Genomic DNA, 57,671 nt, shown 5'->3' on the forward strand with positions numbered 1-57,671 from the left:
CTATAACTGACTGAGAAAGACCTCGCTGACTGCCGTATCTTTACGCGCAGAGTCCATAACATCGGCGAGGCATCATCAGGCGCACATCCATTTACCATGCCGGTAATTATTTGATTAAGAAAATATGACCATCGAAATCGAGTTAAAGTTCATCGCTACGCCTGCTGCTGCTGAAAATCTACCTGGCCGACTTGCTGCCTGGCCACTTCAACACAGTGCGCCACAAAAGCTGACCAATATCTATTTTGAAACCGAAAGCAGTCAGCTGCGCCGCTGGGATATGGGACTCCGTATTCGCGGCTTCGGCGACAGCTATGAAATGACGCTGAAAACAGCGGGTCAGACCGTTGGCGGCCTCCATCAGCGTCCGGAATACAATGTCGCGCTGGAGAAGCCAGAACTGGATATCGTGCTGTTACCGGCGGAGATCTGGCCCGCAGGGACCGATCTGGTCACGCTGCAACAGCAGCTTAAGCCGCTGTTCAGCACCCATTTCGTACGGGAAAAGTGGGTGGTCACTTATCTGCAAAGCGAGATTGAGGTTGCGCTCGACCTCGGAGAAGTGAGTGCGGATGATGAGAGCGAAGCGCTCAGTGAAATTGAGCTTGAGCTCAAATCTGGCCTGCGCGAGGATCTGCTGGCGTTCGCTGAAGAGCTGTCAACGATTGGCGGGCTGCGCCTCGGTAGCAAAAGTAAAGCCGCACGCGGCTATGCGCTGGCGCAGGGTAAAATGCCGTCTGAACTGCGCCCTATGCCGGTGCTGAAGGTTAAACCGAAAGCAACAGTAGAAGAAGGTATGCGTGCGGCCTTTACGCTGGCGCTCACCCAGTGGCAGTATCACGAAGAGCTTTGGCTGCGGGGCGAAACGAAGGCGCTGCATGAAATTCGTCAGGCGCTGGAAAGCCTGCGTCAGGTCTTCTCCCTGTTCGGCGCGCTGGTGCCGCGTAAGGCGAGCAGTGCGCTGCGTCAGTCGCTTACTGGCCTTGAGGAGTCGCTGATGGAAGAAAATCTCCAGCCGGAACTCATCTGCTTTAGCCCCCTTTCTTTACAAACCCAGTTAGCACTCACTAACTGGATAGCTACCGAACGCTGGCGCGGCTTTATTGATTCTAAGGCAGAGACCCGGCTCCAGGGATCCTTTAAGCGCTTCTGCGATATTATGCTGGGCCGCATCTCTGCCGATCTCAAAGAGACCTTTCATCGCATCCGCCAGTTCAATGAGTATCAGGACAAACTGACGCGCCTGCACCGTCAGCTACTGGCCGCTCGCCTGCTGGCCGGGGCTTACTCCCCTGAAGCTGTCGCCGCGTGGTTAGAAGACTGGCAGCAGTTGGCGCAGGGCATTGAATCCAGTCAGACCGCAAAGCTGGATGCTTACTGCCGTCAGGCCCTTAAACATCTGGCATTCTGGAAAAACGGGAGCGCCTGACTGCCCGGCTCTGCGCGGCCTGGCGTTCGTGCACCGATAATTTTTCATTTCAGGGAGTGTTTATGCTGCCATTGCCCCACGGATCTCTGCCCCCCTTAATGGTCGCGCAGACCGAACGTTTACCCGCTTCCCTGGGGGCGCTGACGCTTGCTGAGCAGAGCGTGCTGGCTTTCAGTGATTTTATCTGCGAGAACCTGAGCCGCCATCCTGCGTGGTGGCAAAGGCTTAGGGAGCAGCCTCCACAGGCGGATGAATGGCAGCATTACCAGGCGTGGCTGGCAGTTAAGCTGGCAGAAGTCCCGGATGAACCGGCCCTGATGCGCGAGCTGCGGCTTTTTCGTCGCCATATGCTGACCCGTATTGCCTGGATGCAGGCGCTGGCGACCTGCAGTACGGAAGACTCTCTGAAACAGCTGAGCGTGCTGGCTGAGCTGCTGATTGTGGCGGCGCGGGACTGGCTGTGGCAGGCCTGCTGCCGCGAATTCGGCACGCCGGTGAATGCGCAGGGTGAACCGCAGCCGCTGCTGATCCTCGGCATGGGCAAGCTGGGCGGCGGCGAGCTGAACTTCTCCTCTGATATCGATCTGATCTTTACCTGGCCCGAAAACGGGACGACGCAGGGCGGCCGACGCGAGCTGGACAACGCCCAGTTCTTTACCCGACTGGGACAGCGGCTGATTAAGGTGCTGGACCAGCCCACGGTAGAAGGCTTTGTTTACCGCGTCGATATGCGCCTGCGCCCCTTTGGCGACAGCGGGCCTCTGGTGCTGAGCTTTGCCGCGCTGGAGGACTACTACCAGGAGCAGGGGCGCGACTGGGAACGCTATGCGATGGTCAAAGTACGGGTGATGGGCGATCGGAATGACCGCTGGAGCCAGGAGCTACAGCAGACGCTGCGTCCATTCGTTTACCGCCGCTATATCGATTTCAGCGTCATTCAGTCCCTGCGTAATATGAAAAGTATGATTGCCCGTGAGGTGCGGCGTCGCGGTCTGAAAGACAATATCAAGCTGGGCGCGGGCGGCATCAGGGAAATTGAATTTATCGTTCAGGTGTTCCAGCTGATCCGCGGTGGCCGCGAACGGGCGCTCCAGCGCCGTGCGCTATTGCCTACCCTGCAAACGCTGGGCGAACTGGGGCTGCTTCCTGCAGGACAGGTAGCGCAGCTTCAAGAGGCATGGCAGTTTCTGCGTCGGCTGGAAAATCTGCTTCAAAGCCTCAACGATGAACAGACCCAGACCCTGCCTGTGGACCCGCTTAACCAGGCGCGGCTGGCATGGGCGATGGGGGTACCTGACTGGTCCGTTCTCCAGCAGCAGCTGGAACAGCACATGTCTGCGGTACGGGCGATTTTTGACGAGCTGATTGGCGACGATGCGCCAGAGGCAGACAGCAGCAAAGAGGTCGGAGAGTACGGCGCGCTCTGGCAGGATCGGCTGGAGGAGACCGAACTGGCCCCACTGGTTCCGCATCTGCCTTCGGGTGCGACAGCGGCGCTACTCAAGGCCATCAACGCGTTTCGGCAGGACACGGATAAACGTACGATTGGCCCGCGCGGTCGCCAGGCTCTCGATCAGCTGATGCCGCGCCTGCTGGCGGAGGTCTGTCCGCGGGCAGATGCGGCGATGACCCTTGAACGCCTGACACCGCTGCTGCTGGGCGTGGTCACCCGCTCGACCTATCTTGAGCTGCTGACGGAATACCCTGGCGCACTGAAGCATCTGATTCGGCTGTGCGCCGCCTCGCCTATGGTAGCCAGCCAGCTTGCCCGCTATCCGCTGCTGTTGGATGAGTTGTTGGATCCGGCGACGCTCTACCAGCCAACGGCCACGGATGCTTACCGTGATGAGCTGCGGCAGTATCTGCTGCGTATTCCGGAAGAGGATGAGGAGCAGCAGCTGGAGGCGCTGCGGCAGTTTAAGCAGGCTCAGCATTTGCGCATTGCGGCGGCGGATATCGCCGGAACGCTGCCGGTAATGAAGGTCAGTGACCACCTGACGTGGCTGGCGGAGGCGATCATTGAGCAGGTCGTGATGCAGGCATGGCAGATGATGACGCAGCGCTATGGGCGGCCCTCACATCTCCGGGACGATGAGGCGCGCGGATTTGCCGTCACAGGCTATGGCAAACTGGGCGGATGGGAGCTGGGCTACAGCTCCGATCTGGATCTGGTTTTTCTGCATGACTGCCCGGCCGAGGCGGTGACGCTGGGTGAGCGTAGCATAGATGGCCGGCAATTTTATCTTCGCCTGGCTCAGCGCATAATGCACCTGTTCAGCACCCGCACCTCTTCCGGTATTCTTTACGAGGTCGATGCCCGACTGCGACCCTCCGGCGCGGCGGGCATGCTGGTCAGTACCCTGGATGCCTTTGACGACTATCAGCGGCAGGAGGCCTGGACCTGGGAGCATCAGGCGCTGGTGCGCGCCCGCATCGTTTTCGGCGATCCGGCCCTGAGCCGGCGCTTTGATGCTATCCGTCGCGGTATTTTGTGCCTGCCACGGGAGCCTGCAGGGCTGCAAAAAGAGGTGGGCGACATGCGAGAAAAAATGTATTCGCACCTCGCCGGTAAGAACAAGGATCGCTGGGATATCAAAGCCGATCGGGGCGGTATTACCGATATTGAGTTTATTACGCAGTACCTGGTTTTACGCCATGCGGCCGCGGTGCCCGCCCTGACGCGCTGGTCTGATAACGTGCGGATACTCGAGCTAATGGCCAGCAATGGGCTGATGGAGGAGGGCGAGGCCCTGGCACTGACCAGCGCCTATATCACCCTGCGCGATGCACTTCATCACCTGGCGCTGGAGGCAATGCCTGGCCATGTGCTTCCCGAAACCTTCAGCCATGAGAAAGCGGTCGTGCAAGCCAGCTGGCAACGCTGGTTAGGTAAGTGAGCATAGCAACAGAGGCAGCCCCTGAAAGATAAAGGGTCAATGTGCGGGATAACCAGCTTGTGCTATCATCGCGCGCACTATTTTTGACTTATGCCAGGAGTGTCTGGAATGAAAATTACACTGCCCGAGTTTAACCGTGCGGGCGTTCTGGTGGTGGGCGACGTCATGCTTGATCGCTACTGGTATGGCCCTACCAGCCGCATCTCCCCTGAAGCTCCGGTTCCGGTGGTTAAGGTCGATAATATTGAAGAGCGTCCCGGCGGCGCGGCCAACGTCGCAATGAATATTGCTTCGCTGGGGGCTGCGTCGCGGCTGGTGGGATTAACCGGCGTTGACGATGCCGCGCGGGCGCTTAACGCCGCCCTGAGCGGCGTAAATGTGCAGTGTGATTTTGTTCCCGTCTCAACCCACCCAACCATTACCAAGCTGCGTGTGCTTTCGCGTAACCAGCAGCTGATCCGTCTGGATTTTGAAGAGGGCTTTGACGGCATCGATCCCGAGCCGCTGCATCAGCGCATTAAGCAGGCGCTGCCAGACACCGGCGCACTGGTGTTATCGGACTATGCAAAAGGGGCGCTCGCTACTGTCGAGACCATCATCAGCCTGGCCCGTGAGGCAAATGTTCCCGTGCTGGTGGATCCAAAAGGCACGGATTTTGAGCGCTATCGCGGCGCAACCATCCTGACGCCTAATCTCTCCGAGTTCGAGGCCGTGGTTGGCAAATGTAAAGACGAGGCAGAGATCGTCTCGCGCGGTATGGCGCTAATGGAGACATTTGAACTCTCCGCGCTGCTGGTCACACGTTCCGAAAATGGTATGACGCTGCTGCAACCGGGTAAAACGCCATTCCACCTGCCGACGCAGGCGCAGGAGGTTTATGATGTAACGGGGGCGGGCGACACGGTGATCGGCGTGCTGGCAGCGGCACTGGCGGCAGGAAACACCCTGGAAGAGAGCTGCTTCCTGGCGAATGCCGCTGCGGGCGTAGTGGTAGGTAAACTTGGCACCTCGACCGTTTCACCGGTTGAACTGGAGAATGCCATTCGCGCCAGGCCGGAATCCGGTTTCGGCGTGATGAGTGAAGCGCAACTTAAGGAAGCCGTTGCGCTGGCGCGACGTCGCGGCGAAAAAGTCGTTATGACCAATGGCTGCTTTGATATTCTCCATGCCGGGCACGTCTCCTATCTGGCCAATGCGCGCAAGCTTGGCGACAGGCTGATTGTGGCGGTAAACAGCGATGCGTCAACGAAGCGGCTTAAGGGCGAAAGCCGCCCGGTGAATCCACTGGTTAACCGCATGATCGTGCTGGGTGCGCTGGAGGCCGTCGACTGGGTAGTGGCTTTTGAAGAGGATACGCCGCAGCGGCTGATTGCCAGCATCCTGCCGGATCTTTTAGTCAAGGGCGGTGACTATAAGCCTGAAGAGATCGCAGGCAGTAAAGAAGTCTGGGCAAACGGCGGCGACGTACGGGTGCTGAACTTTGAAGATGGTATTTCAACCAGCAATATCATCAGGGCCATTAAGGCGAAAAACTAAGCCCCAGCGGGCGTTGGTAACTGCCAGCAGACCAGATCAGACCAGTAACCTGCTGACTAAACCAGACGCGTAACCGATCATGCGCCGAAGGGTATTAAGCCGGGACTGGGCTGGGACTGGGACTGGGACTGGGACTGGGACTGGGACTGGGTCGATCCAGAATACAAAAAGGCCGATCCTGCGATCGGCCTTTTTGTTAATAGCGGCCCTGCTGTCGAAGCTGCAGGAGAGGCTACAGATCTTCTTTCTTAGCACTCTCTGCCGGGGCGGTGACCGGCGCTGCTGCTGGGGCGGTTACTGGAGCAGAAACTGAAGCCGAAGCCGGAGTGGTTGCGGTACCCCGGCTTTCCAGCTCGGCGATGCGCTGTTCAAGCGCACTCAGCTTTTCGCGGGTGCGCAACAGCACCTGCGTCTGAACGTCAAACTCTTCACGATTCACTAAGTCCAGCCGCGTCAGCTGTGACTGTAAGGTCTGACGGATGCGCTTTTCCACGTCGTCGCCAAACTCGCGGATCCCTTTCGGCATGGATTCATGGACCTGGCGGGCAAGTTGTTCAATTTTTTTTGGGTCAATCATGGCGGCTTCCTGATAGCGGCAAAGTTTCTATAAGTGTAATGCTATAACCTGAAAGGATAAACCTGAAAACGGTAAAGCCACAAAATGGATAACTTATTGCCACTTTTGTTCATTGCCCTGTGGTTTCTTCGGCGTTATATTAATCTGCGATGTAAAAACTATATGCTTATTCTCAGGGCGGGGCGAAATTCCCCACCGGCGGTAAATCGGCTGAGGCCGAAAGCCCGCGAGCGCTTCAGACCCATCGGTTTGAAGGTCAGCAGATCCGGTGTAATCCCGGAGCCGACGGTTAAAGTCCGGATGGGAGAGAGTAACGTATGCTGTCGGGCCTGCGCCCGTTCTGCCGTTATTTTTTGTCACTGCATGACACTCCTAAGCATGCCCTGGTTCTGGTAACCGATACATTTTATAAGGTTTTATTACCATGAATCAGACGCTACTTTCTGAATTTGGCACGCCTGAAGAGCGTGTACAACGCGCCATCGCCGCTCTTAAGGACGGCCGTGGTGTAATGGTGCTGGACGACGAAGATCGTGAAAACGAGGGCGATATGGTTTTCGCTGCCGAAACGATGACCGTTGAGCAAATGGCACTGACTATTCGTCACGGAAGCGGCATTGTTTGCCTCTGTCTGAACGAAGAACGCCTTCGCCAGCTTGAATTGCCGATGATGGTGGACAACAATACCAGCGCTTACGGCACGGGTTTCACCGTGACGATTGAAGCCGCTGAAGGGGTTACCACAGGCGTTTCTGCCAAAGACCGTATCACCACCATTCGCGCAGCGATTGCCGACGATGCCCGGCCGGGCGATCTAAATCGTCCTGGTCACGTCTTCCCGCTTCGCGCCCGCGATGGCGGGGTGCTAACCCGAGGCGGTCATACCGAGGCCACGCTGGATTTGGTTACGCTGGCCGGTTTTAAATCTGCGGGTGTGCTGTGTGAGCTCACTAATGATGACGGTACTATGGCCCATGCACCGGAAGTGGTGGTATTCGCCAGGCAGCATGATATGCCTGTTGTCACCATCGAAGATCTGGTGGCCTGGCGCCGCAGCCATGAGACGTTGCAGGCAAGCTGACACCTATTGCCGGATGGGGGCCTAAACTCCTGTCCGGCGAGTATTTCAAATCCATTGGGTATTCTGCCCGCTGAGGGGGCATCTCAGCATCCCTTTTGCTCATGAGGGCATTGGCCCTTCAATAAGCTTTCTTCTTCCGACGCGCTATCTTCAAATTTCCTGACTAACTTCATCATCCTTATCCGCGTTATTCCTCACGAAAATGGGCGTAATGTTAGCGTCATTAAGCCGACACGTTTAGGGAATTTATATGAGTCAGTCACGTATGCCCGCACTTTTTCTTGGCCACGGTAGTCCGATGAATGTGCTGGAAGAGAATATCTATACCGAAACCTGGCGCAGGCTGGGCGAAACGCTGCCGCGACCGCAGGCGATCATTGCTGTCTCTGCGCACTGGTATACACGCGGTACGGCCGTCACGGCGATGGAAACACCACGTACCATTCATGATTTTGGCGGCTTCCCGCAGGCGCTGTTTGATACACGCTATCCGGCACCCGGTTCGCCGCAGCTGGCACAGCAAATTGCAGAGGCGCTCTCACCGGTTAGCGTGCAGATGGACCAGGAGTGGGGGTTAGATCATGGTGCCTGGGGAGTACTGATCAAGATGTACCCTCATGCCGATATACCGGTCGTACAGCTAAGTGTTGATGGCACCCAGCCACCGGCCTGGCATTTCGAGCTGGGCCGCAAGCTTGCTGCCCTGCGCGACCAGGGGGTGATGATTGTCGCCAGCGGTAACGTGGTGCATAACCTGCGGATGGCGCGCTGGCAGGGTGAGGCCGGGGCTTATCCCTGGGCGACCTCATTTGATAAGTATGTGCGCGAAAATTTAGTGTGGGAAGGGGCAGCAGCTGCGCATCCGCTGGTTAACTTTATGCAGCATGAAGGGGCCGCGTTGTCGAATCCCACGCCGGAGCACTATCTGCCGCTGCTGTATGTGCTGGGATCGCGTGCCCCAAATGAAACCGTATCGATCCCGGTTGAAGGGGTAGTAATGGGATCGCTCAGCATGCTTTCAGTGCAGGTGGGTGGCTAGGGCACCTGCTTCTGGCGAGTTGATCCTCTGCGGTTAGTCAATAAACGCATGGGGATAAAAGCGGGAAAGATCCTGAGTGATCAGCGCCCGATCCTCTCGCAGACCAATACCAGCCGGACGATCGTTCACCAGCCAGCTGCCGATCAGGGTATAGCTGTCGCCAAACTTCGGCAGCGGATGGAACTGCTGAACAATGGTGCCCTCTTCACCGTATGGCCCGTCCACGTTGGCTATCTCCTGACCGTTTTCAATGATGCGGATATTGGCCCCTTCGCGCGAGAACAGCGGTTTGACTACGTATTTATCCATGGACGGAACGTTGTCTTCGGAAAAATAAGCGGGCAGGAGATTAGGGTGATTGGGGAACATTTTCCACAGCATCGGCAGCAGCGCTTTATTAGACAGGATGCTTTTCCATGCCGGCTCCAGCCAGCGCACGCCTGCATCATTCAGCTTGGTAGAAAACACCTCGCGCAGCATAAACTCCCAGGGATAAAGCTTAAACAGGTTGCCGATAACCTGATCGTTGAGATCGGTAAACTGGCCTTTTTCGCCCAGTCCGATTTCATCCATAAACAGAAACTCGCTCGGCAGTCCCGCTTCCGTGGCGCAGTCCTGGAGATACTGAACGGTTCCGCGATCTTCATCGCTATCACGACAGCAGGCAAAATGTATCCAGCTGAATCCGTGCTGCTGATGCAGGGTAGCAAAGCGTTCAATCAGCTGTTCCTGAAGGCTATTGAACTGATCGCTGCCGGCAGGCAGTACGCCGCTGGCAAGCTGTTCTTCCAGCCAGATCCACTGGAAAAATGCGGCTTCATAAAGCGAGGTCGGCGTATCCGCATTATTTTCCAGCAGCTTCGCACCGGTTGTGCCGTCCCAGGCCAGATCCAGTCGTGAATAGAGTGATGGCTGGCTCGTTTTCCATGATGAACGGACAAAGTCCCAGGTATGTTCAGGAATACGGAATTTGGTCAGCAGCTGTTCGCTGTTTACCACCTTATCCACGACCTGCAGACACATCTGATGCAGCTCGCTGGTAACATCCTCCAGCGTTTCAATTTGCTGCAGGCTAAACTGGTAGTACGCGTCCTCGCACCAGTAGGGTTCACCGTGCATGGTGTGAAAACGGAAACCGTATTCGTTCGCTTTCTCACGCCAGCCGGAACGTTCAGGAATAGAAAGACGCTTCACGTTATCAGCCTCCAAAAGACCGGCTGGAGCCGGAAGCCGCGCTGCTGCGCTGCATAGAGGACTGTTTAGCCACGCTCTCACCAAAACCGCCGCGGGTCACCGTGCTGGTGGTCGCAGGTTTAGGTGCCAGCGCGCTTTTCGGCACGGTCATGGTACGGCCTGGCGTCGCCGCGCCGAAGCTTTTGCCGCTGGCATCTACAAACTTGCCGTTTGCCGGGCTGTTTGGCGCGCGTGAGGTAAACAGCGGCTGTTTCGCAAAGCCTGCGCCACCGCCCATCATCCTGCCCATCATATACCCTGCCATCAGCGGCATCCAGAAGCTGCCGCTCTGCTGAGATTCGGCGTTGGTTGTGCCGACCCCCGCCTGAGCAGGTGCCTGCTGACACTGGCCTTCACCAAATTCAGCCACGCAGGCTTCACGGCTGGCATATTTTGGCGCTGTTTTTTCCGCTTCTTTCTTCGCGTCGTTATAGGCCGTTTTGCACTGTTCGCTTTTGCCGGGGTTTGCGCTGGAGCAGTCATCCGCGTTCTGATACAGCGAAACCGTTTCATCGGTCTTTTCACAACCGGCCAGCATAAATACTGCCGTGACCGCGAAGGCCACCGGCGTTAAATGTCGTGCGCTCCAGCTTTTGCGGAAGGAGGCATAATTAATTTTTTTAGTCCGTTTCATCATGTTCTGTCCTGAGCCCAAAGGTAAACCCATAGAATAGGGGAATAGCGGCGAAAAATGAAGCGATGCGGGGAGGGTACAGGGCCTGATTTACATAGCTATACGTTTGATATTGCTGAAATACGCCCCCGGGGGCGTATAAATGTGTCATGGGGTTAGAAGTAACCCATCTCGTAGCCGTTCTTATATTTTTTATTCCCGGCCCTGATCCAGCCCAGATTGAGATCAATACCTTCAATATTGAGATTGATATCATGACCTGCGTAGATGGAACTTAGATAATTGCCCATCTGAGCGGCATAGAGGTTTATGTTTTGACCGGCTGTAATTTTATTCCGGTTATTAAATGCGCCATTAATATCCAGCGACATGTTGTTGCCAGCAGTCAAAGTATGGTAATTAGTGAAGGGTTTATTCATGGTAAGCTCCAGATCGTCATACGCCTGAAATGAGCCAGCCGTGCCGGTAATTTTATCAGCATTAATGAATATTCCACTATCAGACGTTACGCTACCTTTTTCGTTATCCAGATCGCTTATATTCATCACAATATCTTTCTGGGCAGATACTGCCCCCTGAGTGTTGTTAAGATAATATGCGTTTATGGCTATTCCGCCTGTGCTGAGGATTCGACTCTGCTGATTATTCAGCTTTTGCGTATTCAGCGTTATCAAACCCTCACTAATCATGCCACCGTTAACCCCTACGTTATCTATCCATATACCTAAAGTAGGGCTGTAGAGAGACATATAGCGATTATCAATTTCCTTTGCCGTGATAGTTATATCACCACTGGAAACAATAAGGCCCGCATAGTTAGCTAGTTTATCAGTAGTAATATCTAGTGCACCTACTGACATTACACCTGAGCTATTTATATAGGAGTGTGTAGCCACTATGGTTGCCTTACCCCCTGTCTGAATTGCACCCATTCTGCTGTCTACCTTACGGGCATGTAGAAACAAGTCATTCCCGACGGTTATCCCGCTGGAGTTAAGCGTCATTTCATCAAAATTCAGCGACATATTATTTTTTGCAAACAGCCCACCCATAAAATTATACAGGATTTTAGCCTCAACCTGCATGTCTGCATCAGTAAGAATTCTTCCTCTTTGGTTGTTTATTTTACCACTGGTGATTGTTAACCCTTTTTCAGAAGAGATAAGCGCATTATTGATATTATCCAGATTGCCGGCAGTAATGGTGATTTTTCCTTTACTGCTAATTTGAGCAGGAAAAAGATTTACGCCATTTGAAAGGGTTTCGTTTCCGGTATTAAAGGACATATCACCCGAACTTTTAATAGATGCCCGATTATCCAGCCGGCCACTGTTAATCGTCATCTGAGCCACTGAATAAATCTCGCCTGTATTTTCTATCGCTTTCCCCTGGGTTGCAATCGACAGAGCTGCACCACTCTTAAGTATACCACGATTGTCCAGGCCGCCTTTGGTATCAATTGAAAGGTCTCCGGCGGTAGAGATAATACCGGTATTGGTGAGGTATCCCCCGGTCGTAAGCTTTAAATCGTTGAGCGTAGTGGCAATGGACCCCGCATTTTTAACGCCAAATCCCTCTTCCGTCGTCATTATCATAATACTTTCCGCCTGAATCCCGCCCAGCGAAGTGATATCGACTGCTACTTTTGAACTTAACCAGCTATTATTCTGGCCCGTTTTAGTGATGGTCAGCGTACTATTGTCAACGCTATTTTTTCCGGTTATGACTCGCAGCTTTTTGGCTTTAAGGCTGGCACTGATATCGACCATATTGGCGATAAGATCGGTATAAGAGGATGTATCATGCCTGAGACCGTTGCCGCTAATTTTCACTTCTCCGCCATTCACCGCAAAGTGACTGAGCACGCCGTTATTAACCTGTGGTTTACCGGTAGTTAGCGTCGCTCGTTCAGTATTGATGAATCCACAGCCGTTGCAGGTAATCCCAGCCGGGTTGGCGACAATCACCTGTGCCCGCTCTCCCGCCACTTCGATCATGCCTTTAAGTTCACTCTTCTTAACAGAATTTACCTCATTGAGAATGATCGTTGCTGCGTTGCCAGACAGGTTGCCATTTGCTGCGATTAAGCCCGCCAGCTGACTCTGGCTGGCTTGCAATCCATTATTAAGGACGACGCCCTTTTTATCGATATTGAAATTATTGTAAATATTATGGGACAAGCCACTTGAAGAGGGTGGGTTTATATTAATGACCTGCTGGCCGTTTTGCAGGGTAGTGATTTGCGGTTGACTGGCCTGCATAGGATCAGAAGTTACAGCCGCATAGCTTAAAGGCATATAAAAGGGGGGGAAGAAGACTAACAACGGCGCACTATAATTCAAAAAAAGGCGTGTGCTTTTTTTTATCTTAAACATAATCATTCCTTTGGTTTTGGGTATTCCTGGGTCACGCCTTTCAGGCGTAACGAAACGGCCAGTCGAACCTCAGTGAGTTACTCACTATCATGCCAGTTAGTTTTTTAGTTAATATAGTAAAAATGTTATTTAAGGCTGATTCATATAACGCTGTGAACAATAAATGACGAGGGAAGCACCTGGGTGCAATATGGTGGGTGCGGGAATTATTTCAAAATAGTCCCTCCCGATGTTTATTTTACATGCTATAAATGTCATTATGAAGCAGGGTGGATTTACCCTGCTGTAGTTTAGCCGAGAACAAGGAGTAGTAATGCGCGAATTATTGGAAAGTGAAATTAAGTATGTTAGCGGTGGGTATATGAGTGATATTATGAATATCACTTCCGGTCTGGTGAGCGGTTTTATAGATGGTCCCGTCCATTCAGCTCTAAATATTATTCCCAATACGATTAGCAGCGCTGTGAAGCTCAGCGCGCAGACTCTGACCTTGATGACCAGCACCTTCTTTAAAGTAGTGGGCCTTCTGACCTTTTGGGCATAACGACCGGAAGCGACAGGTTAACAGATTACCCCTTTCAAACCACGTCTTCCGACGTGGTTTTTTATTTTATAGTCGTTAAGCCGGGCTAATCCCATTTTTCATCCGTGTCGGAGCTATCTTTTTGTATTCGTTGATAATACTCACTGCATGGTGATAATCAAGTTGTAGGGTATGGAAACGCTCCAGAAGAAATATTGCCACAGGGAACGTGAGAGCACAAAGGTAGATCAGAGTAAAAGAAAACGCTGCGATGACTGATGAAATAAGACAGACTGAAATTGTCCAGACACCGACCAGTAAACACCAGAAAATCGCCCGGCTGAACCGGTTACCTTTAGTGATAAAAGGAGACTTACAGGTTGGCGCTTCCAGCTCATCAAGTATTAACTCCCCGCAGAAAAGATATCGCTTACTCTTCCTTCCCACCATAAGCATTAAAATCAGAACGACTTCCATTAAAATTATCATTGCAATTATAAACGCTGGTGTCTGGCTGCCATTATCGAGTGTAAAGGCAGGTTTTCTGGCAACAGGCAATACCAGTGCAAGATTCACCACCAGCATTATGATGGTATCTTCAAAAAGATAACGCCTTATCCCATGCTTTTTGACGGGGAAAGGTTTTAGCCTGCTGAGATGATACAGCGACTGGCGAATATTATTTCGTAATGCATGAGTGTGGCAGAGGCACAGCCAGGACGGTAAAACTATTATTCCACACAATGCCAGCCAGCCGTTAATAACAGCAGGCGGCAGTAATATGCCAATAAGACACGCTGTTGCGACAACGGCAAGCGTTGCCAGCATGCTGCACCAGGGCTTTGTCAGGTAGTAGTCGATTTTTATTTCTGGCTGGTCAAATAACGACTTTAGCGTCTCACTGTCTTCGTGCATACGCAGGGAACAAAGCGTATAGATCCAGTAAGGACGCCCCTCACTGGCCATCATCCAGGCAAAAGAGCCGCCAATGGCAGACAGACCAAAAAACATGTCTGCTACACTTGCGTCGGGGGCGTTTCGTGCCAGTGAGGCGGTTAAGAATAAGGTGGTAATAAAGCATCCAATAAAAAAAAACAGGAGATGGCGTTGGATAAATTCATTATAGGAGGGGATCATCTTCAGCAGGGCTCTTTTGTCTGGGACAATAATGTGCAACAGTGCATTTTTCTCATAGGCGTTTTATTTTCTTCAATAAAAGAAAGTAAATATATTTTGGAGCTGATCTCGAGAAAACGCCGCTGACCCTGCAGCTGACAGTTCAGCATGCTTTCCCGCCAGCGAACGGGTTCTACAAGATGTCTGACAAGGTTATCAACAATGGTCGCCGTAGAGGTTTCTGCCCGGGCGCTTCGATTCATATAAATGGGAATTTCAGGCGGTTGCAGGCTTAACAGCGAGAATAACTCGTGCATCTCCGCAAGACCTTCAGCCATGAGCGGAGAGTGCCATGCGCCATTCACGCCTAATTTTGCTGGAATATTCCCACCTGCTGACAGTAGGTGCACAAGGTGTTTTAACGCTGAGGTTTCACCGGAAATGACCTGCCGGTTCGGGGCATTATCACAGGCGATGCTAAGCCTGTCAGTGAAGTTGTGAGCCTTAATCAACTGTTCAAGTTCAGCCCTGCCGATCCCCTGTACGCTATACATGGCTCCCTGGGTGATTTTTGCGAGTCGTTGCATTATCGACGCGCGAGTAACTATCGCCTTAAACAGCATCTCAAGCGTAAAAACCCCGGCCAGCCATAGGGCTGAATATTCTCCTGCGCTATGACCCGCACATGCCGTTACATTAAGCGTATGCTGCTCGCGGATCGCCACAACAGAGGCAACGTTTATGGTCGTCACGGCAATTTGCTGATAATAGGTTTGTGTCAGCCGGGCCATCGGGCCTTTAAGGCAGAGTTTACGCACATCAAGACTGGAAATGTCGCTGGCACATTCGTACACCGCTTTGGTGGCTACGGAGCGATCGATAATATTTGCCCCCATGCCCACCTGCGCGGTGCCCTGGCCAGCAAACAGCATCATCCAGCCGCCCCCCTCATTACCAGTAGTATCGTATTCCTGCATAGTGAACATCTTTCTCACCAAATAAGCTAAATTCACCGGCTGCCTTACCCAGGGCATAATTCGCACCGGCGTACATTTCAAGATTTTCTCTGACCGGGCTGCTGAGCTGAATGCTGGCCAGGCTGCTAAAATCAATGAGGTTGACCGTCAGGGCGGTACGCCAGTTCATCACCCCCGTTTCACTGCGGTTGCGGCTGCTGAAAAGCGTCAGGTAGTGCTTGCCCTGTAGCATCCCCAGTCGCCCTGTCCTGTCGATCTCAGCCGCCATAATATGGGAATAGTAACGAAAAGCATCGCGTACCTGAGGGATCGAGGTGATCCAGTGTCCCGTATGACTAAAACCGTCGGTGGCATAGGCTACATCACGGGATAACTGCTGCCAGGCGCTGCGGGAATAGCCCTGACTCTGGCCAGTGTATTCCAGTCCAGATTCAATCTGCTGGCTGCTGGAGTAGTGAACGCCAGCGCTGATTTCGCCGTTTATGCCTTGAGAACGGCGGACGAAGGGGGCTGATGAAGCATTGGCATCCCAGTTGTACAACCCTTTGCTGGCCTGGGGAGTGAGATGACGCCAGCTCTGGCCTTTCATCAGCCCGACTTCGAGATTGAAGGACCAGCTATCGTTGAGAACATAGTTACCGCCTGCTGCAAGGCGTTTTTGCGTCCCGGCCAGCAGGGATATCGTCGTCGTCATATCGTTCAGGCCGGTAGTCGAATAGCTAAGCAGGTAGCGCGCCTGCGAGTTGGTTCGCTCCAGTGAGGCATCACGGCCCGTCGTTTTCAGGGTGTTATTTTCACGGGTCAGGCGTGGTAGCACCACCGCGTCCCAACTTCCGGATGGGGTAAAAGCGCTGGCGGAAAATCCCCAGGAACCCTCGTCGTAAAAAGCGGGCCAGCTCTCGCCTGCAGCATTGACGTGAACGCTGCGAAACGCCCCATGAGGGTTACGCAGTAAATCCAGCGGCGAAACGACATAGAGATAGCCATAGCGTCGACGAATTTTCCCGGTATCAATAAAGAGATCGTCCCGCGCGGCCCAGCTGAGCGTGGCCTGGTTAAAAAATATTTTACCTTCGCGACGGCCGTCCTGTAGCGAACCCGGCTGACGACGGTGCAGGAGGTATTCACCGTTGATTTCACTTTTGAACGTTATGGCCTGGCCCATCCAGCAGTTCAGGGATACTGACCCATAAACGTTGGCCAGCTGATTTTGACGGAAGGCACTGTCCAGGCTGTTCCACTGTGTGTTGCCGGTATTCAGCAATACGCCTTCGCCTCCGGCAAAGCCTCGGGGGAATGTGCAGCCCGTGTCTGCCTCAGTGCCTGGCGGCAGGACAAGCAGGCCGGTAATCAGAAAGCAGAGGCGTTTCATTGGCTACCTCTGATCAAATAATCTTTCTGGAAATAGCTCTCCGGCAGTGACTCCAGAACCATCTCGCTGTAGGCCATGGTGGTCCAGCTATCTTTGCGTAAGGCATCTTCAATAACGATCGTGGCCGGACGCATTATCCCCTGAACCTGCTGATAATCACGGTAGCGCGAGCGCTTAATCAGCCGCCCTTCGGTCGAGAGGAAATCAATGCGCTGAGGATGCCAGCTGCCGACTTCCACCCAGTAGAGAATGGCAGGGTAGGGAACCGATGCCCAGCGGCGGGTTAGCGACAGCTTATAGCACTGGCTGTCACCGCACGCTTCAGTCCCGAGCAGCGTTGAAATGTAGGAGTAGTCGAAATCTGCCGCCACCACATCTCCGTTGGAAACCTGGCCCAGCAGACGCTGCTGACGAGAGATGGGGATAGGCCGACGCAGCTCCGGCGCGTAGTACCACATTTTGTCGAGATCGGAGAGCAGGACTTTGCCTTTATCTCTGGCGGGGGCGACAAAGCGTATCAGCGCGCGTGCCTCACCCCTTTCCCGCTGCTCGTCGGGCTTGTAAAAACGCATTGAAATATCCAGGACCTGCCGCTTATCCAACAGGTCGCGACCGTTTTTGTGTTCGGTGAGCGTCAGCGTATAGCGGAATGGCTGTTCGGGCGCGCGCACCCTGTCTGCACGACGAATAATCTCCCGGGCTTTGCTGTCTTCCTGGGTTAGCTGAGAGAGCTGCTCACGGTCCAGCGACAGAACCTGAGGCGGCGTCTGCGCCAATGCGCAGGCACTGACGTGCAGCATGACCAGCGGAATAATAGATCTGAACATGTCTGCTCCTCAGGCCGTCAGCGATACGCCGAGATCGGCGACCAGGGTCGAGCCACGGATAGCGGCAGACTGGTCAGAGATCAGAAAAGCGACAATATGGGCAATCTCCTGCGGCTCTATCAGCCAGCGACGCGGAGAGGCCTGATAGCGTGCGTACAGATCCGGCCAGAGTTTTTGCAGATAGGGCGACATGTCGGTATTCACCATGCCCGCGCACAAACCGTTGACGCGGATATCTTTACTATGAAGCTCCACCTCGAGATACCCCACCAGAGACTCAAGGGCGGATTTGATAATGCCCAGCGGATAGTTCGGCAATACGCGACGGCTGCCCATGCTGGATAACACACATATTGAGCCACCGGCGGGCATCATGGGGGTAATGTCGTTGACGCAGCTGTTGTTACCAATAATGTTGCTGTTCAGCAGCAGCTTCCAGTCGCTGCGGGTCATTTCGCTGAAAGGCTTGAACGGCGCGCTGGCCGCATTGAGGATGAGGTGGTCGATATGCTCTACGCCATCCTGTCTGAGTCGCTTAATCATTTCCGTGATTTCACGAGGCTCACTGATATCGGCCCTGGCCAGTCTGACCGATACACGACTTGCGGCAGATGAAGTAAGGAGTTGCTGCAATCCCGCAGCGCTTTTTCCCTGGTCCTTACGGTAATTCAAAATCAGGTCGTAACCCTGCGTGGCTAAACACTGTGCTATTGCCATACCGATCCCGCGGCCAGCACCGGTAATAAATACCGTTTTTCCTTTTTTAGACATATCCAACTCCATTAACAACGGATAACCCTGATTCAAACAAAACGAAATGCTTCGGCGATAACGAGATTGGCCGCACGTCGCGAAGGAATAATTGAGGCAATTAACGCAGTAACCAGCGGCAGGGCACAGGAGAACCAGAACAGATGCATATCCCGATCCCACATGACAAAAGCCAGGTACCCCCTGGTATAGCCCGGGGAGGGCGGCATAGGTACGCCGTTAATATTGATAATCATGGCAACGATCAGGCCTGACCCTACGCTGAGAATGGCACCGATAATGCCGATAATAATCCCCTCAAGAATAAACAGACGGCCGATATAGGCCTTACTCAAACCCAGCGCGCGCAGGGTGGCTATTTCTCGCGTACGTTCAATCACGTTCATCATCAGGGTATTACCGATCATAAAGACGACGATGATGCTGACGATAGTTTTAATAAACAGGAATATCCCTTCAAACAGATTAACCACCTGATGATAGAAAATGGCCAGCTCATCCCATGAGTGGGCCTCCAGCGGCAGATTATTTTCTTTAATCAGCGCCCTGACCCGTTCCAGAACGGCCTGGGTCTGACGGGTATCCTGCAGGAGCAAAATTATCTTACTGACATCCTGCGTTTGCAGCAGGTGCTGCGCGGTCACAAGGGGAATTTTCACCGCCGTGTCGTCATAATCCTTAATGCCTGAGCGGAAGACGCCGCGCACCTGCGCTGACATAGCATTCTGTCCCCCTTCAGGATTGACGACCAGGAGATCGGTCCACTCGTCGTACCCCGCCGAAAGCATGCTGGAAACGCCGCTGCCCAGCGTGATATTGAGCGGCTTAACCGCCGAAAGATCGCTACCGGAAATAATACTGTCCAGCGCACCAAGCAGCAGAGATGTTTGCGGTTCAATACCCACGCCAGCAAAGAAAGTCGAAACGCCTTTGTCGTACTGAGAAATAATGCCTGAGAATTCCAGCTGTCCCGTGATAGTTTTCGTCTGCTCAGTAATAAAAGGGTCTGCCAGTAATGTTGCCTTAACAGAGTCATAATCTTTGATGGTGAACTGAAGCGAACGGCTGTTGCCGTTAGCCATATAGCCCTGTTGATAAATCTGTATATGGCCCAGGTTGGTACGAATAGTCTGTTCGCGAAGCGCGTAAAAAGAGTAATCAACAAAACCGCCGAAAATAAATACGGCTACGCCTCCTAAGGTGATCGCTAATAGCGTAACGGCGGAGCGGCGGCGATGGCGGAATAGGTTTAAAAATGTATAGCGAATATCCGTTGGCTTCCGCACCAGCGTGATTAATACGATACAGAGTGACCAGGCAATCAAAATATTGGCAACCCAAAAAAGAGTATTACTCATGGCTGCGCCTCCAGAAGCGGCATTAGCACATCAAGTATCTCCCCGGACGTCCAGCCGGGGGACGTACCGGACTGAATGCGGTAGAGCGGTGCCCCTGCGGCACCCATGGTGCGTAGCGCATTCCATGCCTGCGCTGCTTTTTCAGGCTGATTACAGCTCATCGCCGCGCGTGCCCGCATTAGCGTAAGCATCGGGGTGAGCGAGATCGGCAGGGTCGGACTTTGCAGAGCGTTTAAATCCTTATTGGCTACCACACATCGACCACTCTCAGCGGGAACAAACGCATTCATTCGTGCCCGCAGGTAGAGCAGCAGTGTGTTTTCCGGCTCCTGTTCTGCGGCTTCGTCGATGGCGTAATAGCCCTGCTTCGACAGTTCAGCTGCCCGCATATAATTCTTTTTCAACATATAATCACCTGCGAGAAATAGCTGTCCGTAGCCATAAAACATTTTTGCCGTGCGATCCTCAGGCGAGGCGATCAGACGCTGCTGTAACAGGGAGACGGCGTGGGTAAGCTGGCCGGTGTCCCGTTTATCCTTCATCATCAGCAGCGCCCTGGCCGTGGCGTTTTTCTCGGCAAGTGGCGCCAGCCAGTTGTCCAGACTCTCCTGCTCAGCACGGGCGGTACCCGTCAGGGCCAGCCACAGTACGAGCAACAGGGGTGTTTTATTTAGCATTAACGAAATCATCCTTAATTCTGCCATCCTCAATGTGCACCACGCGCCTGGCCCGATCGCGCAGCAGAGGCGAGTGGGTAGAAATAATGAACGTCGTTTTTAGTTCATGATTCATTGTCAGGAGCAGATCGATAATCTCTTCACCCGTACGGGTATCCAGATTGCCCGTCGGTTCGTCGGCCACCACTAAACGCGGTTTTTTTACCAGTGCGCGGGCAATGGCAACGCGCTGTTGCTGTCCGCCGGACAGTTCGCCTGGCGGACGTCGGTAGTGATCGATAAGGCCCACTTTTTCAATGATATGCATAACGTGTTCGCGGGCTTCACTGCGCCGGAATCCATTGAGCATTAGCGGGTAATAGACGTTGTCAAAAACGCTGAGTACCGGCAGCAGATTAAAAAACTGAAAGACAAAGCCTATGGCGTCGGCCCGCAGGGCAGCCATCTGCCTGTCATTCAGCATGGCAAGGTCCTGGCCCAGCAAAAACACCTTTCCTTCCGTTGGCTCATCAATGCCCGCGACCAGATTGAGCAGGGTGCTTTTACCGCTGCCTGAAGGGCCACAGAGCGCGATGAACTCACCGTCATGGATCTCAGTAGTGACGGCCTGTAGGGCATGAACAGGATAAGCCGCACTGCCATAGCTTTTACTGGCGTTTTGCAGTATCGCCAGCGGCACAGCCTGGATGGGGTGAGCGTCACTCATAACGTTTTCTCCCTGTTACGTTTATCTTCATGGCCGATCTGCGCCATATCGCTCTCCGCACGGGATGTCGCAGCAGGCTGACAGCGCACCAGCCACAGGCAGTGACCCGCGTGCAGGCTACTTATCAGGCCTGGCCCTGCGGGCGCACCCGCGTTATGCCAGAGGTGAAGGCCGAGTGCTGGATTCAGGCATCCGCTGTCTCCGTAGTGCGCATAGAGGGGAAGATGTGAGGAAAAAGGCGCGGCAGCACGCTGGTTGATGCTTAGCAGCGCAGGCGTGGGCGGTGCGGTACTGTAGATTTGTGCGCAGTCGGCTTCCTGCCAGCATGCGGTCAGCTGGGCCACGGCAGCGCTGGCCCGTTGCGCCAGGATCCGTCGTGGGCTGACTGAAAGCGTCGGCAGGCTGTCCGTCAGCCGGCTTACCAGCAGGCAGACATTGCGTTCCACCGCGAACAGGGTATTGCCTCCGCCATGATGACGGGCTCTCCCCGATGGCCAGCCAAGGGTTTCCGACAGAGTCATTACCGGGTAATGCCGGTGCTGACCGCAGATCACTACGTTATCCGCCACGCCGCTGTGCAGACAGTCCTGTGCCATCTCCAGCGCCAGCAGAAAGCCGTTACGTTCGCCGCGTAATTTACTGCTGAAAGCCTGGATTTTGTACGTCCAGGCGATTTTTTTCGGCAAAATATCGCAGAAGAGTGAGTCCCGCCAGTTATCAATTGCATCAAACAGGCTGCTTTCACCCCAGGAATCAAAGAAGATCATCGCGTTTTGCGCGTTGCGTCGCCGCAGATGTCGCTGCGCCTCTGAGGTGTTTAAAGCCAGATGGCAGGTATCGTTGAAGGCTTGCAGCGCGTCGCGCAGATGCGTTTTACGTGGCGTAAGCGGTGCGTCACCGCCGAAACGCTGGAACATCCAGTTATGGGCACGGAGATGCCTGCTGGCTTTTTTACAGAGCGAGGCTTCCCAGACATTGTGCCAGCCTGGCCTGAAAAGCACGGCCTGGCTGGTGGGTTCCTGCATCTGCATTGATACCAGGCCCATAGGCCTCGCTGAGGTGGCAATCATACCCTTCTGTCCTGGCCTGAGAGTACGGCGCTGACAATTGAACCTTCCATCCCCATGGCGGTTTTGACGATATGGCGGGCAGAAAGCTGACAGGAACCCTTATTGGTGTGTAACCGGAGCCGGGGGGGCGCAGTTGACGGGAGCTGTGAATGAAAAGGCAGCAGGCGCCGCTGTTTAAGCGCATCACAGGCCACAATCAAGTCCACCAATGCACTACAGGTTGAAAGATAGCCGATTTGCGCCTTATAGCTGACAACGGGCACACCTTCCTCGCCCCAGATTTTCCGGATAGCCATGGTTTCGGTATTGTCGCTGATGGGGATGCCGTTACCGTGGGGGAACAGGCAGCCGACGTCCGCGGCGTTGATACCGGCCTGTGCCAGCGCCTGCTCTATAGAATGGACAATAGTGCGAAAATCACTTATCGCGGCGTTATCACGCATACCGCTGTGCTGATAGCTGACGCAGCTGTCCAGGTAGCATTCAGGTTCGAGCCCGACGTGACGAGCGATGCTTTCGCTACACATCAGCAGGGCAGCGGCACCGTTACACATCAGGACGCTGCTGGCATGGCCATTAAAGGGACTTGCCGCACTCTCACCGAGCATATTTTGTGCCGCCAGAAAGAGCATATCCTGGGTGAGAATATCGACCCATCCCACCACCAGCGTCACGTCTGCCAGCCCGCTGCGCACAGCGGCGCGGGCAAGATGCACCGCAGACATTGATGAAGCGCTGGCGCTGTAAAGGGTGGCAGGAGGCCGGGTCAGGTGATAATCATCTGCCAGCGCTTCACTTAGCTTGTCCTGGGCATAGCAGCCCGCATGCAGCTTTTTGATCGCAGGGTAATAGAGCAGGTCTTCCGGATCGTTGCGATCCTGATAGGCGACGACCTCAGAAATGTCGGTGCGTAAGCCGTTACCGACCAGATAAACCCGCACGCGCTCCCCCGCCAGCAGCGCTTTCGTCTGTCCAGCCTCCCGTAATGCCTGATCGATGACGTTTTTCAGCACCTGCAACACCTGACGAAAGGTCAGGGCGCAGTAATGCTTCTGCGCCGGAAACGGTGAGTGGCGGGGATTGATCGCCATCTTCATCGCCGTCTGCGCTCGCGCCGAGCCAAACCAGGGACGCGAAGGCGTATAGTGACCCGCGGCAAGGGCCGCTATCAGCGAGGGGACGTCGCTGGCAAAGGCACTATAGGTACCACTGCCGATCACCGCTACCGGCTGGGAAGCCGTCATGAGCATCTCCTCAGCACGATCGCATAATGATTGCCCCCTTCGGTTGAACCCAGTATCAAGGCAGTATCCACCTGCTGCTGACGGCGTTCGGTAACGAAGTCAATATTATCCGTGCAGAAGGATTGGGTGTAAGGCAGGGGGGGGATCTCCCCGCGCTGCATAATTTCCGTCACCACAATCAGGTTCAAAATGCCCATACAGGCCTCAACCGCACCGAACCAGGCGTTGTAGTTCACGAAAGGGATCGTGGCGGTCCGATCGGCGAAGACCTGGCGCACGGCATCAACTTCTGCGCGATCGCTGCTGGTGGTGCCGATACTTGAGCCACAAATCAGGGAAACCTCATCAGTACTCAACTGGGCCTCTTCCAGCGCCTGACGGATGGCCGTGGCCATGGCCATGGCATTACCCGCGATATTTTCAACGTTGAAATAGCCGGTGTCGTTGGCTTTGCCATAGCCGATGATTTCTGCAAGTATGGGTGCGCCCCGTTCCGCCGCCCGCTCCAGATCTTCCAGAAACAGCATCCCCGATCCTTCGCCGGTCAAAAAACCGTTAAAGCGGTCGCTATAAATTTGATACGCCTGCGGCGTATCGGTAATTAGCAGGTTGCGATGCAGAGACTGAAGATAAACGGAAAAAGGATTCATCAACTCATCAGCACCGCCAACGATGGTTTCCGGCTGCAAACCCTGACGAACCAGTTCATAGCCATAGGTAAGGGCACCCAGACCGGCGTTGATCCCGGTGGCAAGCGTCGTGTTATAGCCTTTGATCCCTTCCGAAATTGAGCAGAAGGTCGAGATCGCATTCATCAGCGAGCCTGGAAATTCAGAGGTACGCACGTTGTTCGGGTCAGGATAGAGGCTGTTGAGGTAGCGCTCGACCCGCCTTTGCGGCCCCCGCGACATACCTAAAATTAAGCCAATCCGATGGCCGTCACGTCTGATTTTTCGGCCCGCTTCCTTCATCGACTGGGTCAGCGCCAGCAAGGCAAAGGTGCTGACATCGTCGGCTTTGCGGGCATCAAAGCGGCGCAGGTACTTACGCGGTTCCAGGCCCGTCACCTGATGTTGCCATGTTTTTCCCTTCAGCTTTTTACGCCATGCATCACCATCGCCGTAGCGCTCGAAAAGAAAGGCCTCAACCTCACTCTGTCCCCGAACATTCGCGATCATGGCGTCAAACAGCTGGCACGTTTCATCGTCCAGCATTAGCTCGGTGAGGTTTTGCGGTGAGGTCTCCTGCCAGATCCGATCCAGCACCGCGCGCACGTCGTGCCCTTGTGACGTCACCATACCTCGCCCGGTGATCGCCACCCGGCGCGGCCTGTATGCTGTCTCTGGTACGCTTCCCGCGTGTGGCGTGGCGATAATGCAGCAGTTGTTGCCGCCAAAGGCGTAGTTGTTTTTCATAAACAGGCCAACCTGGCCCTGCTGAAAGTCGTTAGGCACGTAGTTGAGATCGCAGTTGATACGCGGTATGCCGAAGTTCAGCGTCGGTAAAATCAGCCTGTCTGGCAGCGTAACGAAGCAGGCAATCATCTCAATGATGCCTGCGGCACCGATATTGTGGCCAATATAGGATTTTGTTGAACTGATCGGCAGGGAGGCAATCTGCGGGAAAACTTTCTTCATCGCCACCGTTTCACAGCGATCGTTGGCTTCGGTGCCGGTTCCATGGGCATTGATATAGTCAATATCCTCCGGTACCAGCTGGCCGTTCGCCAGCGCATCGTTCATCACCTGCACAGCGCCCTCTGCGCGCGGGTCGGGAGCCGTATCATGGTAGGCATCCCCGGACGTGGCATACGACACCATTTCGCCATAGATGGTCGCGCCGCGCGCAAGGGCATGCTCATACTCCTCCAGCAGCAGCGCCCCGGCCCCTTCTCCTATCGACATGCCTGGCGTACCAGAAAAAGGGCTGGTGGGCGTGGTTTTCATGGCCTGAAGCGCATAAAAACCGGCGAAAGTAGGCAAATAGATAGGCTCGGTGCCAATCACCAGCGCAGTACTGTTTTTATTATTCTGGATGAGATCAAACGCAATGCCCATCGCGTTGGTGCTGGCCGTACAGGCTGTTGCCAGTAGCTCAAAGCCGCCCTTCAGGCCCAGCAGGGAGGAAACAATCGCGCTACAGGATGAGAAACAGCCACATACAATTGCCTTCTTCAGTGAAAACTCATCGGGCTGATTTTCAAAGAGCGGGATAAAGGCTTCCGTCCCGGCGGATGAGACGCCGATAATTAGCGCGGTTTTCGCACGCTGTTCTGCCTCATGCAAATGCGCCGCCTCCAGCGCTTCAAGGCCCACTTTGTAAGCCCACAGAGCCGCATTATCCAGCGAGGCAATTTGCTCCTGGCTCAGGTTGGGCAGTTCGATCGGTTGCAGGACCTCTGATGCATTGGCATCGTTGAACCAGCGATGATATTTCTCACTGGGTCGAATGCCACAGGTCTTATTAAGCAGTGCCTGTTTGAACTCCGTAACGTTGCTGGCAATAGATGACAGCTGCCCCATGCCGGTAATCACGACCCGTTTGCGCTGTGTTAGCATTATTTCATTCCCTGACTACTCATTTCCCCCGGAGCGGCAGGCGTAGCAGCCTTTTCCGCTTCTTCACGTTCTTTCTGCCATTCAAACTGCTGCATGAGATCGCGAGGGCGGCGTTTGTCGATATAGCTGTGTTCGGCGGGGTTAATAAGGAAGCTATAGTTGCGGGCGAAAGGCACGGCAGCCGTACGCAGCGCAATCACGTCGCCGCTGCTGCTGCAGGCTTTAAGATGATCAAGAGCGGCCCAGGCGAATTCGCTGTCGATAAAAAGGCGACCGATGGTTTTATCAATATCCGCAGAGTAGCCGCATTCAATGACCACGCCGACCACTTCATCATCAAGTAATACCTTATCGCCAAAGGCGAGCGTCACGTCTATTTGACCATCGATGCTCATCCCGATCGCGCGGCGGTCCGGTCCGGCGTCGAGTCGCCCTTTCAGGGCCTCCATGCCGATGAATTCATCTTTGTCATAGCGCACCATCCACTGTAGCTGTAGCTCTATCGGGCAGCGGCTAAGGGAGAGCAGTGGGGTGGGGGTAAAACACGGGTTTTCGAGCCGCACCTGCTGCTGATAGTCCAGGCCGCCCAGGCAGAGATCGAATTTTTCACCCGCCTCAACCAGCTGCTGCCAGGCATTGGCCAGCGAAGCATAGTCACCAAAAAGTTTATATGAAAATTCACCGTGCTTACCGGCTCTCAGCAGGATCAGCTCATCAAAAACATGCATATGCTCCTGAAAGGGCAGGCCCGCGATATCCATACCGTAAAGTTCAACCAGCAGTTCCCAGCTGTAGGGACCTTCGATATGCAGTAGCCCCTGTTCATTCAGCGGTATAATCTGTTCAATGTCGTCAAATTCGCCGCTGCGCTTAGCCATCAGCGCCGTGATCCTTTCACACAGCGCCTCACTGGTCATCCACTCTGAAAAAAGCAGATAAGACTCTTCGTCGCAGAGGATATAGAGGTCGGTAATAATCTGACCTTCGTCATCCAGCATTAGCGTATACATGGCCTGCTCATCGCGAATAGAGGAAACGTCACCGCTTACCAGGATATTAAGGAGCTCCCAGGCACTCTCACCGCTGATTTTTGCCTTACCAAAATGGGAATAGTCACACAGTAAGATATTCTGGCGGACGGCACGATGCTCTTTTTCCGGTGTGTGATAGTGAGCCGGTATTTTAATCCCGTTGCGTTGCGTCATAACGACATGATTATGCTGATGCAGTTCAAATAAAAGATTACTCATTTTTATTGCTCCAGGCTCGGGACAGGATCGCTGCTGTTTACTGAAGCATCGCTGCGTTTTTTCTCAATAATAAAGGACGTAAGCGTATTCACACTGCGCATATAAGACGGATCGTCCCCCTCTCCAACGCGGATGCCAAATTTCTTATCCAGCAGCACCAGGAGTTCAGTTGCGTCAACCGAGTCCAGCTTTAATCCGCTGCCGAATAGCGGCGTATCATCATCAATTTGTTCTGGCGTATGATAAAGATTCAGGCGTTCAATAAGTCCGCGCTTTACGTTAAGCAGTGTTTCTTTGCGTTCCGCGATAGCTGCTTCCAGTTCTGCTCTGTCCATAAGGTCGACCTCTCCATTTTTATTAATTAATCACTGCACCACGGTTTTCAGCCCTGGCGCGCTCGACCCGAAAATTGATAATTTTCCCCTGGCTGGCGATATGCCTGCCTACCCTTGCATTAACGTTATAATGATAAAATCCGTGGCTGTCTGACATACTGAGCTGGCTGGTCACCTCAATGGTGTCACCAGGAACAACGACATGTTTAAATTTAAGATCCTGTGCGGCCAGAAATCCGACAATACGGTGTCTCTCAGCCAGTACCCGTTCTTTCCCTTCCTGCGTATGTAGCGACTGGGAAATATCGTCGAATTTTTTTAGTTCACTGTCGCAGGCCTTATAATGCGCCAGACAGTAATCATTTAGCAGGCTGAGATACTCACTTGCCTGACCAAATATCTCTGCAATCATTACGCCAGGCATTATCGGGTTATCCGGGAAATGCCCATTGATATAGGGATCGTTAAAAGAGACATGCTTCATTACGGTAATCGTGCCATTTTCTCCGGGCCTGAAATCAGTGATGCGATCCACCATAAATATCGGTGAGCGCCACGCGCCCATCTTCAGCAGTAGCTGCGGTGAGACAAGGCTTTTACTGTTTTTCACTCGTGTAATCCTTTGTTCGCTATCGCATAATCAGACCGCCATCGACGATCAGCGTTTGACCGACAATGTAGCTGGCCTCGGAGGAGCCTAAAAACGTCGCAACGCTGGCGACCTCATCAACGCTACCCTGACGGCGAAGGGGGATAGCCGTCATGATCGAGCGCATGATTTGACGAGGGATTTTTTTCACCATACGGGAATCAATCACGCCGGGGGCAATGGCGTTCACCCGGATCCCCCGGGTGGCAAATTCAGCAGCCAACGTGCGCGTAAAGCCAATCACGCCCGCTTTTGCCGCGCTGTAGTTAGTCTGTCCAAAGCTTGCGGTAACTCCGGCTACGGAAGCGATATTCACAATGGTGGCCGCGTCAGCCAGACTCAGTAACCGAACCATCGCTTTACAGATATTGAAAGTGCCGTAGAGATTAGTCTGCACAACGTCGTCGAAGATTTGCCAGTTCATTTCTGAAAACAGCGTATCCCTGCACAGGCCTGCGTTATTCACCAGAATATGCAGTTCTTCGATCTTTTCGCCGATAGCATTAGCAAGCTGCCCGACTTCGTCACGCCTGGTAATATCACAGCGGCAGAGTTCCAGACGCGCGGCCTCCGGATGCGCATTTTTGAGATCCTGCAGCTGCTGTGGGTTATTTTTATAAACGGCGAAGACATTACACTGCTGTTGCAGAAAATGTCGGCAAATAGCGATGCCGATATCGCCACTGGCCCCGGTAACCACAACATTTTTATCAGCAAGATCGGGATAAATGACCATTAATATTCTCCGGTGCTTAGCATAGTGCGGCTACAGCTACCGCATAGGTGGAACAGTGCGAAATACTTAAGGTTGCCGACTGAATATTTTTTTCACTCGCCAGCCTCAAAAATTCCCCGCTGAAGTAATAGTGGGGACATCCGTATTCATCATGAACGATCTCTATATCGTGAAAGGAAATGCCATAGCGAAATCCCAGCCCCAGTGCTTTAACGGCCGCTTCTTTCGCAGCCCAAAAACCAGCAAATCGCTCAGTATTATTCCGAACCGGTTCCAGATATATTTTTTCCTGTGTCGTGAGTACGCGAGAAATAAATGCCTCACCGCTATTTGTAAGAGCGGCAGCAAGACGATCTATGGCGACAATATCTACACCAATCTTCACCGATCTGAGTATCCTTTAATTTCCCCACTTATTGTCAATAATTTTTAATTCTCTCATCATCATTTAACCTGTGGGGCGTGTATGTGTGTTTTTTTAAGTGCCATGTTAATTTTCGTAAAACACGACAGAGTATTTATAGTGTTAACAAAGAAACGTTGGGAACTTTTAAAAAGCGAGCCGATAATCACCACCTGCTTTTATGAAAATTATTCAGACGAATAAGTGATATTTTCCAATTTTAATTATGCCTGTGGTTATTTATAGAGTGCTTGAAAAAAAGACATGATAATTAATCGGCGGATAAATTTTAGACGCATTTCAACACAGGGTGTACAATCGTGAAATAGAAAAAAATTTATATAAAGAGGCGCGTACTATTATTGGGGGATGAGGTGTGAGTAGTGAAAAAAAGGGCAGTTAATACTGCCCTGAGGATAATAATCAGTGACTGAATGGATTACGGCGGGTGCTAACCGGTGCGCTACGGTGAACGGCAGCAGGCGCTGCCGTGCTGCTGCCCGTATCAGCCGCGGTTTTTTGCACCGCAGATGAGGTATTGCCACTGTCAGCGGAGGCATTTTGCTGCGGTGTTTCAGGCGCGACGGTCTCGGGCGACGTGGGAACATCTTTACCCAGACGGCTGTTAAGCGTCTGCAAATCCTGCTCGTTTAGCGTACCCAGCGCTGACTTAATATTCAGCTGGTTAATCATGTAGCTGTAACGGGCATTGGCAAGCTGCTGCTTCGCGTTATACAGGGTTGAGGTGGCATCCAGCACGTCAACGATAGTGCGGGTGCCAACCTGATAACCGGCTTCCATCGCATCAAGAGAGCTTTGAGCGGAAACTACCGCCTGCTTATAGGCTTCAATGCTGCTGATAGAGGCGTTCACGTTGTTAAACGAAGAACGAACGGTCTGAACCGCTGAACGGTGCGCGCTTTCAAGCTGTTCACTGGAGGAGACGAAGGCATACTGCGCCTGCTTCACCTTAGATGTGACCGAGCCGCCGCTATACAGCGGCAGGGAGAAGCTCAGACCCACCTGGTTAGACCCGCTGATATTGTCCGTGGTTGAGGTGGAGCGTTCTGCGTAGCGGCCGCCGTATTTGCTGTTGGTCAGGCCGGTAGAGGCCGTCAGGCCTACCGTGGGCATATGACCGGTTTCTGCCTGGCGAATTTCTTCACGAGACAGGTCCTGTGTCAGACGCGCGGAGAGCAGGCTCAGGTTGCGGCTTTCCGCTTCCTTCAGCAGCGCGTTAACCGGCTGAGGTTTTTCGGTTCTGAAACTGTCAACGTTCAGTGAAGCCAGGCTTGGATAGTAGTTACCTGTCACCTGACGCAAGGTTTCCACGTTGTTATCCAGCGCATTACGCGCGGTCACTTCGTTGGCCAGCACGGTGTCATACTGTGAGCGGGCATTCTGCACGTCGGTAATCGCGACCAGACCAACGTTGAAGCGCTGGGTAGTCTGATCGAGCTGGCGATAGATTGACTGTTTCTGCGCTTCAATATAGGAGAGCGTATCAATGGCGTTCAGCACGTTAAAATAGGCGGTTGCCGTGTTCAGAATTAGCGTTTGTTGTGCATTCTGATAGGTGACATCCTGAATGCCCGCCTGCTTCTCCTGCAGGGTCAGGGCGCGCCATTTTGACATATCAAAAATGGTTTGCGTCAGCTGAAGCGATCCGCTGGCCGTTTTAGAGTTCAGGCCACTGCTGTCGCGGTATCCATTATTATAAGTATAATCAGCACCCAGACCGAGCTGAGGAAGCAGTGGGCTACGCGCTTCGTTGATTTTCTCAAAGGCCGCATCGCGGTCGGCTGCAGAACTGCGCAGATCGGGGTTAGATAACCGGGCCTGCTGATAAACCTGCAGCAGGTTCTCCGCCTGGCTGCCGACGCTGAAGCCGCCCAGACTCAGGCCGATAAGTAACGGGAGCAGTTTCTTCATTTGCATTCCTTGTAGTGCAGCAAAATTGCTATGGTAGCGCTGACGTAAGTCAAAAAATAATCGCCGATTTTAACGAGTACACGGAAGAGATAAGTTGGCTGAAAGTGCCATGTTGCCTTAATTTACTCAAATAATTCATTAAGAACCACACTCTCAGCGAATTCGGGAATTTTTTCTCGATTTTGCCCTTCACTCCGACGGGAGAAGAACGATGGAAAATGACAAAAAATACCCAGTGACTTTCACCAAAAACGATGTAGAAATTATTGCACGTGACAGGCTTTACAGTGGTTTTTTTTCGCTGACCCGCTACCGTTTCCGCCACCGTATGTTCAACGGGGAGATGAGTGGCGAGGTAAACAGAGAGGTCTTTGAACGCGGACATGCGGCAGTGCTGCTACCCTATGACCCGGTAAGGGATGAAGTGGTCCTGATAGAACAGATACGCATCCCCGCCTGGGACAGCAGCTCTACGCCCTGGCTGTTAGAATTAGTCGCCGGTATCATAGAACCCGGCGAGACGCCGGAAGACGTTGTGCGCCGTGAGGCGCAGGAAGAGGCTGGCTTAACGCCGCGGCGGGTCAGACCGGTACTCAGTTATCTGGCCAGCCCGGGCGGCACCAGCGAAAGGCTGGCGATTCTGGTGGGTGAAGTGGATGCCAGCGTGGCTCAGGGAAACCACGGTCTGGAGGAAGAGAATGAGGATATTCTTGTCCATGTGGTCAGCCGCAGTCAGGCGTACCGCTGGGTAGAGGAGGGTAAAATAGATAACGCGGCTTCGGTCATCGCCCTGCAATGGCTGGAACTGCACCACAAAACGTTAAGAGAAGAGTGGAAACCCGAATGATTAAGCGCTACACACCTGATTTCCCTGAAATGATGCGGATTTGCGAAACAAATTTCGCCCAGCTGCGTCGCCTGCTGCCAAAAATTGACCAGGCGGGTGAATCAGTGACCTATCAGGTTAACGACGCCCGTTACTCGGTAACGATTCAGGAGTCGACGCGCTACACCACGCTGGTGGAAATTAAACAAACTTTCCCGGCGGTGAGTTACTGGAGCCTGCCCGCGCTGTCCGTTCGCCTGTACCACGACGCCATGGTGGCGGAAGTGTGTTCAACCCAGCAGATCTTTCGCTTTAAAGCGCGCTATGATTATCCTAATAAAAAGCTCCATCAGCGTGATGAAAAGCATCAAATAAACCAGTTCCTGGCGGACTGGTTGCGCTACTGTTTAGCGCATGGCGCGATGGCCGTACCAGTTTGTTGAGTCGCTGACAACGCAAGCGGAGATGGCGTTAACCCTAAGGACTTTGATTGGATAGCCTGTTAAAACTTCCTGTAACGAGTGGGGCTGAGGCAAGGATATTGCAGATAACGGACACCCACCTGTTTGCCGGTAAAAACGAAACGCTGCTGGGTGTGAATACCTGGGCCAGCTTTGACGCCGTACTTGAAGCCATTCTGGCAGGTACGCGTCAATACGATTTGATCGTCGCAACGGGCGATCTGGCTCAGGATCATACGGTTGAAGCCTATCAGCATTTTGCTGAGGGCATCGCTCGTCTGCCAGCGCCCTGCGTCTGGTTGCCGGGCAACCACGATTTTCAACCGGCCATGTTCAGTACCTTTGCCAGTGCGCAAATCGCCGATGAAAAGCAGGTGCTGATCGGCGAGAGCTGGCAGCTGTTACTGTTGGACAGTCAGGTTTACGGGGTGCCGCACGGTGAACTCAGTGAGTATCAGCTGGAGTGGCTGGAAAATGCGCTGGCAACGTACCCTGACCGCCATCACCTGATCCTGCTGCACCATCATCCGCAACCCTCAGGTTGTAGCTGGCTCGATCAGCACAGCCTGCGCAATGCGCACATGCTTGACGCCATCCTGCAGCGCTACCCGCTGGCGAAGACGCTGATCTGTGGCCATATCCATCAGGAACTCGATCTCGACTGGAAGGGGCGACGACTGCTGGCCACGCCCTCAACCTGCGTACAGTTCAAACCGCACTGCACCAGCTTTACCATTGATTCCGAGGCGCCAGGCTGGCGCTGGCTGGATCTCTTTGCGGACGGGCGGGTAGAAACCGTGACTGAGCGGTTACAAACCCGGATATTCACCCCGAATCTTGATGCTGAAGGGTACTGACTGATGGCCACGCTGCTCTATCTTCACGGTTTTAACAGCTCACCGGCCTCGGCCAAGGCTACGCAGTTCGGCCAGTGGCTGCGCGTGCAGCATCCCGCCATTCGCTTTCTGGTTCCGCAGCTGCCTGCTTTCCCGGCTGATGCAGGCGCACTGCTGGAGGAGCAGGTGCTTGCTCTCGCCGGTGAGCCGCTGGGCATTGTCGGCTCGTCGCTGGGCGGATATTACGCCACCTGGCTTTCCCAGCGCTTTGGTTTACCGGCCGCTGTGGTCAACCCCGCCGTGCGGCCCTTTGAGCTGCTGACGGATTATCTCGGCGACAACGAGAACCCATACACCGGCCAGCAATATGTGTTAGAGTCTCGCCATATTTACGATCTGAAAGCGATGCAGATTGACCCGTTAACGTCGCCGGATCTGCTCTGGCTGATCCAGCAAACGGGTGATGAAGTGCTCGATTACCGCCAGGCTCTGGACTATTACAGCCCCTGCCGCCAGACGGTGGAAGAGGGCGGAAATCACGCTTTTATCGGATTCGAACGCCATTTCTCCCCGATTTTCGACTTCCTGGGCTTATCTTCTGCCTGAAGCGAAGCGCGGAGGCAGGCCACTCTTTTTTAGCCACCAATCAGATTTATACGATGACTCAATCCAGCTACAACGCTGACTCCATTGAGGTACTCAGCGGCCTTGAACCCGTTCGTCGCCGTCCGGGAATGTACACCGATACGTCACGTCCAAACCATTTAGGTCAGGAAGTGATCGATAACAGCGTCGATGAGGCGCTGGCGGGCCATGCCAAACGCATCGAGGTTATTCTTCATGCCGATCAGTCGCTTGAAGTGACGGACGACGGGCGCGGTATGCCCGTCGATATCCACCCGGAAGAGGGGGTGCCCGCCGTTGAGCTGATCTTCTGCCGCCTGCATGCGGGCGGCAAATTCTCAAACAAAAACTATCAGTTTTCCGGTGGCCTGCACGGCGTGGGGATCTCGGTGGTGAATGCCCTTTCAACCCGCGTTGAAGTTACCGTCCGCCGCAATGCGGAAGTATACGAAATGGCGTTTGAGAACGGCGATAAGGTTGAGGATCTGCGCGTAACGGGCACGGTAGGTAAACGTAACACCGGCACCCGCGTCCGCTTCTGGCCGGACGGCTCCTTCTTTGACAGCCCGCGTTTCTCCGTCTCGCGGATGAGCCATCTGCTGAAGGCGAAAGCGGTGCTTTGCCCTGGCGTTGAAATTGTTTTTAAGGACAAGGTCAATAATACCGAGCAGAGCTGGTGCTACGCCGACGGTCTGACGGACTACCTGTGTGAAGCGGTCAACGGTCTGCCGACCCTGCCGGAAAGGCCTTTTGTCGGCAGTTTTTCTGGCGACGTCGAGGCGGTTGACTGGGCGCTCCTGTGGCTGCCGGAAGGCGGTGAACTGCTGACGGAGAGCTACGTTAACCTGATCCCGACCATGCAGGGCGGGACGCACGTCAACGGCCTGCGCCAGGGCCTGCTGGATGCGATGCGCGAATTCTGCGAATTCCGCAACATTCTGCCGCGCGGCGTTAAGCTGTCGGCGGAGGATATCTGGGATCGCTGCGCCTATGTGCTGTCGGTCAAGATGCAGGATCCGCAGTTTGCCGGGCAGACCAAAGAGCGCCTCTCTTCGCGGCAGTGCGCCGCCTTTGTTTCCGGCGTGGTGAAGGATGCTTTCAGCCTGTGGCTTAACCAGAACGTGCAGGCGGCAGAGCAGCTGGCCGAGCTGGCCATCTCCAGCGCCCAGCGGCGTATGCGCGCGGCAAAAAAAGTGGTGCGCAAAAAGCTCACCAGCGGCCCGGCTCTGCCCGGCAAGCTGGCTGACTGTAGCGCCCAGGATCTCAACCGCACCGAGCTGTTTCTGGTCGAAGGGGATTCAGCAGGCGGCTCGGCGAAGCAGGCGCGCGATCGCGAATATCAGGCGATCATGCCGCTGAAGGGGAAGATCCTCAATACCTGGGAAGTCTCTTCTGACGAAGTGCTGGCCTCGCAGGAAGTGCATGATATCTCGGTGGCGATCGGTATCGATCCCGACAGTGAAGATATGGGCCAGCTGCGCTACGGCAAGATCTGCATCCTCGCGGATGCGGACTCAGATGGCCTGCATATCGCCACGCTGCTCTGTGCGCTGTTTATGCGCCACTTCCGTGCGCTGGTGAAAAATGGTCACGTTTACGTAGCCATGCCGCCGCTGTACCGCATCGACCTGGGTAAAGAGGTGTATTACGCGCTGGATGAGGAAGAGAAAGCCGGTATCCTCGATCAACTCAAGCGTAAAAAGGGCAAACCCAACGTGCAGCGCTTTAAAGGCCTGGGTGAGATGAACCCGCTGCAGCTGCGTGAAACCACGCTCGATCCGAATACCCGCCGTTTGGTGCAGCTGACGGTGAGCGATGAAGATGTCGATCAGACGCTGGCGGTGATGGATATGCTGCTGGCGAAAAAACGTTCGGAAGATCGGCGTAACTGGCTGCAGGAAAAAGGCGATACCGCTGAAATCGAGGTATAAGGCCTTACCCGGGCGGCCAGTCGGTCGCCCTGACCTTTCAGGATGCGCATTGCGTGAAAATCACCCTTGATGAGCTACGTGCCTGGGTAGTGGTGGTCGACACCGGCTCAATTACCGCCGCAGCTGAGCAACTCACCCAGACCACCTCCGGCATCAGCCGCGCGCTGAGCAGGCTGGAAAAAAAACTGCAAACCACCCTGATGCACCGCACCACGCGTCGCATTGCGCTGACCGAAGAGGGCCAGCTTTTTCTTGAGCACGCGCGGGAAATACTGCGTACGGTGGAAAGCGCGGAGGAACAGATCGCGCAGCGGCGGGAAATTCCTTCTGGCCGCCTGCGGATCAATGCTGCCACGCCGTTTATGCTGCATGTTATCGTGCCGCTGCTGAATGAATTTACCGCGCGCTATCCCCTGATCCAGCTGGAGCTGAACACCGACGACGTGGTGATTGATCTGCTGGAACAGCAGACGGATATTGCCATTCGTATCGGTGAACTGCGTGACTCCACCATTCACGCCCGAGCGCTGGGCTACAGCAAGCTGCGGCTGATGGCCAGCCCGGAATACCTGGCGAAGTACGGTACGCCTGCCAGCGTGGCAGATTTAGCAAATCATCGCCTGCTGGGGTTTAGCCAGCTTGAGCAGCATAATCTGTGGCCGGTCTGGCAGCGCGAAGGAGAGTTTCTGCCGATCGCGCCTTCCGTTTCCGCCTCAAGCGGCGAAACGCTACGCCAGATGGCGGTGTACGGGCAGGGAATTGTGCGCCTCTCCGATTTTATGAGCCGCGAGGATTGCGTGACCGGGCGACTGGTGCCGGTGCTGGCAGATGTCACCCGGGATATGCATCATCCGATCCACGCGGTCTACTATCGCAACGTCACCCTGTCGCTGCGTATACGCTGCTTTCTCGACTTTCTCAGCGAGTGCATCACGCAGCGGGGATTGTTATAAAACGGAAGCACGCGCGTTCCCTGACGATTACGGCGTCTGTTTCGCCGGCTCCAGCACGTAAATTTTAACGTTGAGTACGTCATCCCTGATGCGGGTACGGTGCTGCTCCATATGCTCCGCCTGCTGATGCCCCTCCAGATGGCGCAGGGAATCCCACTGCTCGAGCATAAAGATCGAGTCCGGTGAGTGCTGCTTCCACGGAACCTGTGCGCTATGGTCGGTCAGCGCCTGATAGCCGCCGCATCCCGCTTCCTGCAAAACTGTGGGCGTAAGTGTCTCAATGGCCTGTAAGACGGCGGCCCGGCGTCCGGGCTTTACGCAAATTTCAGCAATAACGGTCAGCATAGTGGTTCCTTAACGGCATAAGTGGTGGAGCGGCTAAGCGAAAATTTCGCTCAGGTGCGCCCGATAGCGTGCGAGGTCTTCGGTAATCCTCGGCTGTTTAATCACGTCATTACAGATAAACGTCGGCAATCCCTCCATGCCCAGAAACTGATTGGCCTTGTGGAAATGCAGATAAACGCCATCCACGCCCACGCCTTCAAAAAACTGCTGCGGATCGGTAAAGGCGTCCAGTGGGGCATTCCACGTCAGTGACAGCATATATTTTTTACCCTGAAGCAGACCCCCTGAGCCATACTTTTTTGCCCCATCGGCGCGGGAGCGGCCATCGCTGGCATAAAGGGCGCCATGGCCTTCGGTAAAGACTTCATCAATATATTTTTTCAGGATCCAGGGTTCGCCCATCCACCAGCCCGGCATCTGGTATATTACCACGTCGTTCTGCACATACTTTTGGACTTCATCGGCCAGCACATAGCCGTCGTCAACGACGGTCACGCTGACCTCGTGGCCTGCGTCGCGCAGGAAAGCGGCGGCGCAGTCGGTTAGCGTATGGTTAAGCTCGCCTTTGGAGTGGGCGAAAGCTTTGCCCGCATCGACGATCAGAATCTTGCTCATTGTTTTTCTCCGGTTCTTGATATTGCGGCCAGTCTACGCAGAAAGATTTCGCAGAGAAATGTGCATTCAATCACAACACTATTGCGCCTCAGGCAATAATAGGGGCGCGTTCTCCCTTTCGATAACGAGAAGACCACAATGATAAAAACAGGCATCGTCGCGCTACTGCTGATATCAGGCAGCGTCTGCGCGCAGTCACATCTTGACCGCGTAAGCCAGAGTAAAACGCTAACGGTTTGCACCACCGGGGACTATAAGCCCTACAGCTACCTGCGCGCTGACGGTCAGTACGAGGGGATTGATGTCAGCCTGGTGACATCGCTGGCGCAGAGCCTGGGTGCCCAGGTCAAATGGGTGCCGACCAGCTGGAAAATGCTGACGCAGGACTTCCTGGGCAAGCAGTGTGATATCGCCGTGGGCGGCGTCTCCGTCACACTTAAGCGCCAGCAGACCGCCTGGTTCGCCGCGCCGCTGGATACGGACGGCAAAATCCCACTGGTACGCTGCGCTGATAAGACGCGCTACCGGTCAATTGCGCAGCTCAATAAGCCGGGGGTTCGTCTGATTGAGCCGGCAGGCGGCACCAATGAAGCCTTTGCGCATCGCTACCTGCCGCAGGCCAGCCTCACCCTGTATCATGACAACGTGACCATTTTCCAGCAGCTGGTGGATAAAAAGGCTGACGTGATGGTAACCGACGCCTCGGAGGCGCTCTATCAGCAGAAGCATTACCCACAGCTCTGTGCCGTTAATCCGCACAAGCCGCTGGAGTATGGCGAAAAGGCCTGGATGATCCCTCGTGACGACATGAGCTGGAAGCTCTATATCGACCAGTGGCTGCACCTGAGTAAGGCCTCCGGCGAGTATCAGCAGGTGGTCGGTCAGTGGCTGGCGGCGGCAAAATAAACCGGCAGCGCGGGCAGAGCTCAGTGGCCCGCGTGAATCGCAGCCTGCGCACGGTTACCTGTGACAGCAACAGCCCGGATAAGGTACTATCCTCGCCAAACGACCCCAATGTGACGCGCCGCGCGTGCCGCGATGTGAGGAATAAACAGCAATGAGTGACCTGACGCAGGATGGTGCAGAGCGTCTTGCCCTGCATAAATTTACGGAAAATGCGTACCTGAACTACTCCATGTACGTCATCATGGACAGGGCGCTTCCCTATATTGGCGATGGTCTTAAACCCGTTCAGCGGCGCATCATCTATGCCATGTCCGAGCTGGGGCTGAATAACAGCGCCAAATTTAAGAAATCGGCCCGTACCGTGGGTGACGTGTTGGGTAAATACCACCCGCACGGCGACAGCGCCTGCTACGAAGCGATGGTGCTGATGGCGCAGCCGTTCTCCTACCGCTACCCGCTGGTAGACGGTCAGGGTAACTGGGGGGCGCCGGACGACCCTAAATCCTTTGCCGCCATGCGTTATACCGAGTCCCGCCTGTCTAAATATGCCGAGCTGCTGCTGAGTGAGCTGGGACAGGGCACGGTGGACTACGTGCCCAACTTCGACGGTACGCTACAGGAACCTTCAATCCTGCCCGCGCGGCTGCCGAACATTTTGCTCAACGGCACCACCGGCATTGCGGTAGGCATGGCGACCGATATACCGCCGCACAACCTGCGTGAAGTGGCTCAGGCGGCCATCACGCTCATCGACTCGCCCAAAGCGACAATCGAAGATCTGTTGGAGATCGTGCAGGGGCCGGACTACCCGACCGAGGCAGAGATCATCACGCCGCGTAACGAAATCCGTAAAATTTATCAGACCGGGCGCGGTTCGGTGCGTATGCGCGCGGTCTGGAGGAGAGAAGAGGGCGACGTGGTGATCACCGCGCTGCCGCATCAGGTTTCCGGCGCGCGCGTACTGGAGCAGATCGCTGCCCAGATGCGTAATAAAAAGCTGCCGATGGTGGAAGATCTGCGCGATGAGTCCAACCATGAGAACCCAACGCGGCTGGTGATTGTGCCGCGTTCAAATCGCGTGGATATGGATCAGGTGATGAACCACCTGTTTGCCACCACCGACCTGGAAAAAAGCTACCGCATTAATATGAATATGATCGGGCTGGATAACCGCCCGTCGGTGAAAAACCTGCTGGAAATCATCAGCGAATGGCTGGTTTATCGTCGTGAAACCGTGCGTCGCCGCCTCAGCCATCGCCTGGAAAAAGTGCTCAGGCGCCTGCATATTCTTGAGGGGCTGCTGGTTGCCTTCCTTAATATTGATGAAGTGATCCACATCATTCGCAGCGAAGACGAGCCGAAACAGGTGCTGATGTCGCGCTTCGGGATCAGTGAAACTCAGGCAGAAGCGATCCTTGAGCTGAAGTTACGCCATCTTGCCAAACTGGAAGAGATGAAAATTCGCGGTGAGCAGGATGAGCTGGCGAAAGAGCGTGACCGTCTCCAGGCGACTCTCGCCTCGGAACGCAAAATGAATTCGCTGCTGAAAAAAGAGCTTCAGGCCGACAGCGATGCCTACGGTGACGATCGTCGTTCACCGCTGTGTGAGCGGGGCGAAGCAAAGGCGATCAGCGAAAACGAACTGGTTCCCTCCGAGCCGGTCACCATTGTGCTGTCACAGATGGGCTGGGTACGCAGTGCCAAAGGACACGATATCGATCCGACCGGGCTGAGCTATAAAGCGGGAGACAGCTACCGCGCCGCTGCCCGGGGCAAAAGCAATCAGCCGGTGGTGTTTATTGACTCGACCGGACGCAGCTATGCGCTGGAGCCGACGACGTTACCTTCTGCGCGCGGACAGGGCGAGCCCCTTACCGGCAAGCTGACGCCACCGCCCGGAGCCGTGATGGAGCAGGTGCTGATGGAGACGGATGAGCAGAAGCTGCTCATGGCGTCGGATGCCGGATACGGTTTCGTCTGTACCTTTAGCGATCTGCTCTCGCGCAATCGCGCCGGTAAAGCGCTCCTCAGCCTGCCGAAAAACGCCAGGGTGATGACGCCGATGGCCGTCCGGCACGACGACGATATGCTGCTGGCTATCACCGCCGCGGGAAGAATGCTGCTGTTCCCGGTGGCCGAGCTGCCACAGCTGGTGAAAGGCAAGGGCAATAAAATCATCTCTATACCCTCTGCACAGGCCGCCGCTGGCGAAGATACGCTGAAATGGCTGCTGCTGCTCCCCACGCAGGCGGCTATCACACTGCATGCCGGAAAACGTAAGCTCAGGGTACGCCCCGAAGAGCTGGAGAAGTTCCGCGCAGAGCGGGGCCGTCGTGGGACGCTGCTGCCGCGAGGATTGCAGAACGTTGAGCGTATCGAGGTAGACGCGCCGGAAAGACCGGGTGCAGAAGCAGCCGACAGCGAGGCATGATACGCAATGGTAAGCCTTTCTTATACTGCTAACCCAGTGAAAGGCGGCGTATTTCAGTAATTCAGGATATACTTTACCCGCCGGGTAAAGCGTTGAGACCCCCTGCATGTTGACCTGCTGGCGCACCTGCGGCAGCGGATTGACCGGGGGGATCTGGAAGCAATAACGAGGATGTGATGCTCTCAATTTTACGTTTCGCGATCGTGATTATCTATTCAATCCTGATCAGTGTTTTTGGTTGTCTTTTCTGCCTTTTTAGCCCGCGAAATCCGCGTCATGTTGCCACCTTTGGGCATCTTTTTGGCCGACTGTCGCCGGTGTTTGGGCTGAAGGTTGAACTTCGCAGGCCCGAAGGGGCGGATAAGTATCCGAACGCGATTTACATCGCTAACCATCAGAATAATTACGACATGATTACCGCAGCAAAGATGGTGCAGCCGACAACGGTCACCGTGGGTAAGAAAAGCCTGCTGTGGATCCCCTTTTTCGGGCAGCTCTACTGGCTGACGGGTAACTTGCTGATTGATCGGGAAAACCGCGCATCGGCACATGGCACCATCAGTAAGATGATCGCCCAGTTTAAAAAGAAGCGTATCTCTTTCTGGATGTTCCCGGAGGGGACCCGCAGCCGTGGACGTGGACTGCTGCCCTTTAAAACCGGCGCTTTTCATGCGGCGATTACGGCGGGCGTGCCGATAATTCCCATTGTCGTCTCCAATACGCACGATAAGATCAAACTGAATCGACTGCATAACGGACATGTCATCATTGAAATGCTGCCGCCGGTGGATACCACGGCCTTTGCCACACTCTCCGCACGTAAGCTGGCGACCCACTGCCGCGAACTTATGTCAGCAAAACTGGATGAGCTGAATGCGGAAGTGGCGGCGCGTGAGGCCGCAGATAAGCGCGACGGAAAGTAATCGCCACGTTTCCGCGCATCGGCACACAGCAATCAGCATGATCAATACGGCGTACAGCGGGCCATCAGGCTGTTTTTTTAGGTTACGGAGTGGGTATGTCCTTAAGTCGACGTCAGTTTATTCAGGCATCGGGCGTCGCCCTGTGCGCCAGTGCGCTGCCCGTACGGGCTTATGCGGCCGGACCCGGAGTGGCCTTACCGGTGCCGCCGCTTATCGAGTCGCGACGTGGACAGCCTGTCTTTCTGACCCTGCAGCGCAGCCACTGGTCATTCACCGAGGGCAGCAAGGCGCAGGTGTGGGGGATCAACGGTCTCTACCTTGGCCCAACGGTACGGGTATGGAACGGTGACGACGTCAAACTGGTTTACAGTAACCGTCTGGCTGAACCGGTTTCGATGGCCATCAGCGGGCTGCATCTGCCCGGCGCGCTGGCGGGCGGCGCGCCCCGACTGATGTCTCCCGGCGTGGACTGGGCACCGGTGCTCCCGGTGCGTCAGGCGGCGGCAACCTGTTGGTATCATGCAAATACGCCCAATCGTATGGCTCCTCATGTTTATAACGGGCTGGCGGGCATGTGGCTTATCGAAGATGAGCTGAGCAAGTCACTCCCGCTGCCAAACCACTACGGCGTCGATGATTTCCCGCTGGTTATTCAGGATAAACGTCTGGATAACTTCGGTTCACCGCAGTATGACCCGCCCGCCAGCGGCGGCTTTGTGGGGGATACGCTGCTGGTTAACGGCGTACAGAATCCCTGGGTTGAAGTCTCCCGGGGCTGGGTTCGCCTGCGGCTGCTGAACGCCTCAAACTCACGACGCTACCAGCTCCAGCTGAGCGATGGCCGTCCGCTGAACGTCATTGCCAGCGATCAGGGTTTTCTTGCCGCGCCGGTGGCGGTACAGCAGCTTTCGCTGGCACCGGGCGAGCGTCGGGAGGTGCTGGTAGATATGAGTAAGGGGGATGAGGTGTCCGTGACGGCTGGAATGCCTGCTGGCCTGGTGGACCGTCTGCGCGGCCTGTTTGAGCCTTCAAGCATTCTCACCTCTACGCTAATCCTAACGCTCCGACCTACCGGGCTGTTGCCGCTGATGACCGACAACCTGCCGATGCGCCTGCTGGCCGATCAGGTGATTGAGGGCAGCGTCAGCCGCACGCGGGAGTTTACGCTGGGCGACAGCATCGCCGGTATCAATGGGGCGCTTTGGGATATGACCCGAATCGACAACACCGCGCAGCAGGGAACCTTTGAACGCTGGATCATTCATGCCGATCTGCCGCAGTCGTTCCATATTCAGGGCGTGATGTTTCTGATTAAAAACGTTAACGGCGCGCAGCCGATGGCCGAAGATCGCGGCTGGAAGGATACCGTCTGGGTGGATGGCAGCGTTGAACTGTTCGTTTCGTTTGTTCAGTACTCTTCCGATCACTTCCCTTTTGTCTACTACAGCCAGACGCTGGAAATGGCCGATCGGGGCAGTGCGGGTCAGCTTCTGGTGCAGCCGGCGGGGTAACGCCCGCGGCGACGGGCCTGACGTTAATCAGGCCCGCGAGCCTGCAGGCGGGTCACTCAGTTCAGCTCGTCAGGATCCGGACCCAGTCGATTGCCCCTGTCCAGCGTGGCGATCTCACTGATTTCTGGTTTTTCCAGACGGAAGTCGAAAACCTTAAAGTTCTCTTCAATACGCGATGGCGTAACCGATTTCGGAATCACGACCAGACCGCTGTCCAGATGCCAGCGGATCACGATCTGCGCGGGCGTTTTGCCATACTTTTTCGCCAAGTTCTTGATAATCTCCTGATCGAATACGCCTTTCCCGCCCTGCGCCAGCGGACTCCATGATTCGGTCTGGATCTGATGCATCGCATTCCAGGCATGCAGCGTGCGCTGCTGCATCATCGGGTGCAGCTCAATCTGATTGATGACCGGGCTGACGCCGGTTTCGTCCAGCAGGCGTTTCAGGTGGGCCTGCTGGAAGTTACAGACGCCAATGCTTTTGGTCAGGCCCTGTTTCTGAAGCTCTATCATCGCCTTCCACGCCTCAACGTAGTTATCTTTCGCCGGGCAGGGCCAGTGCATCAGGTAGAGATCGACGCTCTGAAGCTGGAGCTTTTTCAGGCTGGTTTCAATGGCCTGTTCCGCGTTCAGCTGGTCGTCATTCCACAGCTTGGTGGTAACAAAGATATCGTCACGTGCAACGTCAGTTTCCTGTAGCGCCTGACCAATACCTTCTTCATTTTTATAGATAGCAGCGGTGTCAATAGCGCGATAGCCCACCTCAAGCGCCTTAACGGCTGCCTGACGCGCATCGTCAATGCTGGCCTGCCAGACGCCCAGACCTATTTGCGGCATCATGTTGCCGTCGTGGAGTTTAATTACAGGTTGTTCAGCCATGTTCTCTCCTTTATCGCATTTTATCCGGTACGCTTCGCCGGTTAGTGTCACTAAGCTTAGCTGAGTTTATCGCGCGTTTTGAGAAATCTTGTCGCACAGGGTCTTTCAACCTGTTGTACGTGGCGTTAAGCCTGTTTCCTGCTTATTCCTGCCAAAGGATTGCCCAATTCTCCATAATTGTGGAGAAATGCCGGTTATGCGTTCATGATGTCAAAAGGAATTTCAGACGGTGAGAATGTTTATGGATCGTAATGCACTGTGCTCCCGACTTGCCCAGCAGGTCATTGCCCTGAACGAGGCCCCCTCGTTATCAATGGTGCCTGACATCAAGCTGCTGTACGTTGACCGGCCGAGCGGACGCACGCCGGTGATGTACTCGTCGGGGATTGTGATCCTTTTTCAGGGGCATAAAACGGGGTATCTGGGTAACCACGTTTTCCACTACGACGCCACCAAATACCTGATGCTGACGGTGACCCTGCCCTTTGAGTGTGAAACCTTTGCGACCGCGGAAGAGCCGCTGGTAGGCATGCTGCTGAATGTGGATTCCATCCGGCTACAGGACCTGCTGATTGATATCGGCGATGACGACAGCTTTCACCCTACGCCGCAGACGCGCGGAATACACACGGCATCGCTAACGGAGGAGATGCTGTGCGCCGCAGAGAGGCTGCTGGACGTAATGGCTAATCCGCGCGACGCCCGCGTGCTGGGGCCACAGATTGTACGTGAAATCCTCTATTATGTTCTGCTGGGTCCCTGCGGGGGTGCCCTGCTGGCGCAGGTAAGTCGTCAGACTCAGTTTAGCCAGATAGCCCGTGCGCTACGTCGGATTGAGCACAACTACCGGGATAACATGAGCGTGGATCAGCTGGCCGCCGAGGTAAATATGAGCGTCTCGGCGTTTCATCATAACTTCAAAGCAGTCACCAGCACTTCGCCGTTACAGTATCTGAAAAGCTACCGACTGCATCAGGCGCGGATGATGATGTTGCAGGATGGGCTAAAGGCAAGTGCGGCGGCGATGCAGGTGGGGTATGAAAGTGCATCGCAATTTTCTCGCGAGTTTAAACGCTATTTTGGCGTCACGCCGGGTGAGGAAGTGATGCGCATGCGGCAGACGGTGTGAGAAGGGGGCCGGAGACCGGCCCTAAAGAGAGGATTTTTTGCGCCTGATCACCAGCGTGATGCTACCCACCAGACCTGCGCACAGCAAAACCAGTGGCAGAATCATCAGGATAGCCATGACCTGATCTTCATGACGCTTGATAAAGGGAACCTGGCTGATAGCGTAGCCTGACGACACCAGAATAGTGACCCACAGCAGGCCGCTTAGCCAGTTAAACAGCTGGAAACGGCTGTTCTTCAGGCCGGAAATCCCCGCCATCGTCGGCAAAATAGTACGGACAAACGCCAGAAAGCGCCCAACCAGCAGCGCCATCAGGCCGTGGCGATGAAACAAACTCCATGCCCGCTGATGATACTGCGCGGGCAGATGCATCAGCCAGCTTTTGACCAGTCGGGTATTCCCCAGCCATCGGCCCTGAAGATAGCTCAGCCAGCAGCCGAGGCTGGCGGCCAGGGTGAGGATGAGCAGCGTCGGCACAAATGCCATGACACCTTTCGCAATCATTGCGCCTGCCAGCAGCAACAGGCTGTCCCCGGGCAGAAAAGAGGCGGGCAACAGGCCGTTTTCAAGCAGCAGCGTGATAAACATAATCCCATAGACAATCCAAATCACATCCGGATTGGCGAGCGCAGCAAAATCCTGATGCCACAATGCCCGCACAATCTCGTGTAGTACACCCATTTCATATCCCAGTGAATACGTTAGTTGGTCAATTGTACTCGCTATTCGGCTTGTTAACCTTGATCGATGCCCTTTGCTGTCTCTCGTTTGGTTTTTATTTACTCATTCATCCTGCTTACGCTTCAAGGCGGGAAAAGCCAGAGGCCAGATCGGCGATCAAATCGTCCACGTTTTCCAGACCGATATGTACTCTTACCAGCGTTCCGCTAAAATCCACGCCATTTGCCGGACGTATTGCCGCCAGTTCTTCAGGCTGATTGGCGAGGATCAACGATTCATAGCCTCCCCATGAGTAGGCCATGCTGAAATGCTCAAAGTGATCCAGATAGTGGGCAAGCTGCGCATCGCTCAGACGTTCTTTCAGCACAAAGGAGAACAGGCCGCTGCTACCCGTAAAGTCACGCTTCCAGAATGCGTGTCCCCGGCACGCCGGCAGCGCCGGGTGATTCACCACCGCCACTTCAGGACGCGCCGCCAGCCACTGGGCGATGTGTAGAGCACTCTCCTGATGCTGGCGCAGACGCACGGCGAGCGTTCGCAGGCCGCGACTTGCCATATAGGCGGTATCGGCATCGACCATCTGCCCCATCAGATAGGAGTTCTCACGTAGCTGAGGCCAGCAGCGTTCGTTCGCTACCGCGGTGCCGATCATGGCATCGGAATGGCCGATCAAATATTTGGTGCCGGCCTGGATGGAGATATCAATGCCCAGCGCCAGCGCCGGGAAGAGGATCCCTGCTGCCCAGGTGTTGTCGATCATAATGACGGCGTCCGGTGCCACGCGCCGCACCGCTGCGACAATAGCCGGAATGTCCTGAACTTCCATGGTGATGGAAGCCGGAGATTCAAGAAAGACAACTTTGGTGTTGGGCTGTACCCGCTCTGCAATCTCATCGCCGATATTGTGATCGAACCAGTGGGTTGAGACATTCATTTTACTGAGAATTTTGCTGCAAAAATCCTGAGTAGGCTCATATACCGACCCCGCCATCAGTACGCTATCACCTGCGGCGACGAAAGCGAGGATGGCATTTGCGACGGCCGCCGCTCCGCAGGGATAAAGCGCACAGCCTGCGCCGCCTTCCAGTTCGGTCATGGCATCCTGAAGAGAGAAGTGGGTGAGGGTGCCGCGACGGCCATAAAAGAGTTCACGCTCGGCGCGACCTGCCGTAGCACGTTTTTTCTCTGCCACGCTGTCGAAAACCAGCGACGATGCCCGTTGAATCACGCTGTTAACGGAGCCCTGGGTATAACGCTTACTGCGGCCAGCGGCGATCAGCGTGGTTTCGATTTTTTTTCTGCTCATCAATTGCTCTGTCTGCTAAAGGTTGATTTCTAACGTTAACACGGCATGCCTGACGGCGACATTGAGCATTGCGCTGTATGACAAAGTTTCAGGCTGAAGCCAGAAACGTGCTGATAATTAGCGGAAAAAAACGAGTGGATGTAAATACTAATGATAACCACTATCAATTCACAATTGATTTGGTATGATCCTGACTGGGTTTTTGCTTTTAGTTGATTTCCGTTGGAGAAACAGCGTGACGAATGATTTGATGCAGACGGACCTTACCGTCTGGGGCATGTACCATCATGCAGACATCGTGGTTAAAGTGGTAATGATCGGGCTGCTGCTGGCATCGGTCGTCACCTGGGCAATGTTTTTCAGCAAAAGCGCAGAACTGAGCTCCGCAAAGCGTCGCCTGAAGCGTGAACAGCAGGCTCTGGCTGGGGCGCGCTCGCTATCAGAGGCCTCGGAGACCTGCGCAACCTTTAAAGCGGCCAGCCTGACGGCTCAGCTGCTGAAAGAAGCGGAAGATGAGCTACAGCTCTCGCAGGGCTCTGAAGACAACGACGGCATTAAAGAGCGCACCGCCTTCCGACTGGAGCGCCGCGTCGCATTCTTTAGTCGCCATGCAGGCCGGGGTAACGGCTTCCTGGCGACGGTAGGTTCAATCGCCCCCTTTGTCGGCCTGTTCGGCACCGTGTGGGGAATTATGAACAGCTTTATCGGCATTGCGCAGACGCAGACCACCAATCTGGCGGTTGTCGCGCCGGGTATTGCGGAAGCGCTGCTGGCTACCGCCGTGGGGCTGATTGCGGCAATCCCAGCGGTGGTCATCTATAATGTCTTTGCCCGTATGATTGCCAGTTACAAGGCATCAATGGGCGACGTTGCGGCGCAGATCCTGCTGCTGCAAAGCCGCGATCTCGACCTGGCGGCCAGCAATGATTCACCGCGCCGCGCCTCCGCTCAGAAACTGCGGGTGGGCTAAGTACGATGGCGATGCGATTGAATGAGGATCACGAAAGCAACGGTGAAATGCATGAGATTAACGTCACGCCGTTTATCGATGTGATGCTGGTGCTGCTGATCATCTTTATGGTCGCCGCGCCGCTGGCGACAGTTGACGTTCGCGTTAACCTGCCAGCTTCTACCAGTACGCCGCAGCCCCGTCCCGAGAAGCCCGTTTATCTTTCGATTAAGGCCGATAAGCAGCTGTTTATTGGCAATAATGCGGTGACAGACGAGACACTGGTTAATGCCCTGAACGATCAGACGGCGGGGAATAAGGAAACTACCATTTTCTTCCAGGCCGATAAGTCGGTGGATTATGCCACGCTGATGGGGGTTATGGATAAGCTGCGTCAGGCGGGTTATTTGAAGATTGGCCTGATGGGTATGGAAACCACCGCGAAGTAGCGGACTGGACTGGTCGCGAGCGGGCGTCCCTGCCCGCCGCTCCCTGAGGGCAGCATCCCTGCTGCCCTCGCCTGGCCCTCCGTCTGCGCCGCAGCGCTGCGGATTGCCCGTCACCCGCAGGGATTATCCACCTCTCTGGCTTTGAAGTTGCTTTAAGTGTGTTAGCTAAGCCTTAATCTGACAGATTTTGTAGGTGGAAAATTTTCAAATCTGACGGTCTGGTTTGAGCGAGTAGCGGTTGTTTTCAACGCATCTTCCATGACGAATGACGATACTGTGGACTGTCTCCAGAACCCCCGGAACCGCCCTTACCCGCAGCAAGCACAATGCAAAGGGAGCAGACGGGCCCCACCCCCAGGCGACACCTCCAGCTTTTGTAGCGCCGGGCCCCCGAAAACGACATTCCAGAACCTTACAGCGCCGCGCACCATATGCAGACACCACCGGGCATCATGCCCCATCCACTGTCCGAACTTAAACCTGAGCCAGCGGAGCCGCCGTATTCTTAATCTGATACTGACGGACCAGACGCTTAATAATCATTGTGCCCAGCAGGCCACAAACGGCGGCAATGGTGAGCCAGACGCCGGGCATCGCCTTATCGCCGGTCGAATGGATCAGATAACTGCAGATTGCCGGAGTGAAGCCGCCGAACAGCGCGGTAGCGAGACTGTAGGCCAGTGAGAAGCCCGTGGCACGCACCTCGGCGGGCATGATCTCCGCCAGATAGACCACCATTGCGCCGTTATAGCTGGCGTATAGAAAGGAGAGCCACAGCTCGGCTTCCAGCAGATGCGCAAAGGTTGCTGATCCTACCAGCCAGTGCAAAACCGGCCAGGCCGTCGCAATCATCAGCACGCTAAACAGAATCAGCAGCGGACGGCGGCCATAACGATCGGAAACTGACCCCATAATGGGCAGCCATATCAGATTAGACAGCCCCACGCACAGCGTCACCAAAAAGCTCTCTTTATCGCTCATCATCAACACCGTTTTGCCAAAGGTTGGCGTAAAGGCGGTGATCATATAAAACATCACGGTGGTGGTGACTACCATCAGCATTCCCGCCAACACCAGCGGCCAGTTACTGGCTACCGACCTGACAATCTGCTGCATCGAAGGGTGTACCTTACGCTGGCTGAACTCCTCGGTTTCCTCCAGCATGCGGCGGATCCAAAATAAAAAAGGTACGATCATACAGCCAATCACAAACGGAATACGCCAGCCCCAGTCGGTGACCTGATCCTTTTCCAGTAAGTGGTTTAGCCCCAGCCCAAGCAGTGCGGCAAAGATAACGGCCACCTGCTGACTGCCCGACTGCCAGCTGACAAAGAAACCCTTGCGCTTAGGAGGAGCCATCTCAGCCAGATACACCGAAACGCCGCCCAGCTCCACGCCAGCCGAAAAGCCCTGTAGCAAACGCCCCAGCAGAATCAGGATAGGCGCGGCGACGCCCAGCGTACTGTATCCCGGCACGACGGCGATGGTCAGCGTTCCCAGCGCCATCAGGCCCAGCGTGACCAGCAGCCCTTTACGGCGGCCGTGATGGTCGATAAATGAGCCAAGAATAATTGCGCCGAGCGGACGCATCAGGAAGCCAGCGCCAAAGGTCATTAGCGTCAGCATCAGGGAAGCAAAGGGGTTATCTCCGGGAAAGAACGTTTTGGCAATGGCGGTCGCGTAGTAGCCGAACACCATAAAATCATACATCTCCAGAAAATTACCGCTGGTGACGGTGAAAATAGTTCTGGCATGGCTTCGCGTTTTTTTCGTGGGTGGGGATAAAACAGTCATACAGCATCCTTTAGTTTTTTCCCCCTTTTAGCCTGTCAGTAAAGATTTTAATGTGATCGATATCACCGTTAAAGGTTAACTCTCGCATTACATCGGTAACAAATGATTAACACAATGCGGTTTGATAGCCGCCTGTGCGAAGTCCCCTGACTCACTTCTGCGGATTCTCTCTGAACCAGGATTCATAAGGGCCTGATAGTTACGAGGGCTAATTCGCCACATCGGCCGTACTTTCCAGTGAGAGATCCACCACCCCGTGACATTAGCCGTTCTTTCAAACAAGAGTCCACCAGCAGGTTTCACCAGGCGCGCGTTAAAATGAGAGATCCACCACCACGCTGTCGCTATAGCTGCCGGCTACCGGGGTGGCCTGGTTAGTTAAAATTTGTGCGGTGTAATTAAAGGTGCGGGTCAACCCGTCAACACTGATGCTGTTCGCCGCCGTGCTGGCGACGCGCTCGCTGCCAAGAGGCCCCCAGCGCAGGGTGCTGGTATTTTGATAAATCTCATAGGCGAGCTGGTTGCTGCCGCTGGTCATATAGCGCTGGCTCCCCACTGCATGGCTGCCGTTGCTCAGTCCCACCGTATAGGTGCTACCTTTAGTACAGATGACATTTACAGACTGGGCAACTTTACTGAAGCTGCTGACCAGCGGCGCACTGCCAAAGCTAATGTCAGGTGCGGTGATAGTGGTGCAGTCGTTAGTGATCGTCATAGTGACGGTAATGGGCACCGTACCCGAGCTGGTTATCTGACTGCCCGCCAGACAGAGCCCCAGCGCGCCGAGCCCGGTGCAGACGTTGTAGCTGACCAGCATATTCATGACCCCCGTATAGCTCCCGGCCGCCACGACCTGACCCGGAACGGTGCGCATATACACCGGCAGGGTAAAATTTTGCCCGCCCAACAGTCCTACCAGATTCACTAACTGAGAAGAGCTGAAGCTAACGGTGGTTCCGCCAATGGTCATCTCATTGCCGCAGGCGGAATCGCTACACAGCTGGACGGGTATGAGGTCGCTGCCGCTACTACTGGTCTTAAGTGCGCCACGGGTACCGCTGGTAAAGGTCGCGCTTGCCAGCTGCATTTTGACGTAATCTGTTGAAAGTAAAGAAAGTATGCTGCCCGAGCCGCAGTTCACGTTTACGCTGGCCGAGGTGGCACTGGCGGTAGTATTCACCGCAAACGAACTGACGGTGCCGAATGAGGCGGTCGAGGAGGGCAGGGTACAGGCCGCCCATCCAGACAGCGACCAGGCCATCAGCAGAAAAAACAGGACGGCGGAGATTTTTTTCATCACGGTGCTCCTGGCGCATCGGCGGAGAGAGTGCAGGTTAGCGGTCCATAAGTTCTGAGGGATTCAGGCCGTCCGCCGGAAACCTTCAATACCGACTCGCAGTGTCGCCCGTCCGGCGTTTCGGCCCTGAACGGATTTTCGGACTTGAGATCTTCCATCCAGGCAATGCCATCCCAGCCTACGTATTCCGTGGCCTGCCCCTGGCGGATCAGCTGGGTTGACACGGGAAGAGGTTGCCCATCCTGATCGAGCAGGATAACGCTGGCGGCGCGTAGCGGGACGATGGGGAAATGCAGCAGATAACCGCTCTGACGCTTAACCGCGAAGCGCTGCTCTACCGCTGAGGTTGTCATATCCACCGGCAGGTCGAGCGTATTGATCGCGTATTTCGCCGGATACCACGAGCTGACTCTTGGCACCAGCAGGTAACCCTTGCGATTCGTCTTACCCATTAACTGATTCTCATAGTCCACTTCGACCTCGGGGTAGTCGGTTTTTACCAGAACAAAGGCATCATTCACCTCATTGGCGGCAAACAGGCTGCCATCCATAAACACCAGTGAACCGGTAATATCACCAAACTGGGTACTGTAATCGCTGTCGCCATAGAACCCGGCTGAGGTTTGAATCAGGTCATTACGCCAGCTCACGCTGCCCTGAGTGAAGTCGCTGCCGCTGCTCTCGCGTGCCCAGGAGGCATCATAGGAAAAGCCTCCTTCAGTGGGCATGGCGCGTGAAACGCCCAGACGCTGTGCCGTGCCGCCGAAACGGTCGCGCTCCAGGCCGATGCTGGCATTTCCCCGTTCGCTGAAGGGGATCACCAGTGAAATGGCGCCTGACCATACGTCCTGCTGCTGGTCATGAGTCGCCGAAAGATAGAGGCTACTGTTACCCCAGATATTCTTACTCCAGGAGAGGTTCAACAGCTGGGTTTTGTTACCGCTGCCGCTGGTAATATCAATAAAAGCCGCGCCCAGGCTGCCGTACTGGTCCAGCGACAGGCTGACGTTATACTGTGCGCTGCGGCGGCTGAGCGTATATTCCGTCCTGGCCGTTCCGCTGCTGCGATCGCCATACAGCGCCAGATTGCTGAAGTCAGGGGTGCGAATAATATGCTGAGTACCGAGGCTAAAGCGGCTGTTATTATACTGATAACCCCAGCTGTACTGGTCACCGCTCTCACCGTCCATCTGGCTGCGGGTCACCGCGCTATTCACTACGCCGAGTGAGCCGATGCGCAACTGCCCGCCCGCACCCGCCAGCGCCAGGGACTCTGCCGCCTCGGCATGGCTCTCCAGCGTCAGCCAGTCGTTCAGGCCATAGCGCCACGAGCCGCTGGCGGCGCCCGCACCATAGTCGGCGTTTTTGACCCCGTAGTTTTCGCGCAGCGCCCCGGCAGAGAAGGAGAAGTCCGACAGGCCTGGCTTCAGCAGATTACTGGAGACGTAAAAAGGCATCGTTGTGGTGATGCGACGGCCCGTCGCATCGGTGGTCACCACCACCGCGTTTCCCGCCCCGTTGACGAAGGGCATATTGGTCATCGACCACGGGCCGGGCTGTATGTTGTCAGAACTGTTTCTGTAGCCGTTGACGAAGAGATCGATGGTTGAGGGCACCGCCGCCTGGCCGGAAAAAGCGGGCAGGGGATAGGTGATAATATCCGGGCGCACCGAAAAATCTCGCGCAATCTGGATGCCGCCCAGCCTGACGCTGTTGCTCCACGTCAGCGAATCCGTAATCAAATCCCCTACGCGCCAGCTCAGGGAGCGCTCCTCATCCTGATTGCTCCACCAGCTGTCGTAGCGGAGATAGCCATCATTTTGATATCCCGCCGAGCCGGCGATCTGCTGCTGATAAACGCCGTTGGTCGAGAGCTGCCCACCGCTGCCAAACAGGCGAAATTCACTCCACGCGGAAAGACGTGTACCACTCTGGCTGGTCCGGCTGGTGTAGAGATCGTAGTTAAAAAGTGCGCCTGGCGTGCTGAGTCCGGGGTAGCGTGGCTGTTCCTCATTGCGGCCGCCCAGCTGCTGAGCCGGAAGCCAGCCGGGCGGCACGGTTAGCAGAATGCGCTGACGGGCGGCGTCATAATGTGCCTTTACGCCTGACAGGGTAGAGACATCTACCATTGATGAGCTGATTTGCGCCGCCGGAATACCGGCCCGCAGAAGATCGCCCGCCCTGAGAAGATAGTGGTCGCCGTTAAACGTCACGGGTACCACCTGCTGGCTGTCGCGATCGTTAACCACCAGCCCCAGCATATATTGCTGCTTCTGCGGGCCAGCCTGGTTGTTTACCGGCGGCGGCAGTGAGGACCAGGTTTCTGCCTGTCCGGGATCGGGCAGCAGACTCCCCAGCAGACTGGCGATAACGAGCAGAGAGCGGCGTACTGACGCTAAGCTTTGCCTGCTCATCGGCTAGCGTGGCGAGCCGGTACTGTGCCAGCTTTTATTGTTACCCAGATCCGCGCGCAGCTCCGCGCTATTTGAGGCCGCAAAGTTCAGTGGGAAAGTGTTGCTGGCATTGGCCAGCACGTAGCCGAACAGGCTGTTGGATAGCATATGACCGCCCAGACTAACTCTGCTCAGACGAGCGTGACCCTTTCCACTGTTGGTTATTCTCAACGCGCTATGGCCGTCCTGAGTGATCACCCGCCAGCTCAATGCAGGCTGGGCAGCATCCGCAGAGAGGCCCTGACCGTAGGTAAACAGCGGCACGGAGTAGCGCATCTGGAAGTTCAGTCCGGCCTGATTAGGCGCCTGGGACTGGGGGGTGGGAATTTCATCCAGCACCACACGCCAGGCCATTTCCCTTCCCGGCGGCGGTGGGACCTGATTAATCAGACGTACCAGCTGCTTTTGCCCAGGCTCAATTCTGACCAGCGGCGGGCTGGCTACCACGCTCTGCTGTGTCTGATACTGCTCTTTGCCATCAATCTGCTGCCAGTTAAAAATCCTGACCTGCATAAGCGTGGTCGCTCCGCCCCGGTTCTCAATCCAAAGCTCTGTCGCCTTATCCCCGCTGGAGATTTTGGGATCGATAGGCCAAATCAGTACCGAATTTCCCGCCCGGGCGGGAGATAAAAATGCGCTGCTCAGCAGACAAAAAAGCAGGGCAATAAGAGGTAACCTTTTCATCATTTGCTTCTCATTTTCCCTTTCTCACCAGCTCAGCGTTACCGTCAGGGTATCGCTGTAGGTGCCGGCACGGTTGACCCCGCTTAACTGCACCAGACCGTAAACCGGCAGGGTGATGTTATTGGCATTACTGAAGGCCAGTGCCACATTCTGACTCACCGGGATTGCGCTGGCGGCGGTGTGGTTGGCACTGGTGTAAAGCGTATAGCCCACCAGATTGGTATTATTCGCCACCTGCATATTCCGGGTCGTGGAATAATGCGCGCCGCCGTCAATGCTTAAATTCAGCGTGGTCCCGGGCGTACAGGCCAGCGTTAGCGCAGCATTTTGCGCGAGGCTGGTACTGGCCGACCTGCTGCCCACGCCTGGCAGTGTGCCAAAATTCAGTGAGCCAAAAACGCCGGTGTTGGTACCGGAAATCACACAGCCATTCACAATCGATGCGCTGACCTCAAAGGTCTGTGTCGGAAGCGACCACGCAGGGTGGGTGATAACACGCAGTAAAATGCAGAACGCACCCGCCAGGCAGCCACCGGTTTTCAGCCACGCCAACACAAGGCGTTCTCCTTCAGCAACAATCAGTAATTCACGGCAACGTTAATCGTATCCGTGTAGGTTCCTGCGGGGATAGCGGCGTTGAAGCCACCGCCGCTCACCCGGCCATAAACAGGATAATTATCGCCATTGACCGGATCGGTCGTGCCCGTATTGACCAGATTGGCATTGTTCGCGATGGGAGTGGTGTAGGCCGTGCTGCCATAGAGCGTATAGGCTATCCCCTGAGTCGCATCGCTACCCAGAACCAGATAGCGCGGCTGCGCGGTGACGGCGCCATAAACGGTAGCGGGTGCCTCGTTGCTGCTGGTGAGCTGAACATTGTAGGTCTGACCCGTTGTGCAGCGAACGAAGATACCGTTACCCAGCGAGCCGACAAGTGTGGCATTGAGCGTATCAAAAGTCCCTGCGCTGCTACCAAAGTCAAGAGTACCGAAGTTCACGCCTGTGGTAGCTGACTGGCCATTGACAAGGCAGCCGGTGGTGAGCACCAGCGTGGCGTTAATGGTGCCCGTCGTAGTGGCGGCAAAGCCGGGCGTGACCGTGCCAACGCCCAGCGCGCAGCCCAGCAGAAAAAGCTTCATTTTCATAAACATTCCTTACTGATTATATCGATGAAAGTGCTTTTTCGCCCGGTGTAAAAGTGAACAGCTCACCTAAAAAATTAAAGAGAAAATAATATATTGGTATTAATAACTGGCCGTGAATCGCGTTTCATCGCATCAGTAGCAGCGTTATATATATAGTTTTCTTTACTATAGAACAACGATGGGATACATGCAGAGCCGCAAGAAAAAATAATATTTTCAGCAACAGGGATAAAAGTTTTTTACATGCGAGGTCACGGATTCAGGGAGTAAAACGCTATCTTTAAGAATAATCTTATTATCGTAAAGTAAATGATTGAAGAGCGTGGTATGTTCTGTGAGCGATAAATCCGTACCACTGAATTTTAAAACCACGCGTGCTGACCCAGGCAGAGAAAGTCATTCATTCAGGCCAGAGCTATATATTTATATTCCGGTTAATAATGGCTCTGTTTCTACGCGAGGTAAATGGGTACTGATAAGACTTGAGAAAGTTTTGTTTAATAAAGCAGCACCACTCTGCTGGCTGCAAAAACCGAGATCCACCTATGCTTATGAGCTCTTACGATCCACTGATGGTCATTGCCTCTGTGGTCGTTGCATTTCTTGCCTCTTATACCGCGCTGGATATGGCGGGAAGGGTAGTCAACACTACGGGAAAAGCCGAAACGTTTTGGCTTATTGGCGGCGGTTTTGCAATGGGAATCGGCATCTGGTCTATGCATTTTATCGGCATGCTGTCGATGAGTTTGTCGGTGGCGATGAGCTATGACCCCAGCCTGACGGTTATTTCAATGGCCGTTGCCGTTGTCGCCTCGATTTTTGCGCTGTGGATTGTCTGCTATGGGAAGCTTACGGCAGGGCGGCTGATTTTTGGCGCACTGGTGCTCGGCAGCGGCGTCGCCTCCATGCATTACATTGGCATGGCAGCACTGATGCTGGCACCGGGCATCGACTGGAACTGGTGCTGGGTGGTGGTGTCAGTAGTGATCGCGTTGCTGGCCTCGGTGGTAGCTTTGTGGTTGGCATTCAGGCTGCGTCAGGGGAATGGGCGACTCGGGCTGCTGCGGGCTGGCGCGGCGATGGTGATGGGCGCAGCCATCGCCGGGATGCACTACACCGGTATGGCCGCAGCGAATTTCCCTATGATCAGCCAGGCGACCGGGCAGGGCGTAAACAGTCAGTGGCTGGCAGTGGTGGTCACCGTGGTGACGTTATCCATCCTCGGTATTGCGCTGG

The 57,671-nt window shown here is 54.7% G+C and carries 52 protein-coding genes and 1 riboswitch (1 of these 53 cut by a window edge); of the genes, 20 read left to right on the top strand and 32 right to left on the bottom strand.

The annotated features are described in order from the left end of the window. Positions 1 to 124: 124 nt before the first annotated feature. The 3 genes from ACLRGG_RS00795 (at position 125) to hldE (ending at position 5,862) form a co-directional block, all read left to right on the top strand. Positions 125 to 1,429 carry a CYTH domain-containing protein gene (locus ACLRGG_RS00795; protein WP_416247956.1) on the top strand — a complete coding sequence of 435 codons (1,305 nt, stop codon included), beginning with the start codon at positions 125 to 127 and terminating at the stop codon, positions 1,427 to 1,429. A 98-nt stretch (positions 1,430 to 1,527) separates the two neighbouring features. Beyond that, a complete protein-coding gene (glnE, locus tag ACLRGG_RS00800) occupies positions 1,528 to 4,326 on the top strand; it encodes a bifunctional [glutamate--ammonia ligase]-adenylyl-L-tyrosine phosphorylase/[glutamate--ammonia-ligase] adenylyltransferase (protein WP_416248027.1) in 2,799 nt (932 codons plus the stop codon). 108 nt (positions 4,327 to 4,434) lie between these two features. Then, a complete protein-coding gene (gene hldE / locus ACLRGG_RS00805; RefSeq protein WP_416247957.1) occupies positions 4,435 to 5,862 on the top strand; it encodes a bifunctional D-glycero-beta-D-manno-heptose-7-phosphate kinase/D-glycero-beta-D-manno-heptose 1-phosphate adenylyltransferase HldE in 1,428 nt (475 codons plus the stop codon). A 232-nt stretch (positions 5,863 to 6,094) separates the two neighbouring features. On the opposite strand, the gene ubiK is transcribed toward hldE, so the two are convergent. Then, positions 6,095 to 6,439, bottom strand: a complete 345-nt coding sequence (gene ubiK, locus ACLRGG_RS00810; protein ID WP_416247958.1) for a ubiquinone biosynthesis accessory factor UbiK — start codon at positions 6,437 to 6,439, stop codon at positions 6,095 to 6,097. Between the two features lie 164 nt (positions 6,440 to 6,603). Next, positions 6,604 to 6,755, top strand: a riboswitch (FMN riboswitch). A gap of 108 nt (positions 6,756 to 6,863) precedes the next feature. Between ubiK and ribB the strand changes: the two genes are divergently transcribed. Continuing rightward, positions 6,864 to 7,520: a 3,4-dihydroxy-2-butanone-4-phosphate synthase gene (gene ribB / locus ACLRGG_RS00815; protein WP_416247959.1), complete on the top strand. Its 657-nt coding sequence runs from the start codon at positions 6,864 to 6,866 to the stop codon at positions 7,518 to 7,520. Between the two features lie 250 nt (positions 7,521 to 7,770). After that, positions 7,771 to 8,559, top strand: a complete 789-nt coding sequence (gene ygiD, locus ACLRGG_RS00820) for a 4,5-DOPA-extradiol-dioxygenase (protein ID WP_416247960.1) — start codon at positions 7,771 to 7,773, stop codon at positions 8,557 to 8,559. Positions 8,560 to 8,592: 33 nt separating this feature from the next. Here ygiD and ACLRGG_RS00825 read toward each other — a convergent pair whose 3' ends face one another. The 3 genes from ACLRGG_RS00825 to ACLRGG_RS00835 form a co-directional block, all read right to left on the bottom strand. After that, positions 8,593 to 9,753: a glutathionylspermidine synthase family protein gene (locus tag ACLRGG_RS00825; protein ID WP_416247961.1), complete on the bottom strand. Its 1,161-nt coding sequence runs from the start codon at positions 9,751 to 9,753 to the stop codon at positions 8,593 to 8,595. Positions 9,754 to 9,757: 4 nt separating this feature from the next. Continuing rightward, positions 9,758 to 10,426, bottom strand: a complete 669-nt coding sequence (locus ACLRGG_RS00830; protein ID WP_067706346.1) for a DUF1190 family protein — start codon at positions 10,424 to 10,426, stop codon at positions 9,758 to 9,760. 155 nt (positions 10,427 to 10,581) lie between these two features. Beyond that, complete coding sequence (locus ACLRGG_RS00835) at positions 10,582 to 12,801, bottom strand: two-partner secretion domain-containing protein (protein WP_416247962.1); 2,220 nt, start codon at positions 12,799 to 12,801, stop codon at positions 10,582 to 10,584. Positions 12,802 to 13,114: 313 nt separating this feature from the next. Here ACLRGG_RS00835 and ACLRGG_RS00840 point away from each other — a divergent pair, with 313 nt between their 5' ends. Continuing rightward, positions 13,115 to 13,345 carry a hypothetical protein gene (locus ACLRGG_RS00840; protein ID WP_416247963.1) on the top strand — a complete coding sequence of 77 codons (231 nt, stop codon included), beginning with the start codon at positions 13,115 to 13,117 and terminating at the stop codon, positions 13,343 to 13,345. A gap of 75 nt (positions 13,346 to 13,420) precedes the next feature. On the opposite strand, the gene ACLRGG_RS00845 is transcribed toward ACLRGG_RS00840, so the two are convergent. The 17 genes from ACLRGG_RS00845 to tolC all read right to left on the bottom strand — a co-directional run bounded on the left by ACLRGG_RS00845 (position 13,421) and on the right by tolC (position 31,305). Beyond that, positions 13,421 to 14,500 (bottom strand): YcdU family protein, encoded by a 1,080-nt coding sequence (locus ACLRGG_RS00845; protein ID WP_416247964.1) that lies wholly within the window; start codon positions 14,498 to 14,500, stop codon positions 13,421 to 13,423. After that, positions 14,464 to 15,453 (bottom strand): ACP S-malonyltransferase, encoded by a 990-nt coding sequence (locus ACLRGG_RS00850; RefSeq protein ID WP_416247965.1) that lies wholly within the window; start codon positions 15,451 to 15,453, stop codon positions 14,464 to 14,466. Before ACLRGG_RS00850 ends, ACLRGG_RS00845 begins: the two co-directional genes overlap by 37 nt. Next, entirely contained in the window at positions 15,392 to 16,789 is a 1,398-nt protein-coding gene (locus ACLRGG_RS00855; protein ID WP_416247966.1) for a hypothetical protein, read from the bottom strand. Before ACLRGG_RS00855 ends, ACLRGG_RS00850 begins: the two co-directional genes overlap by 62 nt. After that, positions 16,786 to 17,616, bottom strand: coding sequence for an outer membrane lipoprotein-sorting protein (locus tag ACLRGG_RS00860; protein ID WP_416247967.1), 831 nt, complete (start codon positions 17,614 to 17,616; stop codon positions 16,786 to 16,788). Before ACLRGG_RS00860 ends, ACLRGG_RS00855 begins: the two co-directional genes overlap by 4 nt. 9 nt (positions 17,617 to 17,625) lie before the next feature. After that, complete coding sequence (locus ACLRGG_RS00865; RefSeq protein WP_416247968.1) at positions 17,626 to 18,387, bottom strand: SDR family oxidoreductase; 762 nt, start codon at positions 18,385 to 18,387, stop codon at positions 17,626 to 17,628. 32 nt (positions 18,388 to 18,419) lie between these two features. After that, positions 18,420 to 19,745, bottom strand: coding sequence for an ABC transporter permease (locus tag ACLRGG_RS00870; protein WP_416247969.1), 1,326 nt, complete (start codon positions 19,743 to 19,745; stop codon positions 18,420 to 18,422). After that, positions 19,742 to 20,422, bottom strand: coding sequence for a hypothetical protein (locus ACLRGG_RS00875; protein WP_416247970.1), 681 nt, complete (start codon positions 20,420 to 20,422; stop codon positions 19,742 to 19,744). The genes ACLRGG_RS00870 and ACLRGG_RS00875 overlap by 4 nt, the downstream gene beginning before the upstream one ends. Further along, complete coding sequence (locus ACLRGG_RS00880; protein WP_416247971.1) at positions 20,412 to 21,128, bottom strand: ABC transporter ATP-binding protein; 717 nt, start codon at positions 21,126 to 21,128, stop codon at positions 20,412 to 20,414. The genes ACLRGG_RS00875 and ACLRGG_RS00880 overlap by 11 nt, the downstream gene beginning before the upstream one ends. After that, positions 21,125 to 22,198, bottom strand: a complete 1,074-nt coding sequence (locus tag ACLRGG_RS00885; protein ID WP_416247972.1) for a hypothetical protein — start codon at positions 22,196 to 22,198, stop codon at positions 21,125 to 21,127. The genes ACLRGG_RS00880 and ACLRGG_RS00885 overlap by 4 nt, the downstream gene beginning before the upstream one ends. Continuing rightward, on the bottom strand, positions 22,195 to 23,442 hold the full coding sequence (locus ACLRGG_RS00890) for a beta-ketoacyl synthase N-terminal-like domain-containing protein (protein WP_416247973.1): 1,248 nt from the start codon (positions 23,440 to 23,442) through the stop codon (positions 22,195 to 22,197). Before ACLRGG_RS00890 ends, ACLRGG_RS00885 begins: the two co-directional genes overlap by 4 nt. Next, positions 23,439 to 26,000 (bottom strand): beta-ketoacyl synthase N-terminal-like domain-containing protein, encoded by a 2,562-nt coding sequence (locus ACLRGG_RS00895; protein ID WP_416247974.1) that lies wholly within the window; start codon positions 25,998 to 26,000, stop codon positions 23,439 to 23,441. Before ACLRGG_RS00895 ends, ACLRGG_RS00890 begins: the two co-directional genes overlap by 4 nt. Next, the gene (locus ACLRGG_RS00900; protein WP_416247975.1) at positions 26,000 to 27,250 is read right to left on the bottom strand and encodes an aminomethyl transferase family protein; all 1,251 of its coding nucleotides are present in this window, start codon (positions 27,248 to 27,250) and stop codon (positions 26,000 to 26,002) included. The genes ACLRGG_RS00895 and ACLRGG_RS00900 overlap by 1 nt, the downstream gene beginning before the upstream one ends. Before the next feature lie 2 nt (positions 27,251 to 27,252). Next, complete coding sequence (locus tag ACLRGG_RS00905) at positions 27,253 to 27,585, bottom strand: phosphopantetheine-binding protein (RefSeq protein WP_416247976.1); 333 nt, start codon at positions 27,583 to 27,585, stop codon at positions 27,253 to 27,255. 22 nt (positions 27,586 to 27,607) lie between these two features. After that, positions 27,608 to 28,150: a 3-hydroxyacyl-ACP dehydratase FabZ family protein gene (locus ACLRGG_RS00910; protein ID WP_416248028.1), complete on the bottom strand. Its 543-nt coding sequence runs from the start codon at positions 28,148 to 28,150 to the stop codon at positions 27,608 to 27,610. A 64-nt stretch (positions 28,151 to 28,214) separates the two neighbouring features. Then, positions 28,215 to 28,970 (bottom strand): SDR family oxidoreductase, encoded by a 756-nt coding sequence (locus ACLRGG_RS00915; RefSeq protein WP_416247977.1) that lies wholly within the window; start codon positions 28,968 to 28,970, stop codon positions 28,215 to 28,217. A gap of 16 nt (positions 28,971 to 28,986) precedes the next feature. After that, positions 28,987 to 29,355 carry a holo-ACP synthase gene (acpS, locus tag ACLRGG_RS00920; RefSeq protein ID WP_416247978.1) on the bottom strand — a complete coding sequence of 123 codons (369 nt, stop codon included), beginning with the start codon at positions 29,353 to 29,355 and terminating at the stop codon, positions 28,987 to 28,989. Between the two features lie 441 nt (positions 29,356 to 29,796). Further along, positions 29,797 to 31,305, bottom strand: coding sequence for an outer membrane channel protein TolC (tolC, locus tag ACLRGG_RS00925; RefSeq protein ID WP_416247979.1), 1,509 nt, complete (start codon positions 31,303 to 31,305; stop codon positions 29,797 to 29,799). Positions 31,306 to 31,516: 211 nt separating this feature from the next. On the opposite strand from tolC, the gene nudF reads away from it, so the two are divergent. From nudF to ACLRGG_RS00955, 6 genes are read left to right on the top strand one after another with little or no spacing between them, the layout of a single operon-like run. Continuing rightward, positions 31,517 to 32,152 (top strand): ADP-ribose diphosphatase, encoded by a 636-nt coding sequence (gene nudF, locus ACLRGG_RS00930; protein ID WP_416247980.1) that lies wholly within the window; start codon positions 31,517 to 31,519, stop codon positions 32,150 to 32,152. Next, complete coding sequence (locus ACLRGG_RS00935; RefSeq protein WP_416247981.1) at positions 32,149 to 32,574, top strand: DUF1249 family protein; 426 nt, start codon at positions 32,149 to 32,151, stop codon at positions 32,572 to 32,574. Before nudF ends, ACLRGG_RS00935 begins: the two co-directional genes overlap by 4 nt. Before the next feature lie 47 nt (positions 32,575 to 32,621). Beyond that, positions 32,622 to 33,449 carry a 3',5'-cyclic-AMP phosphodiesterase gene (gene cpdA, locus ACLRGG_RS00940; protein ID WP_416247982.1) on the top strand — a complete coding sequence of 276 codons (828 nt, stop codon included), beginning with the start codon at positions 32,622 to 32,624 and terminating at the stop codon, positions 33,447 to 33,449. Positions 33,450 to 33,452: 3 nt separating this feature from the next. Continuing rightward, complete coding sequence (gene yqiA / locus ACLRGG_RS00945; protein WP_416247983.1) at positions 33,453 to 34,034, top strand: esterase YqiA; 582 nt, start codon at positions 33,453 to 33,455, stop codon at positions 34,032 to 34,034. Positions 34,035 to 34,087: 53 nt separating this feature from the next. Then, entirely contained in the window at positions 34,088 to 35,983 is a 1,896-nt protein-coding gene (gene parE, locus ACLRGG_RS00950; protein ID WP_416247984.1) for a DNA topoisomerase IV subunit B, read from the top strand. 53 nt (positions 35,984 to 36,036) lie between these two features. After that, a complete protein-coding gene (locus ACLRGG_RS00955; RefSeq protein WP_416247985.1) occupies positions 36,037 to 36,936 on the top strand; it encodes a LysR substrate-binding domain-containing protein in 900 nt (299 codons plus the stop codon). A gap of 27 nt (positions 36,937 to 36,963) precedes the next feature. On the opposite strand, the gene ACLRGG_RS00960 is transcribed toward ACLRGG_RS00955, so the two are convergent. Further along, entirely contained in the window at positions 36,964 to 37,281 is a 318-nt protein-coding gene (locus tag ACLRGG_RS00960) for a putative quinol monooxygenase (RefSeq protein WP_067706228.1), read from the bottom strand. A gap of 33 nt (positions 37,282 to 37,314) precedes the next feature. Continuing rightward, positions 37,315 to 37,896, bottom strand: a complete 582-nt coding sequence (locus tag ACLRGG_RS00965) for an NAD(P)H-dependent oxidoreductase (protein WP_416247986.1) — start codon at positions 37,894 to 37,896, stop codon at positions 37,315 to 37,317. Between the two features lie 138 nt (positions 37,897 to 38,034). Here ACLRGG_RS00965 and ACLRGG_RS00970 point away from each other — a divergent pair, with 138 nt between their 5' ends. The 4 genes from ACLRGG_RS00970 (at position 38,035) to ftsP (ending at position 43,667) form a co-directional block, all read left to right on the top strand. Beyond that, positions 38,035 to 38,802, top strand: a complete 768-nt coding sequence (locus ACLRGG_RS00970; protein ID WP_416247987.1) for a transporter substrate-binding domain-containing protein — start codon at positions 38,035 to 38,037, stop codon at positions 38,800 to 38,802. Between the two features lie 151 nt (positions 38,803 to 38,953). Continuing rightward, a complete protein-coding gene (gene parC / locus ACLRGG_RS00975; protein ID WP_416247988.1) occupies positions 38,954 to 41,233 on the top strand; it encodes a DNA topoisomerase IV subunit A in 2,280 nt (759 codons plus the stop codon). A gap of 176 nt (positions 41,234 to 41,409) precedes the next feature. Continuing rightward, entirely contained in the window at positions 41,410 to 42,156 is a 747-nt protein-coding gene (locus ACLRGG_RS00980) for a 1-acylglycerol-3-phosphate O-acyltransferase (protein ID WP_416247989.1), read from the top strand. A gap of 95 nt (positions 42,157 to 42,251) precedes the next feature. Continuing rightward, on the top strand, positions 42,252 to 43,667 hold the full coding sequence (gene ftsP, locus ACLRGG_RS00985) for a cell division protein FtsP (protein WP_416247990.1): 1,416 nt from the start codon (positions 42,252 to 42,254) through the stop codon (positions 43,665 to 43,667). 56 nt (positions 43,668 to 43,723) lie between these two features. On the opposite strand, the gene dkgA is transcribed toward ftsP, so the two are convergent. Then, positions 43,724 to 44,548: a 2,5-didehydrogluconate reductase DkgA gene (gene dkgA / locus ACLRGG_RS00990; RefSeq protein ID WP_416247991.1), complete on the bottom strand. Its 825-nt coding sequence runs from the start codon at positions 44,546 to 44,548 to the stop codon at positions 43,724 to 43,726. Between the two features lie 241 nt (positions 44,549 to 44,789). Between dkgA and ACLRGG_RS00995 the strand changes: the two genes are divergently transcribed. Continuing rightward, positions 44,790 to 45,677 carry an AraC family transcriptional regulator gene (locus ACLRGG_RS00995; RefSeq protein WP_416247992.1) on the top strand — a complete coding sequence of 296 codons (888 nt, stop codon included), beginning with the start codon at positions 44,790 to 44,792 and terminating at the stop codon, positions 45,675 to 45,677. 21 nt (positions 45,678 to 45,698) lie between these two features. Here the strand turns inward: ACLRGG_RS00995 and ACLRGG_RS01000 are convergent, their stop codons facing one another. Next, positions 45,699 to 46,358: a DedA family protein gene (locus tag ACLRGG_RS01000; RefSeq protein WP_416247993.1), complete on the bottom strand. Its 660-nt coding sequence runs from the start codon at positions 46,356 to 46,358 to the stop codon at positions 45,699 to 45,701. 115 nt (positions 46,359 to 46,473) lie between these two features. Next, entirely contained in the window at positions 46,474 to 47,664 is a 1,191-nt protein-coding gene (metC, locus tag ACLRGG_RS01005; RefSeq protein ID WP_416247994.1) for a cystathionine beta-lyase, read from the bottom strand. Positions 47,665 to 47,899: 235 nt separating this feature from the next. Between metC and exbB the strand changes: the two genes are divergently transcribed. Further along, positions 47,900 to 48,634, top strand: coding sequence for a tol-pal system-associated acyl-CoA thioesterase (gene exbB / locus ACLRGG_RS01010; protein ID WP_416247995.1), 735 nt, complete (start codon positions 47,900 to 47,902; stop codon positions 48,632 to 48,634). A gap of 5 nt (positions 48,635 to 48,639) precedes the next feature. Next, a complete protein-coding gene (exbD, locus tag ACLRGG_RS01015) occupies positions 48,640 to 49,062 on the top strand; it encodes a TonB system transport protein ExbD (RefSeq protein WP_416247996.1) in 423 nt (140 codons plus the stop codon). 474 nt (positions 49,063 to 49,536) lie between these two features. Here the strand turns inward: exbD and ACLRGG_RS01020 are convergent, their stop codons facing one another. The 6 genes from ACLRGG_RS01020 to ACLRGG_RS01045 all read right to left on the bottom strand — a co-directional run bounded on the left by ACLRGG_RS01020 (position 49,537) and on the right by ACLRGG_RS01045 (position 56,435). Further along, on the bottom strand, positions 49,537 to 50,856 hold the full coding sequence (locus tag ACLRGG_RS01020) for an MFS transporter (protein WP_416247997.1): 1,320 nt from the start codon (positions 50,854 to 50,856) through the stop codon (positions 49,537 to 49,539). Positions 50,857 to 51,169: 313 nt separating this feature from the next. Continuing rightward, complete coding sequence (locus ACLRGG_RS01025; RefSeq protein ID WP_416247998.1) at positions 51,170 to 52,153, bottom strand: Csu type fimbrial protein; 984 nt, start codon at positions 52,151 to 52,153, stop codon at positions 51,170 to 51,172. Continuing rightward, on the bottom strand, positions 52,153 to 54,567 hold the full coding sequence (locus ACLRGG_RS01030; RefSeq protein WP_416247999.1) for a fimbria/pilus outer membrane usher protein: 2,415 nt from the start codon (positions 54,565 to 54,567) through the stop codon (positions 52,153 to 52,155). Before ACLRGG_RS01030 ends, ACLRGG_RS01025 begins: the two co-directional genes overlap by 1 nt. A gap of 3 nt (positions 54,568 to 54,570) precedes the next feature. Next, complete coding sequence (locus ACLRGG_RS01035; protein WP_416248000.1) at positions 54,571 to 55,293, bottom strand: fimbrial biogenesis chaperone; 723 nt, start codon at positions 55,291 to 55,293, stop codon at positions 54,571 to 54,573. A gap of 21 nt (positions 55,294 to 55,314) precedes the next feature. After that, the gene (locus ACLRGG_RS01040) at positions 55,315 to 55,815 is read right to left on the bottom strand and encodes a spore coat protein U domain-containing protein (protein WP_503369214.1); all 501 of its coding nucleotides are present in this window, start codon (positions 55,813 to 55,815) and stop codon (positions 55,315 to 55,317) included. A gap of 53 nt (positions 55,816 to 55,868) precedes the next feature. Beyond that, a complete protein-coding gene (locus tag ACLRGG_RS01045) occupies positions 55,869 to 56,435 on the bottom strand; it encodes a spore coat protein U domain-containing protein (protein WP_416248002.1) in 567 nt (188 codons plus the stop codon). A 545-nt stretch (positions 56,436 to 56,980) separates the two neighbouring features. Between ACLRGG_RS01045 and ACLRGG_RS01050 the strand changes: the two genes are divergently transcribed. Beyond that, positions 56,981 to 57,671, top strand: partial view of a putative bifunctional diguanylate cyclase/phosphodiesterase gene (locus tag ACLRGG_RS01050; RefSeq protein WP_416248003.1) — the beginning only. The gene runs 1,439 nt beyond the window's last position; the window shows 691 of its 2,130 coding nt (coding positions 1-691); the start codon lies at positions 56,981 to 56,983; its stop codon lies beyond the right edge, outside the window.

The organism is Erwinia sp. PPS120, assembly GCF_047918655.1.
In the GTDB taxonomy this organism is placed as follows: Bacteria; Pseudomonadota; Gammaproteobacteria; order Enterobacterales; family Enterobacteriaceae; genus Erwinia; species Erwinia tasmaniensis_A.

Bases quoted from the DNA above. Each gene is read 5' to 3' on its own strand.
- ACLRGG_RS00795 (WP_416247956.1), top strand. From the start codon at position 125: ATGACCATCGAAATCGAGTTAAAGTTCATCGCTACGCCTGCTGCTGCT.
- glnE (WP_416248027.1), top strand. From the start codon at position 1,528: ATGGTCGCGCAGACCGAACGTTTACCCGCTTCCCTGGGGGCGCTGACG.
- hldE (WP_416247957.1), top strand. From the start codon at position 4,435: ATGAAAATTACACTGCCCGAGTTTAACCGTGCGGGCGTTCTGGTGGTG.
- ubiK (WP_416247958.1), bottom strand. From the start codon at position 6,439: ATGATTGACCCAAAAAAAATTGAACAACTTGCCCGCCAGGTCCATGAA.
- ribB (WP_416247959.1), top strand. From the start codon at position 6,864: ATGAATCAGACGCTACTTTCTGAATTTGGCACGCCTGAAGAGCGTGTA.
- ygiD (WP_416247960.1), top strand. From the start codon at position 7,771: ATGAGTCAGTCACGTATGCCCGCACTTTTTCTTGGCCACGGTAGTCCG.
- ACLRGG_RS00830 (WP_067706346.1), bottom strand. From the start codon at position 10,426: ATGAAACGGACTAAAAAAATTAATTATGCCTCCTTCCGCAAAAGCTGG.
- ACLRGG_RS00835 (WP_416247962.1), bottom strand. From the start codon at position 12,801: ATGTTTAAGATAAAAAAAAGCACACGCCTTTTTTTGAATTATAGTGCG.
- ACLRGG_RS00840 (WP_416247963.1), top strand. From the start codon at position 13,115: ATGCGCGAATTATTGGAAAGTGAAATTAAGTATGTTAGCGGTGGGTAT.
- ACLRGG_RS00855 (WP_416247966.1), bottom strand. From the start codon at position 16,789: ATGAAACGCCTCTGCTTTCTGATTACCGGCCTGCTTGTCCTGCCGCCA.
- ACLRGG_RS00860 (WP_416247967.1), bottom strand. From the start codon at position 17,616: ATGTTCAGATCTATTATTCCGCTGGTCATGCTGCACGTCAGTGCCTGC.
- ACLRGG_RS00865 (WP_416247968.1), bottom strand. From the start codon at position 18,387: ATGTCTAAAAAAGGAAAAACGGTATTTATTACCGGTGCTGGCCGCGGG.
- ACLRGG_RS00870 (WP_416247969.1), bottom strand. From the start codon at position 19,745: ATGAGTAATACTCTTTTTTGGGTTGCCAATATTTTGATTGCCTGGTCA.
- ACLRGG_RS00875 (WP_416247970.1), bottom strand. From the start codon at position 20,422: ATGCTAAATAAAACACCCCTGTTGCTCGTACTGTGGCTGGCCCTGACG.
- ACLRGG_RS00880 (WP_416247971.1), bottom strand. From the start codon at position 21,128: ATGAGTGACGCTCACCCCATCCAGGCTGTGCCGCTGGCGATACTGCAA.
- ACLRGG_RS00885 (WP_416247972.1), bottom strand. From the start codon at position 22,198: ATGATTGCCACCTCAGCGAGGCCTATGGGCCTGGTATCAATGCAGATG.
- ACLRGG_RS00890 (WP_416247973.1), bottom strand. From the start codon at position 23,442: ATGACGGCTTCCCAGCCGGTAGCGGTGATCGGCAGTGGTACCTATAGT.
- ACLRGG_RS00895 (WP_416247974.1), bottom strand. From the start codon at position 26,000: ATGCTAACACAGCGCAAACGGGTCGTGATTACCGGCATGGGGCAGCTG.
- ACLRGG_RS00900 (WP_416247975.1), bottom strand. From the start codon at position 27,250: ATGAGTAATCTTTTATTTGAACTGCATCAGCATAATCATGTCGTTATG.
- ACLRGG_RS00905 (WP_416247976.1), bottom strand. From the start codon at position 27,585: ATGGACAGAGCAGAACTGGAAGCAGCTATCGCGGAACGCAAAGAAACA.
- ACLRGG_RS00910 (WP_416248028.1), bottom strand. From the start codon at position 28,150: ATGGGCGCGTGGCGCTCACCGATATTTATGGTGGATCGCATCACTGAT.
- ACLRGG_RS00915 (WP_416247977.1), bottom strand. From the start codon at position 28,970: ATGGTCATTTATCCCGATCTTGCTGATAAAAATGTTGTGGTTACCGGG.
- tolC (WP_416247979.1), bottom strand. From the start codon at position 31,305: ATGAAGAAACTGCTCCCGTTACTTATCGGCCTGAGTCTGGGCGGCTTC.
- nudF (WP_416247980.1), top strand. From the start codon at position 31,517: ATGGAAAATGACAAAAAATACCCAGTGACTTTCACCAAAAACGATGTA.
- ACLRGG_RS00935 (WP_416247981.1), top strand. From the start codon at position 32,149: ATGATTAAGCGCTACACACCTGATTTCCCTGAAATGATGCGGATTTGC.
- yqiA (WP_416247983.1), top strand. From the start codon at position 33,453: ATGGCCACGCTGCTCTATCTTCACGGTTTTAACAGCTCACCGGCCTCG.
- parE (WP_416247984.1), top strand. From the start codon at position 34,088: ATGACTCAATCCAGCTACAACGCTGACTCCATTGAGGTACTCAGCGGC.
- ACLRGG_RS00960 (WP_067706228.1), bottom strand. From the start codon at position 37,281: ATGCTGACCGTTATTGCTGAAATTTGCGTAAAGCCCGGACGCCGGGCC.
- ACLRGG_RS00965 (WP_416247986.1), bottom strand. From the start codon at position 37,896: ATGAGCAAGATTCTGATCGTCGATGCGGGCAAAGCTTTCGCCCACTCC.
- ACLRGG_RS00970 (WP_416247987.1), top strand. From the start codon at position 38,035: ATGATAAAAACAGGCATCGTCGCGCTACTGCTGATATCAGGCAGCGTC.
- parC (WP_416247988.1), top strand. From the start codon at position 38,954: ATGAGTGACCTGACGCAGGATGGTGCAGAGCGTCTTGCCCTGCATAAA.
- ACLRGG_RS00980 (WP_416247989.1), top strand. From the start codon at position 41,410: ATGCTCTCAATTTTACGTTTCGCGATCGTGATTATCTATTCAATCCTG.
- ftsP (WP_416247990.1), top strand. From the start codon at position 42,252: ATGTCCTTAAGTCGACGTCAGTTTATTCAGGCATCGGGCGTCGCCCTG.
- dkgA (WP_416247991.1), bottom strand. From the start codon at position 44,548: ATGGCTGAACAACCTGTAATTAAACTCCACGACGGCAACATGATGCCG.
- ACLRGG_RS00995 (WP_416247992.1), top strand. From the start codon at position 44,790: ATGGATCGTAATGCACTGTGCTCCCGACTTGCCCAGCAGGTCATTGCC.
- ACLRGG_RS01000 (WP_416247993.1), bottom strand. From the start codon at position 46,358: ATGGGTGTACTACACGAGATTGTGCGGGCATTGTGGCATCAGGATTTT.
- metC (WP_416247994.1), bottom strand. From the start codon at position 47,664: ATGAGCAGAAAAAAAATCGAAACCACGCTGATCGCCGCTGGCCGCAGT.
- exbD (WP_416247996.1), top strand. From the start codon at position 48,640: ATGGCGATGCGATTGAATGAGGATCACGAAAGCAACGGTGAAATGCAT.
- ACLRGG_RS01020 (WP_416247997.1), bottom strand. From the start codon at position 50,856: ATGACTGTTTTATCCCCACCCACGAAAAAAACGCGAAGCCATGCCAGA.
- ACLRGG_RS01025 (WP_416247998.1), bottom strand. From the start codon at position 52,153: ATGAAAAAAATCTCCGCCGTCCTGTTTTTTCTGCTGATGGCCTGGTCG.
- ACLRGG_RS01030 (WP_416247999.1), bottom strand. From the start codon at position 54,567: ATGAGCAGGCAAAGCTTAGCGTCAGTACGCCGCTCTCTGCTCGTTATC.
- ACLRGG_RS01035 (WP_416248000.1), bottom strand. From the start codon at position 55,293: ATGATGAAAAGGTTACCTCTTATTGCCCTGCTTTTTTGTCTGCTGAGC.
- ACLRGG_RS01045 (WP_416248002.1), bottom strand. From the start codon at position 56,435: ATGAAAATGAAGCTTTTTCTGCTGGGCTGCGCGCTGGGCGTTGGCACG.